43 protein-coding genes (2 of these 43 cut by a window edge) are annotated in these 57,671 nt (G+C 69.2%); 19 read left to right on the forward strand and 24 right to left on the reverse strand.

What is annotated here, in order from left to right:
- The 4 genes from ACS5PK_RS07655 to ACS5PK_RS07670 form a co-directional block, all read right to left on the reverse strand.
- Positions 1-4,080 carry the 5' portion of a trypsin-like peptidase domain-containing protein gene (locus ACS5PK_RS07655; protein ID WP_439439643.1) on the reverse strand. Its footprint begins 180 nt before the window's first position, so the window shows 4,080 of its 4,260 coding nt (coding positions 1-4,080); the start codon lies at positions 4,078-4,080; its stop codon lies beyond the left edge, outside the window.
- 3 nt (positions 4,081-4,083) lie between these two features.
- Positions 4,084-4,386 carry a hypothetical protein gene (locus tag ACS5PK_RS07660; RefSeq protein ID WP_439439644.1) on the reverse strand — a complete coding sequence of 101 codons (303 nt, stop codon included), beginning with the start codon at positions 4,384-4,386 and terminating at the stop codon, positions 4,084-4,086.
- 260 nt (positions 4,387-4,646) lie between these two features.
- Positions 4,647-5,606, reverse strand: coding sequence for an AfsR/SARP family transcriptional regulator (locus ACS5PK_RS07665; RefSeq protein ID WP_439439645.1), 960 nt, complete (start codon positions 5,604-5,606; stop codon positions 4,647-4,649).
- A 197-nt stretch (positions 5,607-5,803) separates the two neighbouring features.
- Complete coding sequence (locus ACS5PK_RS07670; RefSeq protein ID WP_439439646.1) at positions 5,804-6,325, reverse strand: FKBP-type peptidyl-prolyl cis-trans isomerase; 522 nt, start codon at positions 6,323-6,325, stop codon at positions 5,804-5,806.
- Positions 6,326-6,380: 55 nt separating this feature from the next.
- On the opposite strand from ACS5PK_RS07670, the gene ACS5PK_RS07675 reads away from it, so the two are divergent.
- Both ACS5PK_RS07675 and ACS5PK_RS07680 read left to right on the forward strand, forming a co-directional pair.
- Entirely contained in the window at positions 6,381-7,514 is a 1,134-nt protein-coding gene (locus tag ACS5PK_RS07675; RefSeq protein ID WP_439439647.1) for a JmjC domain-containing protein, read from the forward strand.
- A 44-nt stretch (positions 7,515-7,558) separates the two neighbouring features.
- The gene (locus tag ACS5PK_RS07680; RefSeq protein WP_439439648.1) at positions 7,559-8,101 is read left to right on the forward strand and encodes a hypothetical protein; all 543 of its coding nucleotides are present in this window, start codon (positions 7,559-7,561) and stop codon (positions 8,099-8,101) included.
- A 615-nt stretch (positions 8,102-8,716) separates the two neighbouring features.
- Here the strand turns inward: ACS5PK_RS07680 and bamC are convergent.
- The 6 genes from bamC to ACS5PK_RS07710 all read right to left on the reverse strand — a co-directional run bounded on the left by bamC (position 8,717) and on the right by ACS5PK_RS07710 (position 15,253).
- Positions 8,717-9,862 (reverse strand): outer membrane protein assembly factor BamC, encoded by a 1,146-nt coding sequence (gene bamC / locus ACS5PK_RS07685; protein WP_439439649.1) that lies wholly within the window; start codon positions 9,860-9,862, stop codon positions 8,717-8,719.
- A 74-nt stretch (positions 9,863-9,936) separates the two neighbouring features.
- On the reverse strand, positions 9,937-10,818 hold the full coding sequence (gene dapA / locus ACS5PK_RS07690; RefSeq protein WP_439439650.1) for a 4-hydroxy-tetrahydrodipicolinate synthase: 882 nt from the start codon (positions 10,816-10,818) through the stop codon (positions 9,937-9,939).
- 61 nt (positions 10,819-10,879) lie between these two features.
- Positions 10,880-11,449 carry a class I SAM-dependent methyltransferase gene (locus tag ACS5PK_RS07695; protein ID WP_439439651.1) on the reverse strand — a complete coding sequence of 190 codons (570 nt, stop codon included), beginning with the start codon at positions 11,447-11,449 and terminating at the stop codon, positions 10,880-10,882.
- A 27-nt stretch (positions 11,450-11,476) separates the two neighbouring features.
- Positions 11,477-12,271 (reverse strand): SDR family oxidoreductase, encoded by a 795-nt coding sequence (locus tag ACS5PK_RS07700; RefSeq protein ID WP_439439652.1) that lies wholly within the window; start codon positions 12,269-12,271, stop codon positions 11,477-11,479.
- 213 nt (positions 12,272-12,484) lie between these two features.
- Positions 12,485-13,714: an MFS transporter gene (locus tag ACS5PK_RS07705; protein ID WP_439439653.1), complete on the reverse strand. Its 1,230-nt coding sequence runs from the start codon at positions 13,712-13,714 to the stop codon at positions 12,485-12,487.
- 18 nt (positions 13,715-13,732) lie between these two features.
- On the reverse strand, positions 13,733-15,253 hold the full coding sequence (locus ACS5PK_RS07710) for an amidohydrolase family protein (protein ID WP_439439654.1): 1,521 nt from the start codon (positions 15,251-15,253) through the stop codon (positions 13,733-13,735).
- A gap of 133 nt (positions 15,254-15,386) precedes the next feature.
- Here ACS5PK_RS07710 and ACS5PK_RS07715 point away from each other — a divergent pair, with 133 nt between their 5' ends.
- From ACS5PK_RS07715 to ACS5PK_RS07750, 8 genes are read left to right on the forward strand one after another with little or no spacing between them, the layout of a single operon-like run.
- Positions 15,387-17,381 (forward strand): DNA topoisomerase IV subunit B, encoded by a 1,995-nt coding sequence (locus tag ACS5PK_RS07715; protein WP_439439655.1) that lies wholly within the window; start codon positions 15,387-15,389, stop codon positions 17,379-17,381.
- 55 nt (positions 17,382-17,436) lie between these two features.
- The gene (locus tag ACS5PK_RS07720) at positions 17,437-18,489 is read left to right on the forward strand and encodes a histone deacetylase family protein (RefSeq protein WP_439439656.1); all 1,053 of its coding nucleotides are present in this window, start codon (positions 17,437-17,439) and stop codon (positions 18,487-18,489) included.
- A 5-nt stretch (positions 18,490-18,494) separates the two neighbouring features.
- A complete protein-coding gene (locus ACS5PK_RS07725) occupies positions 18,495-19,037 on the forward strand; it encodes a GNAT family N-acetyltransferase (protein ID WP_439439657.1) in 543 nt (180 codons plus the stop codon).
- Complete coding sequence (locus ACS5PK_RS07730) at positions 19,034-19,729, forward strand: lytic transglycosylase domain-containing protein (RefSeq protein ID WP_439439658.1); 696 nt, start codon at positions 19,034-19,036, stop codon at positions 19,727-19,729. The genes ACS5PK_RS07725 and ACS5PK_RS07730 overlap by 4 nt, the downstream gene beginning before the upstream one ends.
- A gap of 42 nt (positions 19,730-19,771) precedes the next feature.
- Positions 19,772-22,132, forward strand: a complete 2,361-nt coding sequence (gene parC, locus ACS5PK_RS07735; protein ID WP_439439995.1) for a DNA topoisomerase IV subunit A — start codon at positions 19,772-19,774, stop codon at positions 22,130-22,132.
- A gap of 31 nt (positions 22,133-22,163) precedes the next feature.
- Positions 22,164-23,588 (forward strand): hypothetical protein, encoded by a 1,425-nt coding sequence (locus ACS5PK_RS07740; protein WP_439439659.1) that lies wholly within the window; start codon positions 22,164-22,166, stop codon positions 23,586-23,588.
- Positions 23,585-24,364: a hypothetical protein gene (locus ACS5PK_RS07745; protein ID WP_439439660.1), complete on the forward strand. Its 780-nt coding sequence runs from the start codon at positions 23,585-23,587 to the stop codon at positions 24,362-24,364. Before ACS5PK_RS07740 ends, ACS5PK_RS07745 begins: the two co-directional genes overlap by 4 nt.
- On the forward strand, positions 24,364-27,195 hold the full coding sequence (locus ACS5PK_RS07750; protein WP_439439661.1) for an ATP-binding protein: 2,832 nt from the start codon (positions 24,364-24,366) through the stop codon (positions 27,193-27,195). Before ACS5PK_RS07745 ends, ACS5PK_RS07750 begins: the two co-directional genes overlap by 1 nt.
- Positions 27,196-27,245: 50 nt before the next feature.
- Here ACS5PK_RS07750 and ACS5PK_RS07755 read toward each other — a convergent pair whose 3' ends face one another.
- From ACS5PK_RS07755 to ACS5PK_RS07780, 6 genes are all read right to left on the reverse strand, one after another.
- Positions 27,246-28,004: an MgtC/SapB family protein gene (locus tag ACS5PK_RS07755; protein WP_439439662.1), complete on the reverse strand. Its 759-nt coding sequence runs from the start codon at positions 28,002-28,004 to the stop codon at positions 27,246-27,248.
- Between the two features lie 104 nt (positions 28,005-28,108).
- Positions 28,109-28,585, reverse strand: coding sequence for a DUF2269 family protein (locus ACS5PK_RS07760; protein WP_439439663.1), 477 nt, complete (start codon positions 28,583-28,585; stop codon positions 28,109-28,111).
- Positions 28,578-28,949 carry a DoxX-like family protein gene (locus ACS5PK_RS07765; RefSeq protein ID WP_439439664.1) on the reverse strand — a complete coding sequence of 124 codons (372 nt, stop codon included), beginning with the start codon at positions 28,947-28,949 and terminating at the stop codon, positions 28,578-28,580. The genes ACS5PK_RS07760 and ACS5PK_RS07765 overlap by 8 nt, the downstream gene beginning before the upstream one ends.
- Positions 28,946-29,851, reverse strand: a complete 906-nt coding sequence (locus ACS5PK_RS07770; protein WP_439439665.1) for an NAD-dependent epimerase/dehydratase family protein — start codon at positions 29,849-29,851, stop codon at positions 28,946-28,948. The genes ACS5PK_RS07765 and ACS5PK_RS07770 overlap by 4 nt, the downstream gene beginning before the upstream one ends.
- The gene (locus tag ACS5PK_RS07775; protein ID WP_439439666.1) at positions 29,848-30,333 is read right to left on the reverse strand and encodes a thiol-disulfide oxidoreductase DCC family protein; all 486 of its coding nucleotides are present in this window, start codon (positions 30,331-30,333) and stop codon (positions 29,848-29,850) included. Before ACS5PK_RS07775 ends, ACS5PK_RS07770 begins: the two co-directional genes overlap by 4 nt.
- 58 nt (positions 30,334-30,391) lie before the next feature.
- Complete coding sequence (locus tag ACS5PK_RS07780) at positions 30,392-30,937, reverse strand: GbsR/MarR family transcriptional regulator (protein WP_439439667.1); 546 nt, start codon at positions 30,935-30,937, stop codon at positions 30,392-30,394.
- Between the two features lie 229 nt (positions 30,938-31,166).
- Here ACS5PK_RS07780 and ACS5PK_RS07785 point away from each other — a divergent pair, with 229 nt between their 5' ends.
- From ACS5PK_RS07785 to ACS5PK_RS07800, 4 genes are all read left to right on the forward strand, one after another.
- Positions 31,167-32,849 (forward strand): RCC1 domain-containing protein, encoded by a 1,683-nt coding sequence (locus ACS5PK_RS07785; RefSeq protein WP_439439668.1) that lies wholly within the window; start codon positions 31,167-31,169, stop codon positions 32,847-32,849.
- Between the two features lie 81 nt (positions 32,850-32,930).
- Entirely contained in the window at positions 32,931-34,316 is a 1,386-nt protein-coding gene (trhP, locus tag ACS5PK_RS07790) for a prephenate-dependent tRNA uridine(34) hydroxylase TrhP (RefSeq protein WP_439439669.1), read from the forward strand.
- 109 nt (positions 34,317-34,425) lie between these two features.
- Entirely contained in the window at positions 34,426-36,897 is a 2,472-nt protein-coding gene (locus tag ACS5PK_RS07795) for a phosphocholine-specific phospholipase C (protein ID WP_439439670.1), read from the forward strand.
- 205 nt (positions 36,898-37,102) lie between these two features.
- The gene (locus tag ACS5PK_RS07800) at positions 37,103-37,627 is read left to right on the forward strand and encodes an AAA family ATPase (protein ID WP_439439671.1); all 525 of its coding nucleotides are present in this window, start codon (positions 37,103-37,105) and stop codon (positions 37,625-37,627) included.
- 239 nt (positions 37,628-37,866) lie between these two features.
- Here ACS5PK_RS07800 and ACS5PK_RS07805 read toward each other — a convergent pair whose 3' ends face one another.
- Positions 37,867-39,090 carry a 6-phosphofructokinase gene (locus ACS5PK_RS07805; protein ID WP_439439672.1) on the reverse strand — a complete coding sequence of 408 codons (1,224 nt, stop codon included), beginning with the start codon at positions 39,088-39,090 and terminating at the stop codon, positions 37,867-37,869.
- A 279-nt stretch (positions 39,091-39,369) separates the two neighbouring features.
- Between ACS5PK_RS07805 and ACS5PK_RS07810 the strand changes: the two genes are divergently transcribed.
- On the forward strand, positions 39,370-40,356 hold the full coding sequence (locus ACS5PK_RS07810) for a hypothetical protein (protein WP_439439673.1): 987 nt from the start codon (positions 39,370-39,372) through the stop codon (positions 40,354-40,356).
- 280 nt (positions 40,357-40,636) lie between these two features.
- Here ACS5PK_RS07810 and ACS5PK_RS07815 read toward each other — a convergent pair whose 3' ends face one another.
- From ACS5PK_RS07815 to ACS5PK_RS07825, 3 genes are all read right to left on the reverse strand, one after another.
- Positions 40,637-43,843 (reverse strand): ATP-binding protein, encoded by a 3,207-nt coding sequence (locus ACS5PK_RS07815; protein ID WP_439439674.1) that lies wholly within the window; start codon positions 43,841-43,843, stop codon positions 40,637-40,639.
- A gap of 186 nt (positions 43,844-44,029) precedes the next feature.
- Positions 44,030-45,928 (reverse strand): glycoside hydrolase family 13 protein, encoded by a 1,899-nt coding sequence (locus ACS5PK_RS07820; RefSeq protein WP_439439675.1) that lies wholly within the window; start codon positions 45,926-45,928, stop codon positions 44,030-44,032.
- 13 nt (positions 45,929-45,941) lie between these two features.
- Positions 45,942-47,528 carry an alpha-amylase family glycosyl hydrolase gene (locus tag ACS5PK_RS07825; RefSeq protein ID WP_439439676.1) on the reverse strand — a complete coding sequence of 529 codons (1,587 nt, stop codon included), beginning with the start codon at positions 47,526-47,528 and terminating at the stop codon, positions 45,942-45,944.
- A gap of 173 nt (positions 47,529-47,701) precedes the next feature.
- Between ACS5PK_RS07825 and ACS5PK_RS07830 the strand changes: the two genes are divergently transcribed.
- The 3 genes from ACS5PK_RS07830 (at position 47,702) to ACS5PK_RS07840 (ending at position 53,052) form a co-directional block, all read left to right on the forward strand.
- Positions 47,702-50,482: an alpha-1,6-glucosidase domain-containing protein gene (locus ACS5PK_RS07830; RefSeq protein ID WP_439439677.1), complete on the forward strand. Its 2,781-nt coding sequence runs from the start codon at positions 47,702-47,704 to the stop codon at positions 50,480-50,482.
- Positions 50,483-50,616: 134 nt separating this feature from the next.
- Complete coding sequence (locus tag ACS5PK_RS07835) at positions 50,617-51,795, forward strand: tetratricopeptide repeat protein (RefSeq protein ID WP_439439678.1); 1,179 nt, start codon at positions 50,617-50,619, stop codon at positions 51,793-51,795.
- 12 nt (positions 51,796-51,807) lie between these two features.
- Positions 51,808-53,052 carry a hypothetical protein gene (locus tag ACS5PK_RS07840; RefSeq protein ID WP_439439679.1) on the forward strand — a complete coding sequence of 415 codons (1,245 nt, stop codon included), beginning with the start codon at positions 51,808-51,810 and terminating at the stop codon, positions 53,050-53,052.
- A gap of 16 nt (positions 53,053-53,068) precedes the next feature.
- On the opposite strand, the gene ACS5PK_RS07845 is transcribed toward ACS5PK_RS07840, so the two are convergent.
- The 3 genes from ACS5PK_RS07845 to ACS5PK_RS07855 are packed head-to-tail and all read right to left on the reverse strand — an operon-like array spanning position 53,069 to position 55,788.
- On the reverse strand, positions 53,069-53,404 hold the full coding sequence (locus ACS5PK_RS07845) for a YkgJ family cysteine cluster protein (RefSeq protein ID WP_439439680.1): 336 nt from the start codon (positions 53,402-53,404) through the stop codon (positions 53,069-53,071).
- A 31-nt stretch (positions 53,405-53,435) separates the two neighbouring features.
- Positions 53,436-55,004 (reverse strand): serine/threonine protein kinase, encoded by a 1,569-nt coding sequence (locus ACS5PK_RS07850; RefSeq protein ID WP_439439681.1) that lies wholly within the window; start codon positions 55,002-55,004, stop codon positions 53,436-53,438.
- Positions 55,005-55,032: 28 nt separating this feature from the next.
- Positions 55,033-55,788, reverse strand: coding sequence for a metallophosphoesterase family protein (locus tag ACS5PK_RS07855; RefSeq protein WP_439439682.1), 756 nt, complete (start codon positions 55,786-55,788; stop codon positions 55,033-55,035).
- Between the two features lie 106 nt (positions 55,789-55,894).
- On the opposite strand from ACS5PK_RS07855, the gene ACS5PK_RS07860 reads away from it, so the two are divergent.
- Complete coding sequence (locus tag ACS5PK_RS07860) at positions 55,895-56,692, forward strand: hypothetical protein (protein WP_439439683.1); 798 nt, start codon at positions 55,895-55,897, stop codon at positions 56,690-56,692.
- Positions 56,693-56,712: 20 nt separating this feature from the next.
- Here ACS5PK_RS07860 and argF read toward each other — a convergent pair whose 3' ends face one another.
- Positions 56,713-57,671: the 3' portion of an ornithine carbamoyltransferase gene (gene argF, locus ACS5PK_RS07865; RefSeq protein WP_439439684.1), read on the reverse strand. Its footprint extends 4 nt past the window's final position; only the last 959 of its 963 coding nucleotides appear in the window; its start codon lies beyond the right edge, outside the window — the gene reads right to left on this strand; the stop codon is at positions 56,713-56,715.

A 57,671-nucleotide genomic window follows, 5' to 3' on the forward strand; every position in this document is an offset into this window, starting at 1 on the left:
GTGGGCGCCCTTGAAGTAGAGGTCGCCGGGCTGGGCGCGGTAGTCGCGGGCCGGGTCGTAGGGTCGGCTGGCATCGAGTGCCTGGAACTTGCCGGCGCTCTCGAACTGCTGGCGCAGGCGAGAGGCGCTGGCGCTGCCATTGACGCCGCGGTAGCCGGCCTGGCGCAGCATGGTGGTGGCGAAGGCTGCGCAGTAGGCCGGATTGGCCTGCCCCTGGGCCGCGCCCACCCCGCATTCCTGCAGGTACATGACGATGCGGCCTTCGGCGTCGGAGTTGATGGTGGGATCCTGGCCGGCTTCGCTGGCACGGGGGTTGGGCTCCTCGCGCACGCCCAGCTCGCGGGCCGCGACCTCCAGCAGGGTCTTGCGTTGACCGCTGGCCGCGCCCAGGGCATTGCGCAGGGTCTGCGAGGGCGCCGTGGGGGCGGCGGTGCGGGCCGTGAAGGCCAGGGCGCCGCTGAGCTCCTGGGCCGGCATCTGCGCCTGCAGCAGCCGCGGATCCTCTTCCTCCACGGCCAGGCTGAAGGTGCTGGCCTGCGTCCATTCGCCGCTGACGTTGTGGCGGCCGTTGCCGAAGAGATGGACCTCCTGGTGGGCCAGCACGTCCGAGCCCACGACCCGGGTGAAGCGGTAGTCGAAGCGCACACGGATGGCCGCGAAGCTGGGCGACTGGCGCGGGTAGACGATGGCGTCGTCCATGATGCGGGCGTGGACCTGCAGGCCCCAGCCCACGGCGTCGTTGGTGCGCGAGAGACTGATCTGCACATTGCCCAGGGAGCGGCCATTGAACTGCCAGCGGATCTCGAAGCCGGCGGAGGTCTCGTCGCCCAGGTAGTTGCTGACCTTGGGCCAGCCGGTCAGACGGATCACCGGTGCATCCTGGAAGGGCGCGGGATTGGCCGGGGCCTGGTCATTGGGATGCTTGAGGCCGCGCAGCTGGTCCAGCTCCACGTTGATGTCGCCCTGGTTGCTGCTGAGGCGCTCCATGGCGGCCCCCGCGATGGCGCTGGCGATCTCCACGGCAGCGGCCGGCACGGCCTGGGCCTCGTCCCAGCCCAGCGGCTGCTGCATCTGCGGGGCCGGCGGCGGGGCCAGGTGGAGTTCACGCTGGGGCGGGGCCGTGGCCGCTGGCTCGTTGGCGGCGAGGCTCTGTGCCTCGATCACCTCCTGAGCCAGGATGGCCGCCACCCGCGGATGGAAGCGCTCGCTGAAGTGCGGCAGGATGCTGGCCGCGCCGCCGTGGCTGTTGATGTAGTCGCTGACCTTGCGCTGCAGGCTCTGCCACAGGTGGTTGGCGCCGGCCCAGACCACGGTCTCGGCGATGCCGTCGGTGGCGCGGTCCGCGGCGCGAGTGAAGAAGACGAAGCCGTCGCCGTCCGGGCGGATGCCGAATTCACGGTGTCCGCTGACCGGATGGTCGCCGGACCAGGGCGCGTGGATGGTGGTGAAGCGCCAGCGCCGCGCCTCGGCCAGGCTGCAGACCACGCTGGCGTTGTCGGGGCCGAGGATGTCGATCTTGAGCACCGCGCCCAGCGGGCTGTTGGAGCTCCACAGCGTGGCGTCGCCGGCCTCGTAGGGGATGAATTCCGAGTTGCGCGTGTCGACGTAGCTGTTGATGTTCTTGCGGATCTCGGCCAGCAGCGATTCCGGCGTGGCGCCGCTGGGCAGGCGGCTGATGCGCACCTCGTAGCGGTCCAGGTTCAGCGCGCCGTGGGCGTCGGCGAAGCGCTGGATGCGCATATTGCGCGCAGCCAGCGGGGCGGTGAGGCTGGCCGGTGCCGTCCAGGTGTAGAGGTCCCGCCAGGCGGGCAGGTGGCGCTGCAGACGGGTGACGTCGTCGCTGTCGATGATCAGCGCCTCGGCGGACTGGGCCTCGCTGACGTGGTTCGCTTCTTCACCGCCCTCGGCCTCGAAGCTCACGCTCACGCCCAGCTCCCGGGCGCGGTCGCGGATCCACTGCACCTTGGCGCGGGTCAGGCGCACGCCCGAGTTGGTGGTGCCGTCGCGCGGGCCGGCGTTCACGCCCACCACATGCACCCGCGGGACGGCGCCGCCCTCGATCCAGTAGACCGGCGAGCCGCTGGAGCCGGCGAGCTCCTGCACGTCGTAGTGCATGACCTCGTCCGTGATCTCACGCACATAGCCGCGGTGCACGTGCTGCTTGTCGGGGTTGAGTACGGCATTGACGATGGTGCCCACCGGGTCGTCCCGGCGCGAACGGGCGGAGTAGCCGCAGACGGCCACGCCCTCGGGCCGGCTCTGCGTCAGCTCCTCCACGGGCGAGAGGAAGCCGCCGGGCGCATTGCGCGGGGCCAGCACCACGGCGAAGTCGAAGTCGCGGCTGCCGCGCGTGTAGCTGGGGTGGGCGCGCCAGGTGGTGGTCTCGAAGCGGCCGAAGGGCTCGCTGCCTGCGCCATCGCCGACCTTGCCGGGGATGATGACGAGCTTGGTGCAGCCATTCACCACATGCGCATTGGTCAGCAGCAGGCGGGGCGCGATGAAGAAGGCCGTGGCCTTGCCGATCAAGCGCTCGCCGTTGTAGCAGAGCACCTGGCCGATGGCGCTGTGGGGCAGGGCGTGGGTGTCGTCCACGCCGGCGATCCAGCGCACGGTGTCGGCGAAGAGGCGGATCTGGTCGCCCAGGGTGCCGTTGTAGGCCTTGAGCAGCACCTCCTGGGGCTCCACCCAGCCCTGGGGCTGGACGCCCTGCTCGGGCTTCTGCGCGGCGTATGGTGCGCCGGCCTCGGGGCTGTCCTCGTCGAGCGCGAACTGGATGCCGAAGGGCACGTCCTCGGCCTTGAGATGGCCCACATAGCCCAGGCGGCCCTGCGCGAAGCGGGCGACGGCCTCGGGCGTGCTCTGCGAGGGCGGGCTGCTCAGCAGCGTGATGCCGGCGCGCTGGTAGGCCTCCAGCACCAGCTGGGAGCAGTAGACGGCATGGGCCTGCTGGCGCGGCACGCTCAGCAGGCGGCTGATGGCATCTACCACCGCGCCCGGCACCGGGGCCACGATGGCCACGCCGCGCTGCACGATGCCGGGGAAGTTGTAGGGCTGGTCCTTGAACTGGCGGGCCTCGCGCAGCACGCGCTCGCGCTGGGCGGCCGTGAGGTTGGGCACGCGGTAGGCCACGGCCAGGATGGCGTCGGCGATCGCGCCTTCCAGCGCCACCTCGCGCACGCCGGAGCCCACGGCCTCGATGACGCGGCCGCCGCCCAGGTACAGCATCACATGGCTGACCGGGGACAGCGTGCCCAGGCGGATCGCCCGCGAGACCCAGGCCCGCGTGGTGCTGACGATGATGTCGCCGGCCTGCAGCGCATCCTGGCCGATGGAACGGCCACCGGCACCGGGGTCCAGGGGGATGTCCAGGGCCTGGGTGTCGGGGGACTGCAGGGCCGGCGCGGGCTCATCCCCTTCCTGCCGGCGGTAGGCCTGCACGCCTTCGTCGGCCTGCGCGGCGGGGAAGGGGCCGAAGCCGTCGTCATAGTCCAGGCCGACGGCCACCGCGGGGCTGCCGCCGGCAGGAGCGGCCGCGCCATTGCTGGCGGCCGGGCGCGCGGCGCTCGGGGGCACTGCGGGGGCGGCAGGGGCGCTGGGGGAAGCCGGGCGTGCGGCGGCGCTGTCACCGCCCCATTCGAGGCTGGGGTCGCGGCCCGAGGCGGCCTGGCCGTAGGAGCTGCCGTTGAAGGCGCCCACGGACCGGCGCAGGCCGCGCTCGCTCAGGCCGCTGAGGGAGACATACATGTTCCCGCTCTGCGGCAGCTGCACGAAGTCGGGCTGCTGGGGCGTGCCGTCCTTGTAGGTGGCCAGGCCGAAATAGAGCTTGGGCTGGCCCACGAAGTTGGCCAGCACGTCCTGGGGCAGGAGGTAGACGGCCTCGCCGCGGCGCGCGCGCAGCACACCCTGGGCCCGGCTGGAATAGAAATTGCGCCGGCCGCGCCGGCCACGGGCGTCGGAGCGGAACAAGGCGGGATCGGTGGCCACGGCCACTTCGAACAGGGGACTCTCCGTGCGGATGGTGAATCCCAGCACGCTGAAGCGGTCATCCACCTGGTCTCGATTGGCCTGAATGCGTGGCATGGCTCACTCCTTGGGTCGCTGCTCCGGGGGCTCGTCGTCGAAGACTTGCTCCCAGAATCGGTTGGGGGACTCGATGCCGAGGGTGCGCATATGCCGGTCCATGAAGCTGGGCACGGCATTGAGCTCGCGGAAGAAGGCCCGCTCGCCACTCTCGACATGCTCGATGGACCCCCGCCAGTCCCGCACGCCGCGTACCGGTTGATCGCCGTGCTCGCACCACACCCTCACGATGAAGGCGGCGCTGCGGTCGTTGATCAAGGCCATGGCGGTGGGGCGCTGGTAGGGGCGCAAGGTGGGCGAGCTCATCTTGCGGCCCGGCTCGTCACCGCCACATCACGGCGACATCACACGGCCATCACCAGGGGCGCCTATGCCTGTGATGGACCGCTGATGGGCCGCTCAGCGGCGTGATGACGGCGTGACGACGGCGTAGTGCCGGCGTAGTGCCGGCGTGGTGTTGGCGTGGTGTTGGGGGACAGAGGCGGGCAGTGCCGCGCGTGAATGCGCTGCAGGCCCCAGGGCGGGGCCGCGCATTCACAGGGACGGGGAGGAAAGGAGAGAGGGGCTCAGTGGCCGAAGTCCAGCTGCGTCTGCAGGTGGGCATCCGCCTGGGCCAGGTGCCAGCGGACCTGGAGCAGGGCCTCGTTCCAGGGCAGGAAGCTGGGGGCTTGCGCCGCGGCTCGTCCGGCCGGCTGCAAGGCCGCAGACGGCGTGAGGAGGCCGGCTCCGGTCGCGGTCGCGGCGGGCCGCGTGGCTTCCCGGGCGATCTCCTGGTAGAGCGCCAGGGTCTCGGCCATGGGAGCGATGGCCAGCTCGCGCTTGAGCGCGGCGCGGCAGCGCTCGAACTGGGTCAGGGCCAGGGCGCGCTGGCCGGCGGCGAGGTGGCAGCGCATCAGCTCACGGTGAACGTCCTCGCGCAGTGCGTCCATGTCCAGCATGGCCTCGCCGTGCTGGATGGCGTCCTGCCATTGCCCCTGCAGGCTGCTGAGGTGCATCAGCCGCGCGAGCGCGCCCAGCTGCATGCGGCGGTGGCGCTCGCGCAGGCGCAGCGCCCAGTCGTCCTGGTAGCCGGCCAGCACATCGCCGCGATAGAGCTGAACGGCCTCGCGCAGGGCCAGCACGTCCTGGGTCTCCAGCTGCTCCACCGGCCTGGCCAGGGGCTTCTCAACCAGGGCCAGGTAGCGCTCCAGGTCCGACTGCACCTGCACATGGCGAGCGATGCGCACGCCGCCTTGGCGGTCGGTCTCGATGATGGCGCCGCTGGCCAGGGGCGGCTGCTCCAGGGCCCGGCGCAGGCGCCACAGCAGGGTGTTGAAGCAGGCGGCGCTGGCCGATTCCGGCCCACCGCCCCACAGTTCGCGGCACAGCTCGCCGCGGTTCAGGGCCTGGCCGCGGCCCAGTGCCAGCAGGGCCAGCAGGCCACCGAGGCGTCCGCTGAGTGCAAGGCTGCGCTGCGGGGCCCAGTGGCCGGTGTGCAGGCTGACGCTGTAGGCGCCGAACAGTTCAAGGCGAAGCTGAACGTCCATATCGCTCGATGGCGCCTGCCTGCGCGGGCGCTCGTGAGAACCGCTGGGCTGGCGATCTTTACACAACTGCTCAATTGAGCAGCCCCCTACTGTCAGATCTAGCAGGGTCGAAGTTAGGGGTTTTCAAGACAGCCCGATTGCGGTCCAGAAAACAAAAAGGCTGCACGAGGCAGCCTGTGAAGACGAGACGTCTGGCCTCAGTGCAGCGCTTCCCCGGGGGGCGCTCCATTGACGATGCTGAAGACCGCTTCACCGACCGAACCGGCTTCGATCTCTTCCTCGGTGGCTTCGCGGACATCGCGCACGCGCAGGTGCATGCGCAAGCCTACGCCGGCCAGGGGATGGTTGCCGTCCAGCACCACATGCTCGGGGTAGACCTCGGTGACGGTGTAGATCAGCTCCTGCGGCATGTCCTCGGTGGCGGCACCTTCGGGCAGGCCTTCGAACTGCATGCCGACATCCACGTTCTCGGGCATCAGGCTGCGGGCTTCGAAGCAGACGAGCTGGGCGTCGTAGTCGCCGAAGGCATGTTCCGGGTCCAGGGCCACGCTGGCCTCGAAGCCGGCTTCCTGGCCGGCTATGGCTTCTTCGACCTTGGCAAAGAGATCTTCGCCGCCGAAGAAGAACTCCAGCGGTTCGGCCAGTTCATCGATCAGTTGGCCTTGGGCATCTTCCAGTCTCCAGCTCAGGGAGACGACGCAGGGGGCGGTGATTTGCATCCCGCGATTGTCCCACGGCAAGAGGACCGGGTTGCCGCGCGGCGACAATGCGCGGATGAACACAAGCCTCAAGACCCCGTTGCTGGGCGGCCTCAGCCCGGACCAATTCATGCGCAAGTACTGGCAGCGCAAGCCCTTGCTGGTGCGCCAGGCCCTGCCTGGCATTCGCCCGCCGGCCAGCCGCAGCGAACTCGCCGCCTTGGCCGCCAGCGAGGACGTGGAGTCCCGCCTGGTGTCGCAATTCCAGGGCAAGTGGGCCCTCAAGCAGGGGCCGGTGGCCAAGCTGCCGCCCTGGAGCAAGCCCGGCTGGACCCTGCTGGTGCAAGGCCTGGACCTGCATGTGCAGGCGGCGCATGAGTTGCTGTCGCAGTTCCGCTTCGTGCCCGAGGCGCGGCTGGATGACCTGATGATCTCCTATGCCAGCGATGGCGGCGGTGTCGGCCCGCATTTCGATTCCTACGACGTCTTCCTGATCCAGGTCCATGGCAAGCGCCACTGGCGCATCGGCCGCCAAGGGCATGCCACGACGGGGATGCTGCGTCCTGACGTGCCGGTCAAGCTGCTGGCGGACTTCGAGCCCGAGCAGGAATTCACCCTGGAGCCGGGCGACATGCTCTACCTGCCGCCGGGCTGGGCGCACGACGGCATCGCCCTCGGCGAATGCATGACCTGCTCCGTGGGTTTTCGCACGCCCTGGCGCGCGGAGCTGGCCCGCGAGCTGCTGCAGCGGCTGATGGACGATGAGTCCCAGGCCTATGCCAACAAGATGTACGCCGACCCCAAGCAGCCCGCCACCGATGCGCCCGGTGCCATACCGCAGCAGTTGCTGGACTTCTCCCGCGATGCCTGCGAGCGTGCGCTGCGCGAGCCCCTTGCCCTGGAGCGCGCGCTTGGCGAGGCCCTGACTGAGCCCAAGCCCAAGGTCTTCTTCGAGACGGGCGACGCCCTGCCCAAGGGCGCGGCTGCGGTGCTGGATAGGCGCAGCCGGATGATGTATGACCGCGCCCATGTCTTCATCAACGGCGAGTCCTACCGTGCAGGCGGCCGCGATGCCACACTGATGCGTCGCCTGGCTGACCAGCGAGCCCTGAGCGCGCGTGAGGTGGCCCAGCTTTCCGAAGGCGCTCGCGAGCTGCTGGACCAGTGGGCGGAGGATGGCTGGGTGCAGGTGGACAGCGATCCGGCCTGAGCCAGCCGCAGCGGCCAGGTCCCCAGCACTTGAAGGAGTAGCCCATGGATGCAGCGAAGCACGCCCCGGTGGCCGCCACGACCTCCACCGACACCCCCACCGACAGCCTGCTCATCGAGGGGCAGGCCGCGGTGGAGGCCTCGCTTCTTGAGCAGCTGCTGCAAGCCTGCCGCGATGGTGCGCCCCAGATCTGCTGCTTCGACGCGGACTTCCTGCATTGGCCGCTGTCCAACCCGCAGCTGCTGGAGGCCCTGCGGCAATGGGTGGCGCCGCACCGGCGCTTGCGGCTGCTGGCGCGGGACTACCAGGCCATGGCACGGCGTCATCCGCGTTTCGTGCAGTGGCGGCAGCTCTATGGCCACGTGGTGGAGGCCCGCCAACTGAGCGATGAAGGCCCCGTGGACCATCGGCGTCCGGCAGCCTTGCTGCTGGGGCGGGTGCCGCAACTGTGGCGGTTGATTGATGCACGGCAGGGGCGGGCGGTGATCGAGATGGACACCAGTGCGCATGGCGCCGCGCTTGAATGGTTTGATGCGGTCTCGCAACGTTCCGAAGAATCCTTTGCCGCCAGTACTTTGGGACTTTAACTAGCGCCTAAAGCTGACGCTATAATTTCGGGCTAGGCGAGGGAAGCGCTCGAGGTTTCCACGTCTTGTTCTGCCGAGTTGATCATGGACGCCACCGTCAAAGACTAATTGTCAATGACGCAATCGTTTTGGCCGGCTCGAAGAATTACCGGTAATTGAATCTTCGTCTAATAGATCTTGAGGACAAGTATGAATAAGTCGATCCTGTTGGCTTCCCTGCTGGCTGCTGCTGCCCTGACCGCTTGCGGCAAGAAGGCTGAAGAAGCTCCCGCTGCTGCTCCGGCTCCTGCCGCTGCTCCGGCTCCTGCTGCTTCGGAAGCTGCTTCGGCTCCCGCTGCTGACGCTTCGGCTCCTGCCGCTGCTGACGCTGCCTCTGCTGCCGCCAGCAAGTAATCGGATCCCCGGTTCAGGAAGAACCGCCGTGCCGCAAGGCCGGCGGTTTTTTCTTGTCTGTACGTTTCGTACACCCTGGGTCGCGGGGCTTGATCCACCCATGGCGCAAGGGATGCGCACGGCGTGCGAAGGCATCGAGTGCTGGCTAAGAAAAAGCCCCTGAGGCTTGAGCGTCAGGGGCTTTGATGCGGGGAACGCGCGGAGCTTCCTGCTCCGTCCGTCTCACCGAAGGTCTTCCTGCAGCAGCGACAGGATGCGCTTGGCGTTGTCGTCCGTCTGTTGCACACCCTGGCTGTCGGTGATGCTCACCACCGTCTTGCCGCCCTCGCTCTTCACGAGCACGCGGTAGCGGTTGGCGGTCGCGGTCTTGCCCAAGCCGAAGAGGCGGGAGAAGAAGTTGGGCTCTTCCTTGCCCACCAGGTTGGGGTCGGCGTAGCGCAGGAAGAACAGGCCCAGCTTGCGGTCGCGGTCCTCGACGGTGAAGCCGTGGCGATCCAGCGATTGCCCGACGCGGCGCCAGGCGCGGTCGAAGTCTTCGTTGATGCTCAGGCTGGTCGGTACCTCGGCCAGGCTGCGGGCAGTGGGTTCTGCCGCCAGCTTGGTGGTGCTGGCACTGCCGGCGTTGGCCTGCAGGGCTTCCTTGGCTTGCGCCTCGCGGCCGCCCAGCTTCAGCATCAGACGGGAGAGCATCTCGCCTTCCAGCGAGGGATCGGCCGGGCGGGGCTGCCACACGGTCTGGTCGCGCTGCTGGCTGGTGTAAACCTCCTGCATGCCGCGGTGGTAGATCGTGATCTCAGTGCCGCCGTTGACGCGCTCGACGCGGGTGCGGTACTTGTCGCGCTCGCCGGTGGAGTAAAGGTTGTCCAGGGCCTGGCCGATGGTACGGCGGATGAAGTCCAGGGGCAGCTTGGCGCGGTTTTCGGCCCAGCTGGTTTCCATGACGCCCACTTCCGCCTGCTCGTTGGCGATCTCGAAGCCCATGCCTGTCCAGAAGCCGCGCACCTGGGGCCACAGCTGCTCAGGCGTCAGGCTGCTGCGCAGCACGCGCTGGCCATTGACGCGCTCGAGCTTGATGTCGCCCACGGCATTGAGTGCCACGTTGGCGGCGCCGCCTGTGGCGCTGGTCCGAGGGGTGGCCTTCTGGTTGGCCATCTCGGAGGCCGTGACCACGCCGCCGGTGTTTCGGCGTTCCTGGTTCAGCTGTGTCAGGTCCGGCGGCACGTCCAGGCCACTCGTCTGCTTGGCTCCAGTGCGGTAGTCGACCTTGTCGGTGCCGATCATGCCTTCGATGGAACTGCAGGCCGTCAGCGAGACCAGGACAAGACCGCAGGCAAGGCCCTTGGTCGGGGCAAAAAGAGAACGAGTCACGCTAGACATCTCCAAGAGAACACGGGCGGTGTTGTACCGCAGATTTGCACCAAATCCGCGGCTCACACCTCAAATCACAGCAGGCCGCCTTCGCGCAGGGCCTGTTCGACGCTGGCCTGGCCCGCCGCAGTCAGCGGCGTGATGGGCAGGCGCAGTCCGGCCTTGCAGCGGCCCAGGCGCGCCAGGGCCCACTTGGTGGGCGCCGGGCTGGGTTCGCAGAACAGCTGCTTGTGCAGGCTCAGCAACTGGAAGTGGATGCGGGTGGCCTCCTTGACATCGCCAGCCAGCGCCGCCTTGCACAGCTGGTGCATGGCGCGCGGCGCGACGTTGGCCGTCACGCTGACATTGCCATGGCCGCCCAGCAGCATCAGGGCGATGGCGGTGCCGTCGTCACCCGAATAGATGTGGAAGCTCGGGGGGGCGTTCTTGATCAGGTAGGCGGCACGTTCGATGTTGCCGCTGGCTTCCTTGACGCCGATGACGCCGGGCAGGCTGGCGCAGCGCAGGGCGGTGTCCGGGCTCATGTCCGCCACGGTGCGGCCGGGCACGTTGTAGAGCATCATGGGGATGTCCACGGCCTCGGCAATCGCCTTGTAGTGCAGGTAGATGCCTTCCTGCGAGGGCTTGTTGTAGTAGGGCACGACCGACAGCGTGCAGTCGGCGCCCACGGACTTGGCGTAGCGGCTGAGGTTGATGGCCTCGGCCGTGCTGTTGGCACCGGTGCCGGCCATGATGGGCACGCGCTTGGCTGCGTGCTCTACCGCCACGCGGATGATTTCGCAGTGCTCGTCCACCGTGACGGTGGGCGATTCACCCGTGGTGCCGACCACGCCGATGCAGTCCGTGCCTTCGGCGATGTGCCAGTCGATCAGTCGGCGCAGGGCGTCATAGTCGACGCTGCCGTCTTCCTGCATCGGGGTCACCAGAGCCACGATGCTGCCAAGAATCGGTTTCATGAGGGTTCCTCGTAATCAGCTGATTCTACTGAAGCGCCGGAGGGGTCTGGCCGGTCCGGCTTCAGGGTAAGTGATAGCGGGCCTGCAGGTCGCCCGGCGTTCGCTCGCGAACGGCGGCAACGCGCTGGATCTGCCGCGGGTTGACGCTCGCGCCATCGCCATCGGCGAAGCCGTCTTCGTAGGCCACGATGCGCAGGCCTCGGGCGGCTTCGAGCAGTTCGCCGTGGCGCAGCAGGAAGTCAGGGCGCGAGGGCCGGCCCAGCAACTGGTGGCCGTCGGCGAAAGTCTCGTAGACCAGCCAGCCCCCCGGCCCCACCGCCTCGACGATGCGCGGCAGCAGCGGGCGCCACAGGTAATTCGTCACCAGCACGAGGTCGAAGCGCCGCTCGCCCAGGGGCCAGGGCGCGCCTTCCAGGTCAGCCTCGATCAGCTCGGCGCCGCTGTCGCGCAGGCCGGCCAGGGCCTGGGCATCGCGGTCCACGGCGCAGACCTGCAGCCCGCGCCTGCGCAGCCAGTGCACATGGCGGCCGCTGCCGCAGGCCAGGTCCAGGGCGGTCTGTCCGGCGCTGAAATGGCGCTGCCAGCGCAGGAGCCAGGGCGACGGTGCGGCGGGGAGGGTCAGGTCTTGCATGAGGGCATGAGGCGGTGTGCGGCAGGCTCAGTGCTGCTTGTTGAGGGCCTTGCGAGCCAGCCGGTCGACCACGCCCGGGGCGATCAGCTTGAGCCAGCGTCCCAGGCGGCCCTTGGCGCTCATGACGATGTCTCGCTCGCGCTGCAGGGTGCCGTCCAGGATGAGCCGGGCGCAGGTGTCCACGCTCATGGCACCGCGTTCGTCCAGGCCGCTGCGGCCAGCGGGCTGGCCATTGGCGCCAAAGCCTCGGTAGCGAATCTCGGTGGCCACTACACCGGGGTAGGCGATGGTGACCGAGACCCCTGCCGGCGCCAGCTCCACCCGCAGAGCTTCGAAGAAGCCGGTCATGGCGAACTTGGTCGCGCTGTAGGCGGTGCGCCCCGGCACGCCCACCAGGCCGGCCAGGCTGGAGACCGCCACCAGCCGCCCCTGGCTGGCCTTGAGCCAGGGCAGGGCGGCGTGGCTGCACCAGACGGCACTCCAGTGGTTGACGCGCATCAGCTGCTCGTACCAGGCAAGGTCCTGAACTTCCTCCAGCAACGCGTGGGCCGACATCCCGGCATTGTTGACCAGCACGTCGATACCCCCGAACGCCTCGGTCGCGGCCCGGATCAGGCCCTGGCAGGCGGCCTGCTCGGCGAGATCGGCGGCATGCACCTTGACGGTGGCGCCCAGCGCTTCGCAGTGTGCAGCGACGGCCTGGAGCTTGGGCAGTTGCCGCCCGCTGAGAACCAGGCTCAGGGTCTTGCCCTGGCGCTCGGCCCATTGCCGGGCCAGTTCGGCGCCTATGCCATCGGAGGCGCCGGTGATGATGACGATCATGGAGGGTCCTGCAGAGGGTGTTGCGCCGTGAGTCCGACGGGTCCTGGCGTTTGCGCCAGGCCTCAGAAGCAGCTCAGCAGCTGGTTGCTCAGCTGCAGCATCAGGGTCGGGTCCTGGTAAGCCGCGAAGGCCAGCAGCAGCGCGAGCGCGATCATGCCTCGCAGCAGCCAAACCCGCCAGGGTGCGCGCAGCCGCGGCTGTCCCCTCATGGCGTCACGCTGGCAGGGGCTGGCGCGCGATGGCCTGCTCGCGCACCGGCAGATTGACCAGGGCCGCCATCACGCCCAGGGCGATGGCCAGCAGCCAGACGATGTCATAGCTGCCCGTGGCGTCATAGAGCTTGCCACCCAGCCACACGCCCAGGAAGCTGCCGATCTGGTGGCTGAAGAAGATGAAGCCGCCCAGCATGGACAGGTGCTGCGGACCGAAGATCTGCAGCACCACGGCGTTGGTCGGCGGCACGGTGGACAGCCACAGGAAGCCCATCACCGCAGAGAAGACCCAGACGCTGGGTGCGCTCAGCGGCACCAGCAGGAAGACCGTGATGGTCACCGCCCGCAGCGCGTAGATGGCCGAGAGCAGGTAGCGCTTGGGGTAGCGCTGGCCCAGCAGGCCGGCGGTGTAGGTGCCGAAGATGTTGAAGAGGCCGATCAGCGCCAGCGAGGTGGTGGCCAGGCCCGGCTCCAGGCCGTGGTCCTTGAGGTAGCTGGGCATGTGGACCGCGATGAACACGACCTGGAAGCCGCAGACGAAGTAGCCCAGCATCAGCAGCTGGAAGCTGCGATAGCCGAAGGCCTCGCGCAGGGCCTGGGTGATGCTCTGGTGAGGGCCGGCATGCGCGGGTGCCGGGCCCTTCTCGCGCAGGCCCAGGGCCAAGGGAATGATGAGCAGGGCGGCGCCTGCCAGCACCCACAGGGCCTGCTGCCAGCCCAGGCCGGCGATCAGCTGGCTCTCCAGGGGGATCATGCAGAACTGCCCGAAGGAGCCGGCGGCGGCGGCCACGCCGAAGGCCCAGGAGCGCTTCTCGGGGCTCACCGCGCGGCCCAGCACGCCGTAGATCACCGCATAGGTGGTGGCCGACTGCGCCATGCCGATCAGCAGACCGGCGCTGCCGGTGAAGGCCAGGCCCGACGCCGAGACCGACATCAGCACCAGCCCCAGGGCGTAAAGCAGGGCGCCGATCACCAGGGCTTTCCAGGCCCCGAAGCGGTCGGCCAGCATGCCGGCGATGGGGCCGGCGGCACCCCAGGCGAGGTTCTGCACGGCCAGGGCGAAGGCGAAGGTCTCACGCGGCCAGCCCCGCTCCACGGTGATGGGCTGCAGCCACAGGCCGAAGCCATGGCGTATGCCCATGGAGAGGGTCACGATGAGGGCCCCGCACAGCAGGACTTGCTGGACCGAGGGGGCGCGGGCGGGGAGGGCCGGGGCGGAAGGGGACTGCATCGCCCCACTGTAGCGGGCTCAGTGCCGCTTCGCTGTCCCCTGGCGGACTGCCGCAGTGCCACGTGTGGACTTCCCGGTGGCGGCGCCGGTCTTGCGCGCGGTAGCGGCTGTCTTGCTGCCGCTCTTGCTGCCGGACTTGGCGCTGGCGGCCTTCTTGCCCTTGGCTGGCTTGGTCGACTTGCCGGCGGCGACGGCGGTGGCCTCGGTGCTGGCGTCGCTGGCCTCGGCCACGCTGTCCAACTGGGTCAGGAGCCTGCCCTGCTTGATGCGCATGAGCGGCTTGTCCAGGGTGCGCAGATCGTCCAGAGGATTGCTCACCAGCACCAGGAAGCTGGCCTCGCAGCCTTCGTCGAAGCAGGCCAGGCGGCGCTTGGGGAAGAGGGCGCGCGGCGTGCTGATGCTGGCCATCTTGAGGAGCTCGGCCGGGCTGAAGACCTCCAGGCCGGCGAGGTGGTGAATTTCGGCGAGCGAGGTGCCTGGGAAATTGTCCGAGCCCAGCAGCAACTGGGCTCCGGCCGCCTTGAGCAGGCGCAGGTTCTCGGCCAGCACGGCGCGCTGGGCCTGGCGCTGCTCTTCGCTCATGGGGAAGAGGGTGTTGGCCACCGTGGCCGTCAGCACCTGGGTCTTCTGGCTGGCGGCGCGCGCGGCGGTGGCCTCGTCGAGCCGGAAACGCTCCGGGCCGTCACCGAAGGCCGCGAAATAGCCGGGTACATGGCCGATCTGGTCCACGCCGGCTTCCAGGGCCGCGCGGAAGTCGGCGGCGGTCTCCACATGGGCGCTCACCGGCAGCTTGTCCTTGTGGGCCAGCCGCACAAGGGCGGCGGCCGTCTCGGCGCTCAGGCCCAGGCGGCCCAGGGCGGTAGGGTTGCCGCGCAGTTCGGGCCGGTCACTGTAGGCCAGGATGATCTTGAGCCAGTCCGTCTTGCGGGGCGCCACCAGCGGCCACTTCTGCTGGGCCTGCTCAGGCGTGTCGACCAGCAGCAGCTGCCGGTCCGCAAAATCGCTGACCTGGCGCGGCGCCTGCCCCTCGGCCACGGGCTGGGCCAGCAGCGGGGCCAGCGGGTGGCCGTCAGAGCTGGTGACGCAGGCGGTGGTGAAGCTCACGTCCACGCTGTCCGGCTGGTTCAGCAGGGGGCGGGCGCTGGCGATGCTGTCGGGGTCGCCGCACTGCATGGCGGCATAGAAGACGCCGTCCTGCAGATAGCGCTGGCCGAAGGTCTGCACGCCCCAGCCGCTCTGCAGATTGTGGTTGTTGGCCTCGGCCAGCGGCGGGATCAGGTACTGGTCCCGCAGCTCCAGGCGGCGGTGGATGCGCTTGGGGCGGCTCTTGGTGAATTTGCCGTCGACGACGTAGAGCGTGCCCTTCTGGAAGCCCTGGCCGTCGAACCAGCGGGCATTGTGCAGCTCCATGGCCAGGGGGGCGCTGGCCTTGAAGGGCTGGGCCTGGCCGGCCGTGGGGGCCGTGGCTGGTTGGGCCTGGGCCGCGGCGCCCAGGGCCAGGGAGATCGACAGTGCAGAAATTCGCAGGACGTACAACAAGACAGAAGGCCCCTGGCTTCAGCAAAGTGGCGGATGCTACGCCGGAAATAGGCCGTCCGACTCAAGTCAGGCTTGGGGATTCCCCCGTCCGCTGTCGCCGGAAGGGGGCCGGCGCCTCCCTACAATCGCCGCCATGGCAAGCAAAGCAGTCTCCTCCGCCTCCGCATCGCCCTCCGGCTACGGCGAGGCCTCCATCCGCGTTCTCAAGGGCCTGGAGCCCGTCAAGCAGCGCCCGGGCATGTACACCCGGACGGACAACCCCCTGCACATCATCCAGGAGGTGATCGACAACGCCGCCGACGAGGCCCTGGCCGGCTTCGGCCGCCGCATCGACCTCACCCAGCACACCGACGGCTCCATCACCATCGAGGACGACGGCCGCGGCATCCCCTTCGGTCTGCACCCGGAAGAGGGCGTGCCGGTGGTCGAGATCGTCTTCACGCGCCTGCATGCTGGCGGCAAGTTCGACAAGGGCTCGGGTGGCGCCTACAGCTTCTCCGGCGGCCTGCACGGCGTGGGCGTCAGCGTGACCAATGCCCTGGCCAAGCGCCTGGAGGTGACGGTCTGGCGTGAGAAGCAGGTGGCACGCCTGGCCTTCGAGGCCGGTGACGTGGTCGAGCCCGTGACGGTACGCCCCGCGGCCAGCGGCGACCGCAAGCAGGGCACGACGGTGCGCGTCTGGCCCGACGCCAAGTATTTCGAGAGCCCCGACCTCCCCAAGGCCGAGCTGGTGCACCTGCTGCGTTCCAAGGCCGTGCTGATGCCCGGCGTCACGGTGACGCTCAAGCAGGAAAAGACCGGCGAGGTCCAGACCTGGGCCTACAAGGGCGGCCTGCGTGACTACCTCATGCAGACGCTCAACGCCGATCCCTTGATCCCGCTGTTCGAGGGCGAGCAGTACGCCAGCAAGGCCGAGACCGAGAACTTCGCCGAGGGCGAGGGCGCCGCCTGGTGCGTGGCCTTCACCGAGGAGGGTCAGGTCATGCGCGAGAGCTATGTCAACCTGATCCCGACGGTGGCGGGCGGCACGCACGAGTCCGGCCTCAAAGATGGCCTCTTCGGCGCGATCAAGAGCTTCATCGAGATGCACAGCCTGCTGCCCAAGGGCGTCAAGCTGATGCCGGACGACGTGTTCTCGCGCGCCAGCTTCGTGCTCTCCGCCAAGGTGCTGGACCCGCAGTTCCAGGGCCAGACCAAGGAGCGCCTGAACTCGCGGGACGCCCTTCGCCTCGTGTCCGCCTTCGTCAAGCCGCAACTGGAGCTGTGGCTCAACCAGCATGTGGAGCACGGCAAGAAGCTGGCCGAGCTGGTCATCAAGCAGGCCCAGACCCGCCAGCGCGCCAGCCAGAAGGTCGAGAAGCGCAAGGGCTCCGGCGTGGCCGTGCTGCCCGGCAAGCTGACCGACTGCGAGAGCCGCGACCTCCTGCACAACGAGCTCTTCCTGGTGGAGGGCGACTCCGCCGGTGGCTCGGCCAAGATGGGCCGCAACAAGGAGACGCAGGCCATCCTGCCCCTGCGCGGCAAGGTGCTCAATGCCTGGGAGGTCGAGCGCGACCTGCTCTTCAAGAACAACGAGATCCACGACATCTCCGTGGCCATCGGCGTGGATCCGCACGGCCCCAGCGACTCGCCGGACCTCAGCAATCTGCGCTACGGCAAGATCTGCATCCTGTCTGACGCCGATGTCGACGGCTCCCACATCCAGGTGCTGCTGCTGACGCTCTTCTTCCGCCACTTCCCCAAGCTGGTCGAGACCGGCCACATCTACGTGGCCCGTCCGCCGCTGTTCCGCGTGGACGCCCCGGCCCGCGGCAAGAAGCCCGCCGCCAAGATCTACGCCCTGGACGAAGGCGAGCTCACCGCCACCCTGGACAAGCTGCGCAAGGAAGGCGCCCGCGAGAACAGCTGGACCATCAGCCGCTTCAAGGGCCTGGGCGAGATGAGTGCCGAGCAGCTCTGGGACACCACGCTCAACCCCGAGACCCGCCGCCTCATGCAGGTCGCCTACGGCATGTTCGACTTCGCCGCCACCGAGGGCGCCATCAACAAGCTCATGGGCAAGGGCGAGGCCGCCTCGCGCCGCGAGCTGATGGAGCTGCATGGCGACTCCGTCGAGGTCGACATCTGATCAGACGCCGGGCAAGACCTGCCCCTCTGCCGTTCCAGCCATTTCGGGGATCCCCATGAAGATCGTCTACAACGAGCGCCACGCCCAGCATGCCGCGCAGAAGGAATTCTTCCGCGGCCAGCTGGTGGACGCCTTCGAGATCCCGGCCCGTGCGGACTATGTGCTGCAGGCCCTGCAGGCCAGTGATCTCGGGCCCTTCGTGCCGGTCGTGGACCACGGCCGTGCGCCCCTGGAGCGGGTGCATGCGCCGGCCTATCTGCGCTTCATCGAGGGCGCCCACGCCGAGTGGCAGGCCCTGGGCGGCGAGGGCGAGGCCTTCCCCGCCGTGTGGCCCGTGCGCAGCCTGCGCAGTGACGTCGAGCCCCGCAGCTTTGCCGCCCGCATGGGGCTTTATTCGATGGACAGCGGCTCCCCGCTGACCGCCGGCACCTGGGCCGCCGCCTACTGGGGCGCCCAGGCCAGCCTGACGGCGCTGGACCTGGTGCTGGCTGGCGAGCGCTCGGCCTACTGCCTGACCCGACCGCCCGGCCACCATGCCGGTGCTGACTTCTTCGGCGGCTACTGCTTCATCAACAACGCCGCTGTCACGGCGCAGGCCGCGCGCGACGCCGGCCGCCAGCGCGTCGCCATCCTCGACGTGGACTACCACCACGGCAACGGCACCCAGGCCATCTTCTACGAGCGCCCGGACGTCTTCTTCCTCAGCATCCACGGCGACCCGCAGACCGAATACCCCTTCTTCCTGGGCCATGCCGATGAGCGCGGCGCCGGGGCAGGGGAGGGCTTCAATGCCAACTACCCGCTGCCCGCGGGCGCCAGCAACGAGCAGTGGTTCGAGGCCTTCGAGAAGGCCCTGGTGCAGCTCAATGCCTATGCGCCGGAGCTGCTGATCGTCTCGCTGGGCGTGGATACCTACGGCGGCGACCCCATCTCGCATTTCCGGCTCGACGAGCCCGAGTTCCGCCGCATGGGCCAGAGCCTGGCCTCGCTGCAACTGCCCACGCTCTTCCTGCAGGAGGGCGGCTATGCCACCGCCGCCATCGGCCGCAATGTGCAGGCCGTGCTGGCGGGCTTTGCATCCACGGCCCAGGGCCAGCCCGGGGTCTGATCACCATGAGCAGCCTGCCGCGCGTGCACCTGCGCCCCACCATGCTCTCGGACCTGGACTTCGTCGTCTCGGTCGAGCAGGACGCGGCCAACCTGCCCTTCATCACGCCCTGGGAACGCACCCAGCACGAGGGCGCGATCCGCTTTCCGGACTCGCGCCACTTCATCGTGGAGTGGGGGCCCCAGGCCCAGGCCCAGGCCGCCGGCTTCATCATCCTGCAGGGCTGCCGCAACCCGCACCGCTCGGTGGAGCTCAAGCGCATGGTGCTGCAGCCAAAGGGCCAGGGCGTGGGCCGCGCCTGCCTGCGCCTGATCAAGCAACTGGCCTTCCAGCAGCTGCATGCCCACCGCTTCTGGCTTGACGTCAAGGGCCTGAACACCCGTGCCCAGGCGCTCTACCTCAGCGAGGGCTTCGTCGAGGAAGGCCGGCTGCGCGAGAGCGTGCGGGTGAGCATCGAAGGCGCCGATGGCTATGACAGCCTCATCGTGATGTCCATGCTGGACCGCGAGTACCAGGCCCGCCGCGCCATGAACGAGGAGTCCGCATGAGGGGGCTGCTGCTGGCGTTTCTGCTGTCCATGCTGGCCCCGGCCGCGCAGGCGGAGCTGTGGGCCTATGTGGACAAGGCCGGCGTCGCGCATTTCGCCGCCCAGCGCCTGGACGAGCGCTACCAGCCCGTCATGAGCCTGGGCGCCCGCCCGCAGCGCGTGCCCGGCAAGACCGACCACGGCCGCTCCCTGCTCACCTGGCTGGAGTTCGCCCCGGAAGTCAAGGCCGTCCAGCCCTATCTGCGCGAGGCCTCGCAGCAGACCGGCGTGGACATGGAGCTGCTCAAAGCCATGATTGCCGTGGAGAGCGGCTTCAAGGCCGATGCTGTCTCGCCTCGCGGTGCCACCGGCCTCATGCAGATCACCGCCATCGCCGCCGAGCACTACGCCACCGCCGCGGAGGCACGCCTGCCCGTCGAGCAGCGCCTGCGCGAGCCGCGCAGCAATGTGCTGATCGGCGCCCGCATGCTGGCCGACCTGATCAAGCGCTACGGCCGCCTCGACGCGGCCCTGGCGGCCTGGAACGCCGGTGAGACGGCGGTCCGCAAGGCCGGGGGGCGCATGCCTCCCATCGATGAAACCCAGGCCCATGTGCAGATGGTGCTGGAGCTCTACTGGGCGCTCTTGCAGCGCAGCCTGAGCCAGCAGCTGCAGGGCATGCAATTCCACAGTGCGCCGGTCTCCCAGCAGTAGGCCAGCAGTCAGCCCGCAGTCCAGGCGCCATTCCCCATGACCATGAACCAGAACTCCTTCGATTTCGACGATCCGCAATCGGCTCCCCAGCCCGCCCCGGCCGGCGGTGGCAGCGACGACGGCACCAGCCTGACCCTGGCCCACTACGCCGAGCGCGCCTATCTTGAGTACGCGCTCTCCGTGGTCAAGGGCCGCGCGCTGCCGGACGTGTGCGACGGCCAGAAGCCGGTGCAGCGCCGCATCCTGTACTCGATGGAGCGCATGGGTCTGTCCTTCACGACGGCCAGCGGCCCCAAGGCCGTCAAGAGCGCCCGCGTGGTCGGTGACGTGCTGGGCCGCTTCCATCCGCACGGGGACCAGGCCGCCTACGACGCCCTCGTGCGCATGGCCCAGGACTTCAGCCAGCGCTACCCCCTGATCGACGGCCAGGGCAACTTCGGCAGCCGCGACGGCGATGGCGCGGCCGCCATGCGCTACACGGAAGCCCGTCTGGCGCCCATCACCCGACTGCTGCTGGACGAGATCGACGAAGGCACGGTGGACTTCGTGCCCAACTACGACGGTTCCACCCAGGAGCCCCGCCAGCTGCCCGCGCGCCTGCCCTTCGTGCTGCTCAACGGTGCCTCCGGCATCGCCGTGGGCCTGGCCACCGAGGTGCCCAGCCACAATCTGCGCGAGGTGGCCGCGGCGGCCGTCGCGCTGCTGAAGAACGAGAAGCTCAGCGACGAAGAGCTGTTCAGCCATCTGCCCGGGCCCGACTACCCCGGTGGCGGCCAGCTGATCTCCTCGCCCGAGGACATCCAGGCTGCCTACCGCAGCGGCCGCGGCTCGCTGAAGCTGCGCGCGCGCTGGAAGATCGAGGACCTGGCCCGCGGCCAGTGGCAACTGGTGGTCACCGAGCTGCCGCATGGCACCTCCTCGCAGAAGGTGCTGGAGGAGATCGAGGAGCTGACCAACCCCAAGGTCAAGGCCGGCAAGAAGGCCCTCACCGCGGACCAGCAGCAGCTCAAGGCCTCCATCCTGGCCGTGCTGGACGGCGTGCGCGATGAATCCAGCAAGGACGCCCCGGTGCGCCTCGTGTTCGAGCCCAAGAGCCGGACCGTGGAGCAGCAGGAGCTCATCACCCAGCTGCTGGCCCACACCAGCCTGGAGAGCAGCGCCTCGATCAACATGACCATGATCGGCGCCGACGGCCGGCCCACGCAGAAGAGCCTGCGCCAGATCCTGACCGAGTGGCTGGGCTACCGCATGGCCACGGTCCAGCGCCGCACCCAGCACCGCCTGGACAAGGTGCTGGACCGCATCCACGTGCTGGAAGGCCGCCAGCTGGTGCTGCTGAACATCGACGAGGTGATCCGCATCATCCGCAACAGCGACGAGCCCAAGGCCGCGCTGATCGAGCGTTTCAAGCTGTCCGACCGCCAGGCCGAGGACATCCTGGAAATCCGCCTGCGCCAGCTGGCTCGCCTGGAAGCCATCAAGATCGAGCAGGAGCTCAAGGCCCTGCGCGAGGAGCAGAACAAGCTGCAGGACATCCTGGACAACCCCGGCGTGCTCAAGCGCACCGTGGTCAAGGAGATCGAGGGCGACGCCAAGACCTACGGCGACGAGCGCCGCACCCTGATCCAGGAAGAGAAGAAGGCCGTGGCCGAGATCAAGGTGGTGGACGAGCCGGTGACGGTGGTCGTCTCCATGAAGGGCTGGGTGCGTGCGCTCAAGGGGCATGAGGTCGACCCGGCCGCGCTGTCCTTCAAGTCGGGCGACCAGCTCTACGGCACCTTCCCCTGCCGCAGCGTGGACCCGCTGATCGTCTTCGGCAGCAATGGCCGCGTGTACTCGGTGCCGGTCTCTGCCCTGCCGGGCGGGCGCGGCGACGGCCAGCCCATCACCACCCTGATCGAGCTGGAGAGCGGCACGCAGATCGTCCACTACTGGGCGGCCGCCGCCGCGCAGCGCCTGGTGCTGGCCAACACGGGCGGCTTCGGCCTCATCGCCCAGGTGGGCGATCTCATCAGCCGCCAGAAGGCCGGCAAGACCTTCCTGAGCCTCGAAGGCGAGGAAAAGCCCCTGCCGCCCAGCCCCGTGCCCGGTGGCGAGGTGCTGGGCATGCAAGTGGCCTGCCTGTCGCTGAATGGCCGCCTGCTCACCTATGCGCTCGACGAACTCAAGCACCAGCCCAAGGGCGGCCGCGGCCTGACCCTCATGGAGCTGGAGGGCAAGGACCTGCTGCTGAGCGTGGCCGCCTTCACCCAGACCCTGCAGGTGCTGGGCTCCGGCCGCGGCGGCAAGCCCAAGGAGGAGCTGCTCAAGGGCGCGGGCCTGGCCGCCTACGCCGGCAAGCGCGCCCGCAAGGGCAAGCCGGTCGAGGGCCTGCAGAAGGTGGCCCGCGTGCTGGCCGGATGATCCCGCAGGCTGGACAGGGATAATCCGCGCGATGACCGATTCCCAGACCCGCGCCGCGGCCCCGCCCGAGCCGGACGCCGCGGCCGAGCGCTTTGATGACGCCAGCGAAGCCCCGCGCTTCGAGGACTACTTCCGCGAAGGCGCCGTCCCCGGTGAGGCCCTGCTGTGGTGGCAGCTGGAGCGCAATGAAGCACTGATCCAGGCCATGCGGGCCCTGTTCCACGGGCCCGCGGCCCTGGTGCGCCTGCGCCTGTGGGTCTTCATGGAGCTGATGGCGCTGCCCGAGTCCCGCCTGCCCCGCGACACCCTCAACCGCCATTTCCACGCCCTGCGCGACGAAGCCCTGGAGCTGGTGCTCAAGCGTCTGCGCGAGGCCCAGCTGCTGGCCTGGGACGGTTCCAACCAGCAGTACACCATCACGCCCCTGGCCCAGCAGCTGGTGGGCCTGCTCTCGCCGCTGACGGTGGCGGGCGAGCAGGACGCCGACCTCGCCGCGCTGCTGGCCAACGTGGCCGGCGCCCACCAGCTGGGCACGCTGGACCCGGCCCAGCTGCATCACCTGCAGGCCCAGCTGGCACGGCTGTACGACGAGTTCGCGGACGCCATCGCCAGCGGCTCCGAGTTCCACCTGCGCCGTGCGCGCCAGCGCTTCGAGCGGGCACTCGGCCTGGTGGAGCGGGCCAGCGAGGCGCTCTCGGCCATCATCGAGCAGGCCCAGGCCGACGACAACGCGCGCCTGGAACGCCTGGCCCGCGAGCTGGGCCTGGCCCAGGCCCGCTTGTTGGCCATGGCCAGCCAGTTCAACCGCGCCCTGCAGCAGGTGGACCGCCAGCGCGTGACCCTGGGCTCCACCGGCATCACCACGACCGATGTGCGGCGCTGGCTGCAGAACGTCCCCTTCCTCGAGAACCTCAGCCTGGGCGCGCTCTCGCGGCCCGTGCTGCCGGTGATGGTGGCCCAGCACGAGCTGCTGGACACCTGCGAGGCCGAGTTCGAGCGTGACCGTCCCAAGCCGCCCACGCCCGAGCCGCTGCCGGCCGGCCTTGTGGCCCCCGAAGGCCAGCTGGCGGTGATGAGCCTGCCGGAAGACCTGGCCGGCATGCAGACCCTGCTGGGGCTGTGGCAGGCCGAGGGCCGCGGCGCGCAAGACCTGACCCCCGCCGTGCTGGGCGGCAGCTACGCCCGCGCCGCCTACCGCGCCCAGCTCCTGCCGCTGCTGGGGGACCCGCAGGCCCAGCATCTGCAGGGCGCCACCGGCGACATGGCCCGCCAGCCCTGGCGCGTGCGCTGGTCCGCCGAGCAGGGCGAGGTCGAGGATGAATTCGTCAAGTGGATGAGCCGAGGCCATCTGCTGCCGGTGGACGAGGAGGGCCGGGTGGTCCTGCCTCCCGAGCTGCAGCCCGAGCCGCCGCCCACCGAACCCCACGCCGCCCCCAGCCCCGCATCCGAATCATGAGCAATACCCTGGACGACGCGGCCCACCTGGCTGCGCAACTGATCGCCCGCCGCTGGCTGCCCCGCAGCCATCCGCTGGTGCGCCGCGCCCTGATCGACACCGAGCTGTGGGCCGCGCTGAACGACCGCCTCGCGGCCGTCGGCCTGAAGCTGGTTGAGAACCTCTACGCCGACCACATCACCGTGGCCATGCTGCGCCCGGCCGAGGTGGCCGTCTTCGGTGAGACCGGCCTGGCCGCCAACAACAACCTGGACCTGCCGCGCGACGGCGTGGCCCTGCTGGTGGTGCTGTGGTCCCTGATCATCCTGCCCAAGCGCCAGCGCCAGATCGCCCGCACCGAGGCCCAGGCCGAAGGGCAGGGCGAGATGTTCGCCACGGACAAGCCGCTGCCGCTGGCGTCGAGCGTGTCGCCCACGTTGTCCTACCGCAGCCTTCTGGCCGATTTCGGCAACCAGCTGGGCAAGAAGATGCGCCTGGATGCCAACCTCAAGCTGCTGGAGCGCAACGGCTTCATCACCCGCCGCGGCGAGGACATCGCCGAGGGCCCGCTGCTGGACCTGCTGCTGGACTACGACGTGCTGGCCCCGCGCGTGCTGGACGGCTCTCTGGCCGATGTGCTGGCCCGCGCCAGCGACCCCCTGGCCGGCCCGGCGATCAACGCCATCATCGCCAAGCGCAACGAGCCCGAGCCCGAGCCCGAGGTGGCCGCCGCGGCTGAACAAGACATGAACGACGCCGCCCCGACGCAATCGGGCGACGCGCCGGAGACGCACTGATGTTTCACCTGCAATCGCTGGAACTGCTGCACTGGGACTACTGCCGCCGCGTCTCCATGCCGCTGGACGGCAACATCATCACCATCGCCGGCCCCAACGGCTCGGGCAAGACCACGCTGCTGGATGCCATGCGCACCCTGCTGGGCCTGGAATGCTCGGGCGGCCGCACCTACAAGACCTACGCCCGCCACGCCAATGCCGAAACCGCCTGGCTGCGCGCCCTGGTGGACAACCGCCCGCGCGGCCGCCAGAACAGCAGCCGGCCCTTCGCCAGCTCCCTGCTCTATGCCGACCAGGTGACGCTGGCCTGCCGCATCGAGCGCCATGGCGGGGACTGGCAGCGCCGCTACATCCTCGTCGACGGCGTCCATGAGATCGAGGCCCTGGCCGAGCGCGCTGAGAAGGACTGGCTGGGCATCGAGGCCTGGAAGAAGCGCCTGGAGGCTGCCGGCCTGACCCGCGCCATCGGCCGCGTGCTGGCCCTGGAGCAGGGGCAGACCGACCGCCTGTGCGAGCTGAGTCCCAAGGAGCTGCTGCGCCTCGTCTTCGAGGTCTTCGGCGACCAGGAGGTGCTGGACCGCTACGACCAGGCCCGCAGCCACCAGCAGCAGCTGAGCAAGGAAGTGGAGCTGGCCGCGCACGAGCTCTCGCACACGCAGGCCCAGCTCTCGGACCTGGCCAACCGCGTCAACAGCTACCAGCAGTACCAGCTGCGACTGAAGGAGCGCGAGCGCCTCGCGACTGAGGTGGTGCCCGTGCTGCAGTGGTCGGAAGGCCGCCTGCGCACGGCCCAGGCCCTGCGCGAGCTGCACCGCCAGCGCCTCTTCGCCTCCGGGGACCAGCGCAATATGGCCGCCAAGCGCGCCGAGCTGCATGCCCTTTTCGAGAAGCACGAGGCCGCCAAGCAGGAGCTGCTGGACCTGGAGCGCCAGCGCAAGGAGGCCCGCGCCGCCTTTGACGCCGCCCGCGAGGCCGAGCGCCCCGCCGAGCTGCTGGCCAAGCGCGAGGAGGAGCTCAAGGCCCTGTCCGCCGTGGAGGCCGATGCCAAGGAGCTGACGGCCCGCCTGGAGGAGCTGGGCAACCGCCAGCACGCGCTGCGCGAGAGCTACACCCGCACCAACGACCAGTCCCGCAAGGCCCAGGCCGCCATGGACGCGCTGCAGGGCCAGCGCCTGCCGCCGCCGCCACCCGAGGTCACGCGCTTTCGCAAGGCGCTGGACGAAGCCGGCATTGCTCACCACGTGCTGGCCGACTGCATCGACATCGCGGATGAGGCCTGGCGCGCCGCCGCCGAGGGCTTTCTGCGCCCCTCGCGCTGGGTGGTGGTGCTGGAGCGATCGGGCGACGAATCACGGGCTTTCGCCCTGGCCGCCCAGGAGCGCTACCGTCATTACGTGGTCGGTGACAGCGAGTCCGTGCCCTCCGTGGTCCCCAGGGACAGCCTGCTGTCCGCGCTCAAGGTCAGCGCCAAGCTGCCGGGCTGGCTGATCCGCCAGCTGGGCGGCATCCGCTGCGTCAAGGACACCGAGGCCGGCCGCGATGCCGGCGGCGAATGGATCACCCCCGATGCCTACTACCGCGACAGCCGCGGCGGCCGCAGCCTGTGGGTGGAGCCGCGCGAGTACCAGTTCGGCGTCTCCGCCCTGGATTCGCGCCGCCAGTCCCTGGAGCGCGAGCTGGCCCGCTACGACGGCGAGCTGACCCGCATCGCCAAGGAGCAGGCCGAGGTTGAGCGCCAGTTGAAGGATGCGCAGCGCGCGGCCCAGGGCCACAAGGCGGCGCTGGAGCTGTCCGAGCGCTCCGACGAGTTCGCCGAGTGCCGCGCCCGCATGCCGGCGCTGCGCCAGGCCCGCGTCGAGGCGGCCACGCGCATGGCCCAGCTGGACCAGGCGCACGACCGCGCCCTGGCCCAGGTCACGCGCAGCGAGCGCGACTACGAATCCGCCCAGGGCTCGCTCAAGGCCAGTGAGGAGAACGTGCTGCGCGTGCAGCGCGACCAGGAAGGCCGCCTGCGCGAGCTCAAGGCCGCGGCGAAGGCCTCGCGCGAGGCCCGTGCCAAGTTCCCGTCCAGCTGGACCCAGCCGGCCCGCGTGGCCGCGCTGCGCGACGAGTTCGAGAACGCCAAGCAGGCCGAGATCGCCATGCGCCATGTGCAGCAGGAGCTGGACACAGGCCTCAACGCCGGCACCTGGGAGACCGACCCCGCCGTGGCCGACCGCCACACCCGCATGCACCTCTCCGTGCTGGAGCAGACCACGCAGCTGGAGGACCGCCGCGCCAGCAACGAGATGGCCCGCATCGCCGCCTTCAACGCCCGCGAGCGCTATATCGACGTGCTGCGTGCCACCGTGCGCCGCTACAAGAAGAATGTGCAGGAGCTGGGCGAGCTGGCCGGCGTCATCGCCCAGGCCGAGCTGCCGCACCTGGACAACGACGACCTCGTGCTGGCCCAGGCCGGCCTGCATGTGCGCTTCAACTTCGACGGCAAGGGCGAGGTCGGCCTGAACGACGGTGAGGCCTCGGGCGGCCAGCAGGTGCTCAAGAGCCTGATCCTGCTGGTGGGCCTGATGAAGGACGACGACAGCCCCGGCGGCTTTGTCTTCATCGACGAGCCCTTTGCCCACCTGGACGTGCGCAACATCCAGCTGGTCGGCCACTTCCTGCGCTCCACGCGGGCCCAGTACCTGCTGACCACGCCCATCACGCACAACGTGGAGGTCTTCGAGCCCTCGGAGATCACGCTGGTGACCAGCAAGAAGCCGCGCGGCGAGCGCTGGGCGCCGCCCATCGCGGTGCTGGCGCGGCGGCCGGAGAAGTCGATCTACGACTGAGCATGAAGAAAGGGCGCCGCGGCGCCCTTTGTCTTGGCAAGTTCGGCCGATCAGTTGCGGGCGTGGGTCACGCGGTACTCCGCCACGCCCGGCAGCTCGGCCAGGCGGCTGGAGAAGCGGGTCAGCGTCTCGCCCCGGTAGTTGCGCTTGGCGGTGCACACGAAGCGCCATTCCTCATGCTTGCCCATGCGCTCGATGCTCAGCGAGCCCGGCGCGAAGCGGTAGCCCAACTGTTCGGTGAAGGCGGCCAACTCGGCCTGGTTGAAGTGCCGTCCGTCCGCGCCGCGCATCATCACCGAGATGGCCGGGTGCGAGGGCAGGGCGGCCTCCAGCTTGGCACCCCACATCATCAGACTCGCACACAGCAGCGTGAGCGAGATGGCGGCGAAGTAGAAGCCCATGCCCAGCAGAATGCCGATGGCCGAGGCCGCCCACAGCGAGGCGGCGGTGGTGAGGCCCGAGATGTTCATGCCCTCGCGCATGATCACGCCGGCGCACAGGAAGCCGATGCCCGTGACCACACCCTGGATCACGCGGGTCGGGTCCGCGATCAGCGGCGCGGCGCCGCCCGCCACATGGCCGCCGAACCACTGCTGCGGATAGGCCAGCAGGATCACCACACCCGTCGAGGCCATGCACACCAGCGCGTAGGTCCGCATGCCCGCGGCCCGGCCGTGGAAGGCCCGCTCGTAGCCGAGGATCAGCCCCAGCAGCATGGCGCCCATCAGATGCAGCAGCATCAGCACATTGGCTTGCCATTGCTCGGCGGTCCAGTAGCGCATCAGTTGGTCCAGGTCCAGCAGGCTCATGAGGTGATCTTGTCAGCGTGCAGGGCGCACCATGGCCCCACCATAGCCTTGCGCCGTGTGGCGAACAAGCCGAAGAGTGGCGAAATTGCCGCTTTGCTCACGCTTCAGAAGCTCCACTGCGGCTTGGCCACCATCAGCCAGAAGATCAGCGGCATGGCCGCGAAGGCCGGATAGCCCAGCGCCTCCCACCAGCGCGCGAAGCGCCAGTAGCGCTCGGGCAGTGGCTCGCCGTGGGCGAGGGCGGTCTCGGCCATGTCCCGCATGCGCAGCTGCAGCCAGACCACGGGCAGCCAGCAGCCGCCGGCCACCACGTACAGGATCAAGGCTGCCAGCAGCCAGGGCGTGTCCAGCGGCCAGCCTGCGAGGTGCGCCATCCAGAGTCCCGTGAGCGGCTGCAGGATCACCGTGGGCGTGGTGAACCAGGTGTCGGCCTTGACCACCATGCGGCACACAGCGGCCTGCGTCTCCAGCGAGCCGCTGCGGTTGGCAAAGAAGAGGTAGAAGGCCGAGCCGAAGCCCGTGCCGGCCAGCAGCACGCTGGAGATCACGTGCAGGGTCTTGAGGATCAGGTACTCATTCATGGCGCGGGGTCAGGTCTTGCAGGATCAGGAGCAGGGCGGCGACGGGCAGGTTCTTGCTCAGCGGGCCCAGGGGATGCAGCCACAGCGCGGGCTGCAGCACGGTGGCTACCAATGTCATCAGGCCGATCAGGGCCAGGCAGGCGCGGTAGACCCAGGGCCTGTCCCAACGCCACAGGGCCAGGCCCAGCAGGGCGTCTGCGGCGCTGCCGACGGCGATGGCCGCGCCATGCCAGGCCGGCGGCAGCAGCGTGCCGGTGAGCAACTCGCGCGAGATGCCCTGCCAGCCCAGCAGGCTGACCACGGCCGTGCCCAGCCACAGGGCGATGAGGCTGGCGCGGGCCAGGCGGCGGTGGCGCGGAGTCATGCGGCCGCTCCTTCGAGCACCGAGCGCGGCGTCCGGCCCAGCAGCGCCTGCAGCGGCGCGGCGTCCGCGATGTTGTCGGCACCCAGCAGGGCCAGGGTCTCGCTGCCCCAGGGCTGGCTGGGGCAGAGGTCGCCCATGCGGGCCGAAGCGGCACCCAGGGCGGCCGGCAGCACCAACAGTTGCGCCGGCCTGCGGCCCTGCGCCTGGCGCAGCGCCGCGATGAAGTCAGGCAGGGTGAAGCGCTCGGGGCCGACCAGGTCCAGCGTGGCCGGCAGGCTTTCGGGCACGGTCAGCAGGCGGGCGCAGGCAGCGGCCAGGTCCTCCACCCGGATGGGCTGGATGCGCGGCCTCACGGCCTGCGCCGGCCAGGGCAGCCAGGGCAGGCGGGCCAGGCGCTGGAAGAGCGCCGTGCTGGCGCCGCCCTCGCCGAAGACCACGCTGGGGCGCAGCACGCAGGCGTCCAGCCGGCCTTCGGCGCGCAGGGCCAGCAGCGCGGCCTCGGCCTGGCGCTTGCTCTGGGCATAGCGGGTGCGGCTGTCGGGCGGCATCAGGGCCGAGACCTGCAGCACGCGGCGCACGCCCGTGTTGGCGCAGGCACTGAAGAGGGCAGCCGGCACGGCATGGTGGATGGCGTCCATGGACTGCCCGGGCTGCTCGCGCAGCACGCCCACGGCATTGATCACGGCTTCGCAGTCGCTGACGCGGACATGCCAGGTCTCGGGGCGGGTGTCCTGTGCAAAGTCCATGGGGCAGGGCTCGACGCCCCCCGGCAGCCGACTCGCCGATGCCACACGGACACCCGCGCGCACGGTGAAGCCCGCCTCCCGCAAGGCCTGGACGATGTGCCGGCCGATGAAGCCCTGGGCCCCGCACACGAGCACGCGACGAAGCGGGGCGTTCATGCGCGGCCCTCCGGCGGCAGGCGGCAGCTGCCGTCGGTGCAGCGCGGCTGGGCCGCAGCCCGCTGTGCGGCACGACGGGCGGCACGCTCGAACAGGCCCTGGATCAGGCCCCGCGGCAGCCGGTAGCGGTTACGGACCACCCAGGGGTAGACGCGGTCCGCCAGCGGCCGGATGAGGGGATGCACCAGCAGCCGGCTGACCCAGGGCAGGCCGACGGCACGGTAGGCCGCCTCGAACAGGTCCACGGCGCGCAAGACCTGACCCTCGGCCCCGACACCATGGATGACGTTCATCAGCGCCGCGCGATCGGCCCCGGGCACGGGCGAGGCGAAGTCCGCCGGGCTGCAGTCAACGAAGCGCAGGCGCCCTTGCAGGTCGCGCAGCCGGAGGTTCTCAATCTCGGCGCTGCACAGCTGGCAGGAGCCGTCAAAGTAGATCGTCAGGGGGTAGAGCGGGGCTTCGGTGTGGTGGATGGTATTCATTTGTCTGATATTTCGGTAGTGACAGAAATTTGAAGACAAAAAAAGGCGACCATGCGCCTCAGGACGTGCCGCCCGGCTTGCTCTCGCCGCGCACGAACTTCTGGACGCTGGCGCCCATCTTCAGCACCTTCTCCAGCGTGCTGGGAGAGAGGCGCAACATTTCCTCGGACCAGGACCCCAGGGTGTCCATGAAACGCAGGGCCTCGCGCACGCGGTCCTGGGCATCGGGGCTTTCGTTGGCAAAGGCGGGGTCGGCCACGATCTCGCCGAGGACCCGCACGGTGGGGTCAAACTCGCGCTCCTTGCGCTCCCTCACGATGGTGCGGAACAGCTCCCACACATCGACCGAGGTCTCGAAGAAGTCGCGCCGGTCCCCCAGCTGGTGGGTTACCCGGATGAGGTTCCAGTTCTGCAGCTCCTTGAGGCTGGTGCTGACGTTGGAGCGGGCAACGTTGAGGGTGTCCGCGATTTCCTCGGCGTGCAGCGGCCGGCCGTGGAAGAAGAGCAGGGCGTGGATCTGGGCCACGGTGCGGTTGACACCCCAGGCGGTGCCCATTTCCCCCCAGTGAACGATGAATCGACGTGCGCTGCTGCTGAGTTCCATGGCGTGCAGTCTAGTTTGTCTGCAATTTCTGTCAATACAGAAATTTCAGGGGCCGCTCATGAGCTTCTACGTTTGCTCACGATTTGCCGGTGCTTGTCGGACCTTGTTGCCAATTGGCCCGGCTAAAGTTTCGCCCGCTGCCGTGAGCCCTCCGAAGAAGAGCGCCCGCAGCCCATCGTTGGGAAACGATCAGGCGCCCGGAGGCGTCACTATCCTGAGGAATCCTTTCATGCGTACTCGATTTGCCGCGGGCGTCCTGCCCGTGGGGGCTGTGCTGCTGAGCGCGGCCATGCTGGCTGCCTGCGGCGGCGGCGGTTCGTCCACCACACCCACCCCGACGCCCACACCGACTCCGACGCCCACTCCCACTCCCACACCAACCCCCACGCCCAGCCCGGCCCCCGTCGCCACCCTGGTGACGCCGGCCAGCGGCAAGACCGCCTGGCGCGTTGCCAGTGCGGCCAGCGTGAGCCTGAAGGATGGCAGCGGTGCGACGGTCAGCGTCCCCCTGTCGTGCAGCAGCGATGACCCCGTCACGCTGACCGTGGCTGCCGACTGCAGCAGCATCACCGGGCTGCGCCTGGGCGCCCAGTCCATCACCGTGAGTGGCGGCGGCGTCAGTGCCAAGGTGAGCGTGAAGGTGATTCCCCAGGCTCATCCCTTCGGCGTGACCGGCGCCACCCGGCATTTCTCGCTGGCGGTGACCAGCGCGGGCGAGCTGCTGGCCTGGGGCTACAACTCGCAAGGGCAGCTGGGGCAGGGCAAGCCTGGCAGTGAGCTCAATATGAGCCCGTTGCCCCTCAAGGTGCTGGCGCCCTCCGGCGACAAGCCGCTGTCGGGCATCGTGGCGGCCGCGGGCGGCGAGCTGTTTGGCCTGGCCTTGACGGAAGACGGCCAAGTGCTGTCCTGGGGGCTCAATGATTCGTCCAGCCCGCAGCTGGCTCGTCTGCTGCCCACAGGCAGCTGGAAGCTGCCGGACTACGTGGCGGATGCCACCGGCAAGGGGCGCCTGAGCGGCATCGTGGCCATCAGCGCGGGTGACAGCAACGCGATGGCGCTGGCCGACGATGGCCATGTCTACACCTGGGGCTACTACACCGGCCAGGAGGGCGGCGGCGTCAAGAGGTACCCCGGCTATGTGAAGGCTCCGGAAGGCGGCGTGCTGGCCGATGTGCGGGCCATCGCTGCGGGCTGGAACTGGGGCAGTGCCTTGCGCAGCGACGGCCGCGTTGCGGTCTGGGGCTTCTCCGGCATGGTGCCGGCGATGCTGCAGCTGCCCTCGTCCATCAACGAAATCATGCCCGGCCATGTGGCCGCCGCGGGCAGCAGCGAGCCGCTCAAGGGCCTGACCGCGATCAGCGCCGGCTACGGCTTTGGCCTGGCTCTTGGCAGCGGCGGTGAGGTCTGGGCCTTTGGCAGCAACACGCAGGGGCAGCTCGGCCAAGGCACGCGCAGCGCAGTGGCGGGTGCTGTGCGCGTCCTGGGTGGCAGCATGGCCAGCCTGCTCAGCGGCCAGACCATGGTGGCGGCGGGCGGCAACCATGCCTTGAGCATGGACGCTGCGGGCCGCGTGTGGAGCTGGGGCCTGGGCACTGACGGGCAGTTGGGCGATGGCGTCAACCGCCCGCGTGCCGATGGCACGGCCTATCCCGCCGCCGTGGTGGCTGAAACCGGGCTGCTGCAACTGGACAGCGCGGCCACGCTGGCCGCCGGCTATTCGCACTCGCTGGCCCTGCGCAAGGACGGTACGGTGCTGAGCTGGGGCGATGGCTTCTCGGGCACGCAGGGCCAGGGGCCGTCCGTTGCCAGCGATGTGCGCCTGCCCACGCCCGTGAAGAACGCGGCAGGAGACGGCAGCACCACGCTGGGCGCCATGGACCGTTGGACCAATCTGCTGCGTCGGGCGCTCTGACGCGATGCGGCGATGACGGGGAGCCGGTCATGGCTTCCCGGCCCGCGGGGGCTTTGAGCGACATGCGGCGACAATACGCGCATGTCGCTCAAAGCCCCCGAACTCCTTCTGCCGGCCGGTTCCCTGGCCAAGATGCGCGCCGCCTACGACTTCGGCGCCGACGCCGTCTATGCCGGCCAGCCGCGCTACTCCCTGCGTGCACGCAACAACGAATTCCGCCTGGAGCAGATCGCCCAGGGCATTGCCGAAGCCCACCAGCGCGGCAAGAAGTTCTTCGTCACCAGCAACCTGATCGCCCACAACGACAAGGTGCGCACCTATCTGCGGGACATTCAGCCCGTGGTGGAACTCAAGCCCGATGCGCTCATCATGGCCGACGCCGGCCTGATCATGCAGGTGCTGGAGCAGATGGAGAAAGGCATCTTTCCGAAGGTGCCCATCCACCTCTCCGTGCAGGCCAACACCACCAACTGGGCCGCGGTGAAGTTCTGGCAGAAGGCCGGGGTGGAGCGCATCATCCTCTCGCGCGAGCTGAGCCTGGATGAGGTCGAGGCTATCCGCAATGAATGCCCGGACATGGAGCTGGAGGTCTTCGTGCACGGAGCCTTGTGCATTGCCTATTCGGGCCGCTGTCTGTTGTCGGGCTACTTCAACCGCCGCGATCCCAACCAGGGCACCTGCACCAATGCCTGCCGCTGGGAGTACGGCACCCAGGCCGCCAGCGAGGATTCGCCCTCGGGCGAGGCCATCCCCGTGGGCACGCTGGACGCCGACTTCAACTTCGCCGAGGCGCAGGCCGAGGCCGAGAGCAGCTTCTCCACCTGCGGCGGCGGCCAGCGCCACCCGGCGGCGGACAAGGTCTACTTCCTGGAGGAGAAGGGCCGCCCGGGCGAGCTCATGCCCATCATGGAAGACGAGCACGGCACCTACATCCTGAACAGCAAGGACCTGCGCGCCGTCGAGCACGTGGAGCGACTGGCGCGCATCGGCGTGGACTCGCTGAAGATCGAGGGCCGCACCAAGAGCCTGTACTACGTGGCCCGCACCGCTCAGGTCTACCGCCGCGCCATTGACGACGCCGTGGCCGGCCGGCCCTTCAACCCGGAGCTGCTGCTGGAGCTGGAAGGCCTGGCCAATCGCGGCTATACCGGCGGTCTGCTGGAGCGCCGCCCGGCACAGGACTATCAGAACTACATCAGCGGCCACAGCGAGCTGCACCGCAGCCATTTCGTGGGCGAGGTGACCGGGGTGCGCGAGGACGGTTGGGTGCAGGTGCAGGCCAAGAACCGCTTCGCCGTGGGTGACCGGGTGGAGCTGCTGCACCCGAGTGGCAACCGTATCGTCGAGCTGACACAGATGCAGAACCTGGACGGCGAGCCCGTGCAGGTCGCTCCCGGCGACCCGGTGCGGGTCTGGGTGCCTCTGGGCCTGCCGGCCGAGGGCGGGCTGCTGGCCCGCCTGCTCTGATCGGCCGCGGGGCTATGGGCCGAAGGGGCCAGCGGCGCCTTCATCCGGGGGCCGCAGTCGCCGCACAGACTGCCTGCTTTTTTGCGGCAGCAGACCGCCAGGAGACAGCATGGCCCCCGAATCCCTGGATCCCTCGAACCGCCCCGCCCTCTCGGATGAGGGCCTGAACCCCTCGCGCCGCGGCCTGCTGCTGGGTGCTGCGGCGGCGCTGTCGTCAGCGCCCGGCTTCGCCCAGACCATTGCCCGCGCCCTGGCCGTGCCCGCGCAGCGCGTGAGCGGCGGCCTGGGGGACATCGAGCATGTGGTCTTCCTCATGCAGGAAAACCGCTCTTTCGATCACTACTTCGGCAGCCTGGGCGGCGTGCGCGGCTTCAGCGACCCGCGCGCCGTGTCGCTGCCCTCGGGCAAGCCGGTCTGGCAGCAGCCCGGCGGCACGGCCGATGTCGTGCCCTACCACTTCGATGTGCGCAACACCAATGCGCTGCGGGTGGGCCTTGATCATTCCTGGAAGGGCACGCAGGCCGCCTGGAAGGACTGGAACGCCTGGGTGCCGAAGAAGGGCGCGCGCTGCATGGGCTACTTCAACCGCCAGGACCTGCCCTTCTACTACGCCCTGGCCGATGCCTTCACCGTCTGCGACGCCTACCACTGCTCCGTCTTCGGCCCCACCGATCCCAACCGCTTCTACGCCCTCAGCGGCCACAGCGGCGGCGTGGTAACCGGCATTGGTGACTCGCGGCTCTACAACGTCACCGGCGGCATCTACAACGCCGACATCGCCAACGACAACAGCGCTGCCAGCGGCATCAGCTGGTCCAGTTATGCCGAACAGCTGGACGGCCTGGGTGTGAGCTGGAAGGTCTATCAGGAGTGGGACAACTACGGCGACAACTACCTGCAGTACTTCCGCCGTTACCGCGTGGACGCCAGCGGCGCCAGGCTCACCCCGGCCTCGCCTCTGTACCAGCGCGCACGCGCCATGGCAGCGGGCTCGGGGCCCGGCGGCGTTGGCAGCACCAGCGGCCAGTACCTCATCGATGCCTTTGCCCGGGACGTGAGGGAAGGTCGGCTGCCGGCGGTGTCCTGGATCTGCGCGCCTACCGAGTACTGCGAGCATCCCGAGCAGACACCCAATGCCGGCGAGCATTTCACGGCGCGCCTGCTGGCTGCGCTGGTGGACCAGCCCCAGGTCTGGGCCAAGACCTTGCTGGTGCTGACCTACGACGAGAACGACGGCTTCTTCGACCACATGCCCGCGCCTGTGCCGCCAGCCAGCACGCAGCAAGGGCGCAGCACCGTCAGCAATGCCGGCGAGACTTATGGCAGCGAGCCCATCGGCCTGGGGCCCCGCGTGCCGATGCTGCTCATCTCGCCCTTCACCAAGGGCGGCCGCGTGAATTCGCAGCTGGCGGACCACACCGCCCTGATCCGTCTTCTCGAGGAATGGCTGGTGCAGGGACGCGGTCTGCCCCGTGAGCGCGTGCAGTGCCCTCATATCAGCCCCTGGCGCCGCGCCGTATGCGGGGATCTGATCAGCGCCTTGCAGCTGGGCACGGCCGATGCAGGCTGGCCGGCCAGCGTGCCCCTGAGCGCCAGCTACCCGCGCACCTGGGGGACCCGCGAGGCGCTGCCGCCGCCGCTGCAGCCACTGCCTGCCCAGGAGGTCCTGTCCGGACAGCCGCGGCCTGCCTGCGCCCTGCCGTATCGTTCCGTGGTGAACGGCGCCGTGCAGGGCGATGCCCGCCAGTTTGCGCTGAGCTTCGTCAACCAGGGCCGCGTAGGCGCCTGCTTCATCGTCCACTCCTTGCTGCGCAGCGACGGACCCTGGCACTACACCGTGGAAGCTGGCAAGCGGGTAGACCAGGAGGTGTGGAACTGGTCCGGCCCGGCCTACCACCTGAGGGTGCATGGCGCCAACGGCTACCTGCGAGAGTTCGCGGGCGCCCTTGGGGGCGGCACGGCCAGGGCCGAAGTCAGCTTGGAGGAGGACGCGGCCAGCGCCAGCGTTCGCCTGCGCTTCGTTAACGCCGGAAGCCAGTCCCTGCGTCTCAGGCTCCGGGACATGGCCTACGGTGATCCGAGCGTGCTGACCTTGGACCTGGCTCCCGGGCAGATGCGTGAGCTCAGCCGGCCGCTGGCCGCCAGCCGCGGCTGGTACGACCTCGGGGTGACGCTGGAAGGCGATGCCCGCTACTGGCGGCGTCTGGCCGGCCATCTCGAAGGCGCCGGCCTGGACTTCAGCGATCCGGTGCTTTGCGGCCAGGCCTTGGCTCAGGCCTCGCCGGTGCTGCCGGGCCTGCCGGTGGCACCCCGTTTCAGTGGCAGCGCCGCGCAATGCCGGGCAGGCGAGAGCGTCACACTCAGCTGGTCCGGCCTGCCGGCGGGCGATCGCCACTGGATCGGCGTCTACCGCCGGGGCGACGCGCCGGGCAGCACCTCCTCCCTCAAGTGGAACTACGTGGGCACACCGGCAGGAAGCCAGGCCCTGGGGGGCCTTCCTGTGGGGGACTACCTGCTGGGCCTGTTCCTCAACGACGGCTACGTGCAGGCCGCACCGGCACTGGCACTGAGCGTGAAGTAAGGCGTGCCACGCGGATGCGTGGTTCGGCCCCTCGCAATGGCATGGCCGGCAGGGGGGGCTGGCTTGATCGCTGCTGTGAGGGGCAGGTCTTGCCAACCCCTTTGCGGCAGGCGCCGTCAGAGACCTGTTCTTGCGCGAGAGCGGGGCCTGCCGTGCCAGAATGGAGACGCTCAATGAGAAAGTTAGATCTTCAGGGAGGCCAGCCATGTCCATCGTCCGCTTGATCGAGGGCCCCGTGGGGGCCGGGAAGTCGACCTACGCCGCTGCGCTGGCTGCGCGCACGGGCGGCGTGCACATCGCCCTCGATGCCTGGTTCGCCAGCCTGTTCAGCCCGGATCGGCCGGCCGGCGACTTCATTCCCTGGTACGTGGAGCGCAAGGAGCGCCTGGTGGAGCTCATCTGGACCCACGCCCAGGCCATTCTTGCCTCAGGCACGGATGTCATCCTGGAGTTGGGTCTCATCCAGCGCGAACCGCGTCGGCAGTTTTGCCGCCGGGTGCTTGACAGTGGCTTCGGGCTCCTGATGGTCGAACTGGATGCGCCCCGTGAGCTGCGCCGGGCCCGTGTCAGGCGCCGCAACGAGGAACGGGGGGCGACGTTCTCCATGGTGGTGCCGGAGGCGATCTTTGAGCTGGCGAGCGATAGGTGGGAGCCCTCGGATGAGCTGGAGCGTGAGACCTACGCCGTCGAGCAGGTTTGCACCGTTTCTGGTGACTGTGGCCAGGGCTGAAAGCCTGCGCGACAGCCCAGGGGGCGCCAACAACGCATGCCATGCCCTGGATCCTTCCCGCCGCCGTGCTCGTCGCCCCGGTCCAGGGGGCGTGGCGGTTGTGGCAACGAGCACCTGCGGGGGGGCATCGCCGTGCGGGTGCAACTGGAGGGCTGGGGGACTGCAGGGCTGGCGCCTTCGGGCATCGCCCGTGACTGCGGCGCTCTGCGGGTGCCAGCCGCTGACAGCCGTTGCCCGCATCAGGGCTTCAGCACCTTCGCCACCGGATTGGGCCGCAGCCTGAAAGCGTCCGGCATGCCCGAGCCCAGCAGGGGGCGCAGGTAGAGGCGGAAGGCGTCGGTGACGTCGGTGCCGCTGTCGCTGATGAAGTGGTCCTCCATCACCCGGGTCCGGCCGGCCACGGCCTCCAAGGGCAGGAGCTCGTAGTCCACCGAGTAGTAGCCGTTGCGGCGGATGGCCACCGAGCCGTCGCGATCGCCCCACATGGCGTACTGCACGGCTTTCTCGCCCACCTCGCGAGCCTCGCGCTGGTCCACGTCGGACACACAGCCCACAAAGCTGCGTTGCAGGTAGCCGAAGGTGTCGCCGCGCACCCGCTTGATCTTCAGGCGGGCCTTGATCTCCTCGCACAGCAGGTCGGCCAGGGCGCCCGTCCCTGAGAGCTGCACATTGCCATGGGCATCGTGCTCCAGGTCCTTGGCCAGTTGGGCGGCGATGGGGTGGCCGCTGGTGTCGTGGATGCCTTCGCTCACGGCGATCACGCAGCGGCCGTGGCGCTCGTACACCGCCTTCACGTCAGCCAGAAAACGTTCGATCTCGAAGACGCGTTCGGGCAGGTAGATGAGGTGGGGGCCGTCGTCGTCGAACTTCTTGCCCAGGGCCGAGGCTGCGGTCAGGAAGCCGGCATGGCGGCCCATCACCACGCCCACATAGACGCCGGGCAGGGCGGCGTTGTCCAGGTTGGCGCCTGCGAAGGCCTGGGCCACGAAGCGTGCCGCCGAAGGGAAGCCTGGCGTGTGGTCGTTGCCGACCAGGTCGTTGTCTATGGTCTTGGGGATATGGATGCAGCGCAGGGGGTAGCCCGCCTGGCGTGCCTCCTCGGCCACGATGCGCACGGTGTCCGAGCTGTCATTGCCGCCGATGTAGAAAAAGTAGCCGATGCCATGGGCCCGCAGCACTTCGAAAATCTGCTGACAGTAGGCCAGGTCGGGCTTGTCGCGGGTGGAGCCCAGGGCCGAGGCGGGCGTGCCCGCCACCAGCTCCAGGTTGTGGCTGGTCTCCTGGGTGAGGTCGACGAAGTCCTCGTTCAGGATGCCCCGCACGCCGTGCCTCGCGCCGTAGACCAGGTCTATCCCCCTGTGCCGCCTGGCCTCCAGGACCACACCGACAAGCGACTGGTTGATCACGGCGGTCGGGCCGCCGCCTTGGGCGACGAGGATCTTGCGGGCGGCTGGGATGCTCACGGGCTCTCCTTGGGTGGATGGACGCTGGCTGACGTTCTACACCATGGCGGCCGGCTTGGCACGCCAGTCTTGTCCACGGCCTTTTGTTTCGAAGTCGGGCGTACATCCTCAAGCGGTGGGATGTTGCCTGGCTGCCCAGGCAGGCGGCTTTCTAGAATTCCGCGGCAGATCGGCCGGTACTGGGCGAGGCGGCCGCAGGCGCAGGAGGTCAACAGCGGGGAGGCAGCGCGTGGTGAAGTTCCCAGCGAGGGTGGGCAGATGGAGGTGATGAACCCGGGCATGCTGGATCTGACCGGGCGCCAGCGCTGCCTGTGGGGTCAGGTCTTGCTGCGGCTGGAGGCTCAGGGCCTGCTGCAGGCCAGCCTGCCCGGGGGGCTGGACCGTCTGCCGGCCGGAAGTCCGCCGCAGGCCTGGATCGAGCAGGCCCAGGCTCGGGGTCAGGCCTTGGCGTGGCTGCTGCGTCAGCTGGCCCTGCTGCCGCAGGACCTCACGCTCCATGCGCTGGGACGCGATCTGGGCCTGTGCGTGGACAGCCGCGAGCGCCTGCAGTCCAGCCCGGGCTGGCGGCACTGGACGGGTCTGGAGTCGGCGGCGCAGGGGCTGAGCCGGTGGCCAAGCGCCCTGCAGGGTCTGGACCTGCCCGAGCGCTCGCGCTCGCAGGCGCTGGAGGGCTGGGCACGCCGGCTGCTGTGCCTGAGACGCAGCATTCAGGCCGGCAAGGATGTGCAATCGCCTGCCCTGAGCCTGGTGCTGGACCTGGGCGGAGGTCAGCTGCTGGTCCTGGATGAGTCCTTGGCGCCAGCGAAGCCGGAGCCTGCCAGTGCCCCGTGCTGGCAGCTTGGCGCCCTGCCGCGGCATGTGCTGGACAACCCGCCTCGCAGCGAGGCCTGCTTCGAAGCCGTGCCGCCGGACGAAGCGCCAGGCCTGCAGCCGCCTGGGCATGTGAGGACCTCTCCGGGGCCGAAGCCGCCCCATCAAGCGCTGGTGCGGCTGAGGTCCGGCAGACCTGCGGCACCACGCCTGAGCCATGCCCAAAGGGGCCGGCCACAGCCCGGCCCTGTGCTCCTGCTGGGGGCCGATCCAGGGAAACCGCCTCAGCTCTGCCTGGCCTTGCTGCAAGGTCGCGGCTGGGTCTGGCACCATGACGCCAGCCCTGAGGCCATGGGAGGTGGTGGCTTGTGCCTGGACGCGCAATGCCGCCTGTTGGGGTATTTCCCGCCCCTGCATATGGGGCACGGCCGCTCGCTGGCCTTGCTGTGGAACTGAACGACGCCGCACGCGGGAGCCGGCCCTGAGGGCTGCCGCTGTGGGCTGCCTGCATCCGCCGGGCGCGATGGACCTGGACGCGCAGGCGCCTCTCCAGCGGGGCCTGCCGCTCCGTGGAGGCTACGGCAGCCCTGGCGCCTTGCTGCGCCTGCGGTTGCCACAATGCGGCCTTGTCCTGGCTGCCGGGGCTGAGTGCAGGACCACAGGAGTCGGCCTGCAGCCCGAGTCCAGGTCGCCGCCGATGTGGAGGCCGGCGCGGCCTGCCTCGCCGGCCCGCGGATCAGCCCAGGTCCTGCTTGCCACTGTCGACCGGCCTGCCCAGGCATTGGGCGCGCAACTGCTGCAGCTGGTCCAGGTGCCAGTCCATGCCCAGCCGGCGCAAGGGGGGCTCGGCGGCCTCCAATTGCTGAAGAGCGCCGGGGGTGTCGCCCTGCAAGGTGAGGATCTCGGCCTGGCACAGGCGGTTGAGGGCGGTCTCGTGCAGGGAGCCGCGACGCCTGGCCAGCGCCTGGGCCCGTGTCAGGTAGCGGCTTGGCGGATGCTGCAGAAAGCCCCGTGCCGAGGCCAGCGCCAGCGCGCGCAGGGCCGTGGGGGCACCCAGCAGGTCACCTTCGTGCGCACGGCGCAGGGCCTGTGCGGCCTGCTGGCGCATCTCGGGATGACGGCCTTGAGCCCCATAGGCCTCGGCCAGCCAGCCGTGCAGCAATGAACTGAACAGGCGCTTGCGGCGCGAATGCAGCCACTGGGTGGCGTCCGCCAGCGACTGCAGTGCACGGTCGCTGGCCGCGCTGCCGGGATCGCTCTGGCGCCATTGCGCGCGGCTCAGCAGGGCTCGGCTCATCCCGAAGACATAGAGATTGCGCGCGCGCTGGGCGATCTGCAGGGCTTGGCCTGCCGACTGCTGTGCTTCGTCCCAGCGGCCCTGCCAGAGCTGCACCAGGGCCAGCAGGCACAGCACCGAGGCTTCGACCTCGTGTCCGGCGCCGTAGATCGCCTGGCGCGCCTCCGCGAAGCACTCGGCGGCTTCGTCAAAAGTGCCCCAGTCCCCCAGTACGGCGGCTTTGCAGGCCAGGGTGTAGGCCGAGCCCGCCGCTGGGCGTTCGCTGCTACGGTGCTGCCGCTTGATGGCGATGGCGCTCTCCATGAGGCCCAGCGCTGCTTCGTAGTCGCCGGCCGCTGCCAGGGCCTGGCCCAGCGTGGCCTGCGCCTGAACCAGCATGGGAAGCCAGTCACTGGCGCGCGAGGACGGGCTTGCCGAGGCGCTGAGCTGCTCCAGCCCGAGCAGCGCTTCGCGCAGATGGGCCACTGCGGTCTGTGTCAGGCCCAAGGCATAGGCCATATAGCCCCGCCAGAACACGGTCAGGGTCATGGTGGCGTGGTCGTTCCTGCGCCGGGCCTGTTCCCAGCCGCGGTCGAAATAGGCCAGATCCTGGGGGGATGCGTCGAAGACGCAGGTCTGGCCCAGGCGCTGCAGGATGCGCACCTGGGCGGCGTAGCCCTCAGCGCAGGGCGGGCATTGCGCAAGGGCATCCAGGGCCAGACGGTAGAAATGCTGGGCACGGTCAGGGGCGGCACTCTTTTCCGCGCGCCCGCCGGCCCGTTCGGCATGCTGAGCGGCTTCCTGCCAGTCGCCGGCATGGGCGTGGTGGTAGGCCAGGGCGTCCTGCCACCCGGCGGCTTCCCCGGCCGCATCTGCCGCCTGGGCCTCCGTCTGCGCCGCCGCCAGGCTCTGGGCAATGCGTCGGTGCAGCAGGCGACGTTGCGGTGCACCCACCAACTGGTAGACCACTTCGCGCGTGATCCCATGCTTGAATCTCAGCTGGCCGGGGGCCTCCGCGGCGTAGAGCAGGTCCTGACGCGCGAGGCCGGCCAGCGCAGCCGTGATGTCCTCGCCGCACAGGCGCTGCAGCAGCCAATGGGGCAGGTGTGGGCCGATGACCGCGGCGGTCTTGAGCAGGTCCAGCTGCTGCTCGGGCAGGCACTCCAGGCGGGTCTCGATCAGGCTGCGCAGCCAGGGCAGCTCCAGCGTGGTCCAGGCGGCCTGTGCAGGCCGGGGTTCCTCCAGACGCTGAGCAAGGGTGGCGCGGGGCAACTGCGCAGCGCAGTGGCACAGCTCCTCGATGTAGAGGGGGTTGCCGCCGCCCTGGGCATGGATGCGCTCGACCAGGAAGGGGTCCAGCCCCGGCAGCAACTGGGCGATGGCGGCCCGGCAGTCCTCCAGCGGCAAGGGCCCCAGTGGGATGGCAAGGAAGTCGTGGTGTCTCTGTACCGGGCCCAGCTCCGCTTCGCGACTGGTCAGCAGCAGCATCAAGGGTAGTCCGGACTGGCGCAGCAGGTGTTCGAGGATCTGCTGGCTGGCCTGGTCCGCCCACTGCCAGTCGTCCAGAAAGACGAGCTGGGGCTGCTGGCGCCCCAGTGCACGCAGCAGGGCGGGCAGGCGAGGCAGCCAGTCTCGCCAGGACTGCGCGGCGCCGCCCGGCTTGGCCTGCGGCCGCAGCGCTTCCAGCCAGTCCGCCGCATCGGGCTGCAGTTCCGGCGGCAGGGCCTGCAGCAGGGCTGCGAGGTCTGGGGCGGTCGGCACCTGGTCCTGCGGGCTCAGTTCCGGCTGACCGAAGCAGGCGCGCAGCAACTGCATCCAGGGCTGCATGACTTCGCCATGCAGATGCCCGTCGCAATAGCCGCGATGGATGCGCCAGCCCATCAGCCGGGCCTCGGCGATCAGGGCTTCGCACAGCCGCGTCTTGCCCAGGCCCGGAGAGCCGTGTACCAGGGCAGTCCTGGCCTCGCCGGACGCGGCCTGGGTCAGCAGCCGGCGCAGGTCCTGGAGTTCCGCCTCGCGCCCGATGAAGGGCAGGGCGCCCTGGCGTTGGCGGGCAGCCAGACGGGTCAGGATCTGGCCACGCCGGGTGATGCAGACCGCCGGCAGCGCCTCGCTCAGGCCACGCAGCTGCAGTCGCTGCACCGGGCGGTGCTCGAACTGATGCAGCTCCGGACCCAGTGCGGCCTGGCTGACCCAGACCTCCCCGGCTTCGGCCTGTTCGCACAGCCGGGCGGCGATATTGGGCGGCTCGCCCAGCAGATCCAGGCGGCCGCGTTCGAAGTCGCCCTCGATCACCAGGGTCAGTCCCGCGTGGATGCCGCTGTGCATCTGCAGCGGGGGCAGGTGCAGGCCCTGGGCCATGCGCAGCCGGGCCACGCCGGCATGCAGCTCCAGGGCGGCCTCGGTGGCGCGGCGTGCCATGTCCTCGCCTCCTTGCGGGTAGCCGAAAACTGCCAGCAAGCCGTCGCCCTGCAGCCGCACGACCAGCCCCTGCTGCTTCTGCACGGCATCGCGGCAGCAGGCGCGCACGCGCGCCAGCAGCTCCAGGTAGTCCTCGGCTTCCAGCCGCGAAGCCAGTTGGCTGGACCCGCTGAGGTCACTGAACAGGACCGCCAGATGCAGCCGCCTGGCGGAGGATGTTTGGCGCGGACTCTGGCGGGTGGACACGGCGGCGCTGGCTCCCTGCGAGTGGGGACAGGTCTTGCCACTTGGCCCAGTGGCTTGGCTCCGGTCCCCGCTGCCGCGCAGTATGGAGGCGCTCGGGCGCGTCGTCCACCGTAGGAGATGACATCAGGGGCAGCCCTCGGTGGCGGGCAGCCATGAAGGACTGGCTGCGCCGCCTGCCGTGGGCGCTCAGTCGCCCAGCTCGAAGATCTGAGCCGAGCGCGGGGGCAGGGGCAGGGGATCGCCAAGCCGACCCTGGCGGCCGCTCATGACCTCGCGCCAAGGCTGGCCCGCCCTCAGCATTTCGGGGAAGCGGGCAATGTCCAGGCGGGCGTCGGCCAGGCCCTTGTGAAGCACCAGCATCAGGGTCTGCCTGCCCAACTGGCGGAACAGTACATAGACGCCCTCCCGCGGGCTGTAGTGGACCAGCCGGCCCTCGTGGATGGCAGGCTGCTGCTTGCGCCAGTTCAGCAGGCGACGCAGCCAGTCCTGGGCCTCGCGCTGTCGGGCGTCCAGGCCTTCGCCGGTGAAGGCATTGACCACGTCACCGGCCCAGCCGCCGGGGAAGTCGCCGCGCACGGCGCCGTCGTCGCGCTCCCGCGGGCTGCTCAGCAGCACCTCGGAGCCGTAGAAGAACTGCGGGATGCGCCGCGTCATGGCCAGGTAGGCGGTGGCCATCTTGTAGAGCGCCAGATCCTCGCGCAGTGCGGCGATGACGCGCGGGGTATCGTGGTTCCCCTCGAAGACCACCAGTCGCGCCGGGTCGGGGTAGACGAAGTCGTGGGCCAGGGCCTCGTAGAGCTTGGTGAAGCCACTGTCATGGCCGTCCGGTTCAGTCAGCGAGGCCAGCAGGGCGCCGTGCAGGGGGAAGTCCATCATGCTGGGCATGTGGGACTCATAGCCGTCATGGTTGCGCTTGCCACGCTGCCAGTAGGCGACCACGGCGGGGTGCGGGCTCCACTCCTCGCCGACCATGTTCAACCGGGGGTACTCCTCCAGCAGCCGGGCGCTCCAGCGCGCCAGGAAGGCCTTGTCGGAGTAGGAGTAGGTGTCGGTGCGCACGCCGCTGAGGCCGGCGTACTCGATCCACCAGAGGCTGTTCTGGATCAGGTAGTTGGCCAGCACGGGCTGGCGCTGGTTGAGGTCCGGCATATTGGGCGTGAACCAGCCGTCGCTGAAGGCCCGGCGGTCGCTCTCTGTGCCGTAGGGGTCCTGGACGGACATGCGGAAGTGGCTGGTCTCGGTGTAGCGCGGCCACTGGTTGACCCAGTCCTGCGTGGGCAGGTCCTGCATCCACCAGTGGCGGGCGCCGATGTGGTTGAGCACGATGTCCTGGATCACGCCCAGGCCGCGCTCGCGGGCCTCGGCGACGAAGTTGCGGAAGTCCTCGTTGCTGCCGAAGCGGGGATCGACGCGGTAGAGGTCCGTGCTGGCATAGCCGTGGTAGCTGTACTCGCGGCTGTTGTTCTCGGTCAGGGGCGTGGGCCAGATCTGGGTGAAGCCCATGGCGGCCACGTAGTCCAGATGCTGGCGCATGCCCGCGAGGTTGCCGCCGTGGCGGCCGCCGGGCAGGCTGCGGCGCTCGCCTTCCTCCATGCCCGCTGCATCCGGCGCAGGCAGGCCCTTGGCGAAGCGGTCGGGCACGACGAGGTAGATGGCGTCCCTGGGGCCGAAGCCCTCGCGATGGGCAGAGCCCGGCGCCCTTGCCTGCAGCTCATAGGGCTGGCGGAGCACCAGACGCTCGCCCTCGCTCAGCTCGATGTACAGGGTGCCAGGTCTTGCCAGCGGGCCAATCTCCAGGTCCAGCACGAGGTAGTTGGGGCTCTCCAGCCCCTGCTGGCGCAGCAGGCGCACGCCGGGATGCTCGATGCGCGCCTGCAGGCGGCCTATGCCCTTGCCATGCAGCATCAGCTGCAGGCCGCCCTGCTTCATCCCTACCCACCAGGAGCGGGGCTCGATATGGTCCAGGGTCAGGTCGTGGGGCCGGTCCGGTGTCATGGCGTGTGCGCAGCTGAAAAAAGTGATGGCCAGCAAGCAGGGCAGGCGGCCGCGCAAGGCTAGGCGGGTCAGGACGGGATGCTGGGGCATGGTCGTGCCATTCTCACTGCAGGCGAAAGACGGCGAAGGACTGGGGCGGCAGCCGCAGCTGGCCCGCTCGCAGCGGCGGGCCCGGCTGCTGCCGGCCCTGCGTGACGAGCCGTGCTTGGGCGCCGCTGCGCAGCACGGGGCGAAGGCCCTGGTCCGGTTTCAGGCCGCCGGGCAGGCCGTGCCAGGCCTCGAGGCCGTAGTTGATCAGCACCAGCAAGGTCTGGCCCTCGGCGCTGCGCTGGAAGCCGATGACGCTGCCGTCCTGGAAGGCCTGCCGGTAGTCGCCGCGCCTGAGCGCGGGCTGCGCGCGCCGCAGGCCGATGAGCGCCCGGTAGTGGTTCAGCAGCGAGCCCGGATCATGGGCCTGTGCCTGCGCATTGTGCGTGGCCGCATTGGGCGAGACTGCGCGGAAGGGCCTGCCCGGCGTGAAGCCGCTGGCATCGGCGGTCCAGCTCATGGGCGCGCGCAGGGGCTCGTCACCCTGGCCTCGGATGCCGGCCATGCCGATCTCCTCGCCGTAGTAGAGGAAGGGAATGCCGGGCAGCAGCAGATAGGTCGCGGCGGCGAGCCGGTAGCGGGCTTCGTCGCCGCCCAACTGGTCCCAGATGCGGGCGCCGGCAAAGATGTCATGGTTGGCCAGCATGGTGGCCATGTTCAGTGGCGTGGTCTCGAAGTGCCTGGCCAGTGGTTCCAGGGACTGGGTCTCGCCCCGCACGGCGCCCAGGATCAGCTTTTCCAGGCCGAAGTCAAAGGCGCTGCCACAGACCGAAGGACTGGCATAGGCGGTGGGGCTGGCGGTGGCCTCGCAGACGGTGAAGCGGCCCGGGTAGCTGCGGATCAGCCGGGTGAAGTCTGCGGTGAGTGCACGGCTCTCGGCCTGGTCGTTCCAGTCCTTGGCGCTGTTCTCGATGAGATGGGGCACGGCGTCGAGCCGGAAGCCGTCCAGCCCGCGGTCCAGCCAGAAGCGCAGGCTGGCGCGGTGGTCCTCCAGCACGGCCGGGTGGCGCAGGTTGAAGTCCGGCATGTGGGGGCCGAAGGTGGCGAAGTAGCGGGCGCTGGGCTGGGCCTGTCCGGCATCGGCATACCAGGGGGTGTGGCCCCAGATGTCCCAGTCCTTCAGGTCCGCTGGGGCCGGGTCTTGCCAGACGTACCAGTCGCGAAAAGGCGACTGCGGGTTGCGCAGGCTGTCCTGGAAGTAGGGATGCTCTCGGGCGCTGTGGTTGAGGATGTAGTCCATCACCACGCCGATGCCGCGGCGGTGGGCTTGGCGCAGCAGTTCATCGAAGTCGGCCAGGGTGCCGTAGTCAGCCTCGATGTTGCGGAAGTCGGTGATGGCGTAGCCGTGGTCGTGGTCTGCACTGCGGGTGACTGGCATCAGCCAGAGACCGGTCACGCCCAGGCGCTGCAGGTAGTCCAACCGTCGGGTCAAGCCGCGCAGGTCGCCGATGCCATCGCCGTCGCTGTCCTGGTAGGCGCGGACGAACACTTCCATGAACACCCCTTGCGACCAGTCGGCAGGCGGTGTCGCGAGGCGCTGGACAGGCGGCGCCGCATGGGCGGCAAGGCTCAGGGCGCTGAGGCTGCTGCCAATGAAATTCATGTAGTTGAAATACATTTTTATGGGGCTGATACCAACTTCTCTTCAATCAAAAGCATAGGCGCAAATCAATTTCATGAAAACTCAGGTCATTCATGTATGTAGTTTTGCTACTATTTGTGAGACATTGAGCCCTCGCCAGCCTGCGGTCGTCCGTCCTTCATTGCCCTCCTGCCATGTCTGCTCGAATTTCTGGTGCTCCCGCCTGTGCCCACCTGTTCCTACGGGCCTATGCGTGCTTGCTGCTGACGCTGGCCGCGCAAGGGGCTGGCGCCCAGGTTGATGCAGGGCAGGCCCTGGCTGAGTGTGATGCGCCGGGACTGGCATCCCCTCTGCGGCCGCCGCCCTCGGATGCGCCGGACTGGCCGGCGCGTGCCCATGCGCTGGACCTCCGCCATCTTCAGTGGCCGGGGGTCAAGCAGGAAGGGGCGCTGCGCCTCGTGGCGGCCTGGGAGGGGGGGCTGCAGGCCAAGCTCGGGCAGGTGCCGCGCGGGGTGGATGCCAGCCTGTCACTGCACCGAGGGGCGGCACTGCCTGAAGTCCTGGCCCGGCGCTTTCCCCATCTGCGTCAAGGCGGCGTACTGGAGCTGCCGGCAGGGCAGACGCTGGACGAACGCTGGCTCCGCGCAGAGCTGCTGCTGGTGCGCGAAGACGCTCAGGGCCGGGTGCAGGAAGCCAGCCGCCTGCAGCTCGCGGGCGCGCTGGACGATCGCTACGCCGAGGCTGCCGAGGTCCTGGCCTATGGCCCTTTGTTCACGCCAGGGCAGCGCTCGACCCGGCTGCGCCTGTGGGCGCCGACGGCGCATCAGGTCCAGCTGTGCCTGTATCCCGGCCCCGAGTCGCCGGCTGCTCGCGTGCTGCCGCTGCACTGGGAGCCTGCCAGCGGCAGCTGGCTGCTGACGGCTGACGAGGACCTGCGCGGGCATTACTACCGCTTCCTGGTTGACGTGCTGGTGCCGGGCCAGGGACTGCTGCGCCAGCGGGTGACTGACCCCTATTCCGTGAGCCTCAATGCGGATTCCCGCCGCAGCTTTGTGGCCGATCTGGACGATGCGGCCTGGATGCCCCAGGGCTGGCAGCAGCACCGCAGGCCCGCGCCGCCGGCATCCGCGACGGACATGAGCATCTATGAGCTGCATGTGCGGGACTTCTCCTGGCATGACGCCAGCCAGCCGCCCGCGCTGCGCGGCAAGTTCGGGGCCTTCGCGCAGGCGGGGGCGCTGGGCGTGCAGCACCTGCAGCGCCTGGCCCGCGCAGGCATGACGGACCTGCACCTGCTGCCCGTCTTCGACATCGCCAGCATCCCCGAGCGTGACTGTGCACAGCCTTCGGTGCCGCCGGCCCCTCCGGACAGCCAGACCCAGCAGGCGGCCGTTACCGCGCTGGCCGCCCGCGACTGCTACAACTGGGGCTACGACCCACTGCACTACAGCGCGCCGGAAGGCAGCTATGCCAGCGAGGCCAACGCCGGCGGGCAGCGCCTGCTGGAGTTCCGCCAGATGGTGATGGCCCTGCATGGCCTGGGCCTGCGCGTGGGCATGGACGTGGTCTACAACCACACGCCGGCCTCGGGTCAGCATGTCCATTCGGTGCTGGACCGTGTGGTTCCAGGCTACTACCAGCGCCTGGATGCCCAGGGGCGGGTCGAGCGCTCGACCTGCTGCGACAACACGGCCACCGAACACCGCATGATGGCCAAGCTGATGAGTGACTCGGTGCTGCTTTGGGCGCTCAAGCATGGCATCGACTCCTTCCGTTTTGACCTGATGGGTCACCAGCCGCGGGCCGTGATGGAGGCCATTGCCAGGCGCCTGCGCCAGCAGCTGGGCCACAGCGTGCCGCTGATCGGCGAGGGCTGGGACTTCGGCGAGGTGGCCCAGGGCGCCCGCTTCGTGCAAGCCAGCCAGCGCTCGCTCAATGGCAGCGGCATCGGCACCTTCAGCGACCGGGCACGCGATGCGCTGAGGGGCGGCTCGCCGGGGGATGGCTCGCCGGCAGGCCTGGTCCGCCAGGGATGGGGCAACGGCCTGTTCAGCGCGCCCAACGGTGTGGCTGAGGCGGCCTCTGAGGCAATGCTGCAGGACGCTGCAGACCTGATCCGCGTGGGCCTGGCGGGCAGTCTTGGCAGCTATCGCATGTCGGACTGGCGCGGGGTGCCTCGGCGCCTGTCCGGGATCGCCTACGCAGACCAGCCGGCCGGCTATGCCAGCCAGCCCGCCGAGGTCGTCAACTATGCCGAGAACCACGACAACCACACCCTCTTTGACAACCATGTGCTGCGACTGCCGCGTGATGCCTCGCACGAGGAGCGAGTGCGTGCCCAGTTGCTGGCGACGGCGGTGACCGCCTACAGCCAGGGCGTGGCCTATTTCCATGCCGGCATGGAGATCCTGCGGTCCAAGTCCCTGGACCGGAACAGCTTCGACTCGGGCGACTGGTTCAATCGCCTGGACTGGAGCCTGCAGGACAACGGCTTTGCCGCTGGCCTCCCGCCGGCGCCGGACAACGTCCAAGCATGGCCGCTGTATCGCAGCCTGCTGGCCGATCCCGCGATCAAACCGCGCGCGCAGGACATCCGTCAGGCACGTGACATGTTCCTGGACCAGTTGCGCGTGCGGGCCAGCTCCCGTCTCTTTCACCTGCGCAGCGCCGCGCAGGTGCAGCAGCGCCTCAGCTTCCCGCGGCTGCCGGACGGTCAGGCACCGACACTGCTGCTGGCGCGCCTGGACGGCCGGGGCCTGCGGGGCGCTGGCTTCCGGGAACTACTGCTGGTCTTCAATGCCGGTCGGGATGAGGGGCGCTTCGCCTGGGACGACGCGCGGCTGGGCTGGCGTCTGCACCCGGTGCTGGCGCGTCCAGGGGCGGCAGATGCGGTCCTCAGGCAGCTCGCGCGGGTGGACGCCGGGCGGCGCGAGGTGAGGGTGCCGGCCTGGTCTGCGGCCGTGTTCGTGCGCTGAGGTCGTGCGCTGAAGTCGTGCGCCAGCGCCGCTCGGGCCGGTGGCAGCGGCGGGCATGAGTTCCGGCACGGCTTGCCAGCATGCAGCCAGGCGCTCATCATGGGCTGGGCTACCAGCCCTGCGAGGACCGCATCATGTCCCAGCCCCGACTGTCCGCCCCTCTGCGCCTGGCCGGCATGGCGCTGCTCCTGGGCCTGCTGCAGGCCTGCGCAACGGCGCCACGCTCGCCCCTGCCCCTGCCGCCGCTGCTGGACGAAGCCCTGGCTCCTGCCGCGGCCCTGCCGTCGCGGGAGGACCTGCTGGCGCTGTCACCCGCGATGAAAGAGTTTCTCGAACAGACCGTGCAGCCCAAGGTCCAGGCGCATGGTGTCAAGGAGGGGCTGCTGAAGGCGCTGTACCGCGATGGCCAGTTGCGGCTCCAGTACGACGCCGAGAAGACCCGTACCGCCGCCGAAACCTTTGCAGACGGCCGGGGCAACTGCCTCTCCCTGGTGCTGATGACGGCGGCCTTTGCCCAGGAGCTGCGGCTGCCGGTGTACTTCCGTTCCGTGCTGGTCGACCCGCAATGGTCGCGCAGCGACAGCCTCATCTTCCAGGCCGGGCATGTGAACCTCGGCCTGGGTACCCGGCTGCAGGAGCGTGCCTTCGCGGGCACGCTGGAGGCTCCCGTCATCGTGGACTTTCTCCCGGAGGAGGGGCCGCGGGGCAGCCGGGCGGTGGAGGTCAGTGTGGCCACCATCACGGCCATGTTCTACAACAACCGCGCAGCCGAGCTGCTCAATGCCGGCGACGTCCGCGGCGCCTACTGGTGGGCGCGAGCTGCCGTGCTTGCCGACGCGCGCTTCAGCGGCGGCTTCAACACGCTGGCGGTGCTGTATCGTCGCCTCGGGCGGCTGGACCTGGCCGAGCGCGTGCTCGCGCAACTGCTGGCACAGGAGCCGGACAACGAGGTCGCCCTGGCCAATATGGTCTTCGTGCTGCGTGAGGCCCGCCGCCCGCAGGACCTGCACCGCTATGAGGAACGGCTGGCGGCGCTGCGGCCCGAACCGCCCTTCAAGTTCTTCGACGAAGGAAGGGCCGCCATGAAGCGGCAGGAGTTCCTGGCTGCCGATGCCTTGTTTGCGCGGGAACTTGCACGGTCTGCGAACAACCACGAATTGCATTTCTGGGCGGCACTGGCCAAGCTCGCCCTGGGGCAGCAAGAGCGCGCCGCCCGGCATCTGGCACTGGCCGCGGAGACCAGCCCGACGCCCGGACAGCAGCGCATCTATGAGGCCAAACGTGAGGCCTTGCTGGCTCACCGCATGCATTGACAGGAGCACACCATGCGAACTTGCACCCTGAGCGTTTCCGAGCACCCGGCCTGGCGCCGCTGGTGCGCGTGGTGGCTGATCGCGTGCTCGGTTGGCCTGTCGGCCTGCGCACATGCGCCGCTGGAGTCCAGTACCGAGGAAGCCTCCAGCCGCCTGGGCGCCGTGCTGGCCGATGATGCCTTCGATGGCAGCACGGCGGCGCTGGCCCGGATGAAAGCCGATGAAGCCTTGCTCTTCACCGACGAGATGGAGCGATTTGCCCTGCGATCGCTGGTGAATCCGGCCGACCGAGGCAACTCGGCGCAAGTCTTGTATGGCACCTTGTTCGAGCGCGGTCGCGTGATGGTGGAATACAGCTCGGACTACACCCGCAATGCCCACGAAGCGTTCCGGGACCGGCGTGGCAACTGCCTCTCCCTGGCCCTGATGACGGCCGCCTTTGCCAAGCGTCTGGGCACAGGCGTGCGCTTTCAGCTGCTGCAGTCCTCCGAGCTCTGGAGCCGCGGTGACCAGCTGAGCTATCTGGTCAAGCATGTCAACGTCGTGCTGCTGGGGCGGCTGGGTGAGAACACCATGCTCGGTCCTTATGAACGCGGGCTCACGGTTGACTTTGTCCCACCCAACATCCGGGATCTTCGGGCGGTCAAGGAAGTGTCCGAGCAGACCATCGTGGCCATGTACCTGAGCAACCTGGCCTCCGAAGCTCTGGAGGAAAGCCGGACTGACCTGGCCTACCAGTTGATCAAGCAGTCCCTGCTCAAGGATCCGCAACTGGCGGAGGCCTACAACACGCTGGCCGTCATCCTGACGCGTCGCTCCCAGATGGCGAAAGCGGAGCAGGCCTTGCGCATCAGCGTTCGTCTGGCGCCTGATGGCCTGCCGGGCCTGACCAATCTGATCAGCCTGATGGAGCATCGGGGCGGGGCGGCTGCACACGCGGAACTGGTCGCACTCAGGGCGCACCTCAAGACCCTGCAGGCGCGGCCGCCCTTTGCAGACATGGAGGCGGGCATTCAGGCTTTCCAGGCGGGTGAACTGCAGCAAGCCCTGGCGGCCTTCTTGCGACAGCGCGATCGCACGGGCGTGGATGGGCGGCTGCAGCAGTATCTGGCTGCCACCTACACGAGGCTGGGCCGCCTGGACGAAGCGCAGGCAGCCCTGGCTCAGGGACTGAGGCTGGTCGACAACGAAGCGCTGCGCCGCCAGCTCCTGGCCAAGAAGAAAGCCTTGCTGCAGGCCTCGGCCAAGTACGACTGAGCCGCGACAGAGGGCTTCAGTGAGCCAATGGCGGCAGGCCGTGCCGCAGCCGGGCCCGCGCGCAGGCTTCGTCTCCCAGGCCCAGCGGAGCCCGCAGGCCGAATTCGCGGCAGGGCGAGGGGCGCCATTCGTAGATGCCGCAGCTGGCCTCGCGGCCCAGCTGCCCGACCAATGCCGCACAACGCGGCTGGGCGTGGTCGGTGCCGCGCATGCGGCACAGGGTGTCGGTGAGGTCCGTGCAGAGCCCGTCGGGCACGGTGCCGCCCTCGCTCTGCAGCTCCTCGCGGGCAAAGTCCACGCGGAAGCTCGCGCAGCAGGCGCCACAGCTCAGGCAGGGGTTGTCGTTGCTCATGCGCCCCAGTGTAGGGCCGCGACAGCCGGGCTCAGGCGCGCGGCAACTCGCCAGGCAAGGCTCCGCTGGCCGCCGGAGGCGGCTGGGTGGCCTTGTCCGCCTTGTCCGCCTTGTGGCCGGAGGCCGCCTCGCGGACCACGGTGACGCTGCAGTCAGACTCCGCGACCACCTGCGCAGAGACGCTGCCCAGGTAGCGCCGCAGTGCGGAGTTGCCACGGGCGCCCATCACGATGTGGTCGGCGCCGTTGCGTGCCGCGAAGTCGATGATGGCCGAGGCCGGATCCGGGGCTTCCAGCACATGGAAAGTGAGGCGTCCATCCTCCAGGCTCAGCGAGCGGCTGATGGGCCTGGCCCAGTGCTTGAGTGCGACGAGCTGCTTGACGTGCACGCTCTTGCCGTCCTTGTCCGTCAGCACGTCCATGCCGATGCGCGCGGTGCGCATCACGCTGACGCAGGCCAGGCGCGCGCCGGGCTCGGTCTGCACGATGCGGCGCACGGTCTCGCGCAGCTGTTCCAGCAGGCCGGGGGTGGCGTTCTCGATGTCCACCGCGGCCATGATGATGGGGCTGCGGGCCACCTGCTCGGCCACGCTGGGTTGCAAGGCGGGCTCGGAGCCCAGGGCGAAGAACCAGCGCTTGAGCTCCTTGATCGCGCCACTCTTGCTCATGCGTTCGGCACGGCGCGTCAGTGTGATGCCTTCCGGACGCTGCAGGTCCAGTGCGAGCTGGGCCGCGCTCTGGTAGCGGCGCTCGGCCTTGACCTCCAGGCAGTGCAGGATCACCTCCTGCATCCAGGGCGGGATGTCGGCGTTGATGGCCCGTGGCGGGACGGGTTCCACGTAGAGGCGGCGCCGCAGTCCGCGCACCGAGGAGGGCTGGCCGAAGGGGCGCTCGCCGGTGGCCAGGTGGTAGAGCATCACCCCCAGCGCGAAGAGGTCGCTGCGGGGGTCGTTGCGCACGAACTGCACCTGCTCGGGCGACATGTAGGGGCCCGTGCCCATGGGCAGGCTGAACTCCTCTTCCAGCAGATCAGGCAGATGGTCGTGGCGTGAGAGACCGAAGTCGATCAGCACTGCGCTGCCGTCCGGCCGGAACATGATGTTGCTGGGCTTGATGTCCAGGTGGACCACATGCTGGCGGTGCAGGTCCTGCAGCGCGGTGGCGACTCGGCATCCGATCTCCACCACTTCGTCCAGCGGCAGCGGCGCTTCGTCAAGCCGGGGGCGCAAGGACTGACCCTGGATGTGTTCCATCACGATGTAGGCCTGCCGGGTCCAGTCGCCGCGCGCAACGTAACGGGGTACATGCGGGCCTTTGAGTGCCGGCATGAGCATCTGCTCGACCTCGAAGCCCACGATGGTGGCCGGGTCCTCGCCGCCCTTGATGCGCGGCACTTTCATGAGGAGAGGGAAGTCTTCGCCGGGCAGCGGATCAACCCGGGTGACGCGCCACAGATTGGCCATGCCGCCCTGGTGCAGTCGCTCCTCCAGCCTGAAACCGTCCAGCACCATGCCAGGTTCCAGCGGGCCGGCCGCCGGCAAGGGCAGGGCGCCGTCGGTCTTGGCTGCGGGGCTGTCTTGTCGGGCGGCGGTCACTCGCATGGCTGGGTCCCGGGGCTGGTGGCGATGGTCATTCTCCCTGCAGCAGGCGCAGGGCGAGCCGTTCAGCGACCGCGGCGTTGAGGCCGGAATGACGGACGCGCGCGGCCGCAGCATCCACGTCGTACGGTACGCGCTGGAAGCTCAGCAGACCTGTGGCCATGTCAAACAATGCGTAGCAGGCTGCCGGGTTGCCGTCGCGCGGCTGGCCGCAGGAGCCGGGGATGACCAGCCATTGCCGGTTGGGGAGCAGGGGAATGTCCACGCCCGGCGATGGCACGAACTCGCCGGCCTTGCCTGTGCCGGACAGGTGGTAGAGCTTGGGGTCGTGCATGTGGCCGCAGAAGGTGTAGCGGCAGTGCGTGGCGTGCAGGCTGCGCATGGCTTCCAGTCTGCCCTGGATGTACTCGAAGCCATCCGGGTCGAAGGCGTTGGCATGCACGAAGAGGCAGTCGTCGCGTTCCCGATGCATGGGCAGGCCCGCCAGGAAATCCAGCTGGGATGCGTCCAGCTGTGCGCGTGTCCAGAGGATGGCGTCGCGGGCGTCCTCGCGCATGGTGGGCAGGGGGCCGGTGACGATGGCGCTGTCATGGTTGCCCATCACCGTGATGGCGCCATTCGCGGCCAGCTCGCGCACCTGGTCGACCACCCAGGCGGGATCGCCGCCATAGCCGACCAGGTCGCCCAGCAGTGCGAAATCCTGGGCACCGCTGGAGCGTGCGTGATCCATCACGGCGCTGAAGGCCTCGCGGTTGGCGTGCAGGTCAGAAATGAGAGCAAGCTTCATGTCCAGAGTGTCTCCTGGGACTCTGACGGCATGCTGATGCTTTCATGGCATGCTAGACACTCGCTGGCTGGGAGTTTTCCGGATGGTCCTTGGGCATTGCATGCGTGTGTGGGTTCTTTCCCTGGGCTGCATCGCGGCGGGGTTCGCGCAGGCGGCCTGCAGCCGTGTGATCCAGGTCCCCCTGGCGCCAGTGGGCCTCAGCGTGCTGCTGCCGCCTCAGGGGCAGGCCACGGGCGTCTACCCGGAGCTGCTGCGCCAGGTGGGCGAAGCCGATGGCTGCGTCTTCGCGATGAGCTCTGTGCCCAGGGCTAGGCAGGAGCTGATGTTCGAGACCGGCCGCAGCGACCTGTTGGTGCCGGCCTCCCGCACACCTCGGCGTGACGAGTTCGGTGACTTCGTGCCCTTGATCCAGGCCCGGGCCATGATGATCTCCCTGCGTTCGGAGCGGGTCCTGCCTACCAGCCTGCGCCAGCTTGCGCAGGCCAGTGAGCTGCGCGTGGTGCTGGTGCGCGGCTTCGACTACGGCGACGCCTACCAGGGCCTGGTGAAGGAACTGGGCCGACAGGGCCGCCTGCGCCTGGAGGTGGATCCCGTCTCCGTCGCGCGTGTGCTGGACGCCGGGGGTGGCGACCTGACCCTGATGGCACCGTCCATCCTGGTCAGTGCCTTGCATGCCGACGAGCGCGTCAGCCACCTGCTGGGGCGGGTGCGCATGGATGCTGTCGAGGAACTTGGCTGGAACGACAGCGGCGTCTATCTGTCGCGTGCTGCGCTGGGCGAGGGCGATCGGCGCCATCTGCAGGAGTCCCTGGACAAGGCCGCGCGTAGCGGCCTGGTCTGGAAGCTCTTCAAGCAGTTCTACCCTGCCGGCAGCATGGACGGAAGCCTGCGGCCCAAGTATTGAACGGGCTGCAGGCCTGGCGGTCAGCCAATCCGCCCCAGCAGCAGGTACTCCATGAGCGCCTTCTGCACGTGCATGCGATTTTCGGCTTCATCCCAGACGACGGACTGGGGCCCGTCGATCACCTCGGCCGAGACCTCCTCGCCGCGGTGCGCCGGGAGGCAGTGCATGAAGAGGGCATCGGGCTTGGCCACGGCCATCATGTCGGCGTCCACGCACCAGTCGGTGAAGGCGGCGCGGCGGGCCTCGTTCTCGGCCTCGTAGCCCATGCTGGTCCAGACATCGGTCGTGACCAGATCGGCACCCCGGCAGGCTTCCATGGGGTCGGCGAAGACCTTGTAGCAGTCGGGGCTGCTGATGCCGGCCACCTTGGGGTCGACTTCGTAGCCGCTGGGCGTACTGACATGCACGGTGAAACCCAGGATCTCCGCTGCCTGCAGCCAGGTGTTGGCCATGTTGTTGCCATCACCCACCCAGGCCACCACCCGGCCCTTGAGGCAGCCCATGTCGATGCCGCCGCGGCGGTCCATGCCGCGCGCTTCCAGGAAGGTGAAGAGGTCCGCGACGATCTGGCAGGGATGGAACTCGTTGGTCAAACCATTGATCACCGGCACACGCGAATGGGCGGCAAAACGCTCGATCTTGCTTTGCTCGAAGGTGCGGATCATCACCAGGTCAACCATGCGGCTGATGACGCGGGCGCTGTCTTCCACGGGCTCGGCGCGGCCCAGTTGGCTGTCGCCCGTGGTGAGGTGCACCACCGAGCCGCCCATCTGGTACATGCCGGCCTCGAAGCTCACCCGTGTTCGGGTGCTGGCCTTCTCGAAGATCATGGCCAGGGTGCGATCCTGCAGGGGCTGGTACTTCTCGTAGTTCTTGAAGCGGCGTTTGATGATGGAGGCGCGCTCGAACAGGTGAGCGTACTCTTCGGCGCGGAAGTCCTTGAACTGGAGGTAGTGGCGCATGAGGCTGTCCCCGGGCT

The sequence above is a fragment of the Roseateles sp. DB2 genome (assembly GCF_051857535.1).
In the GTDB taxonomy this organism is placed as follows: Bacteria; Pseudomonadota; Gammaproteobacteria; order Burkholderiales; family Burkholderiaceae_C; genus Roseateles_B.

Coding starts and splice junctions, on each gene's coding strand:
- ACS5PK_RS07660 (WP_439439644.1), bottom strand. CDS start 4,386: ATGAGCTCGCCCACCTTGCGCCCCTACCAGCGCCCCACCGCCATGGCC.
- ACS5PK_RS07665 (WP_439439645.1), bottom strand. CDS start 5,606: ATGGACGTTCAGCTTCGCCTTGAACTGTTCGGCGCCTACAGCGTCAGC.
- ACS5PK_RS07670 (WP_439439646.1), bottom strand. CDS start 6,325: ATGCAAATCACCGCCCCCTGCGTCGTCTCCCTGAGCTGGAGACTGGAA.
- ACS5PK_RS07675 (WP_439439647.1), top strand. CDS start 6,381: ATGAACACAAGCCTCAAGACCCCGTTGCTGGGCGGCCTCAGCCCGGAC.
- ACS5PK_RS07680 (WP_439439648.1), top strand. CDS start 7,559: ATGGATGCAGCGAAGCACGCCCCGGTGGCCGCCACGACCTCCACCGAC.
- dapA (WP_439439650.1), bottom strand. CDS start 10,818: ATGAAACCGATTCTTGGCAGCATCGTGGCTCTGGTGACCCCGATGCAG.
- ACS5PK_RS07695 (WP_439439651.1), bottom strand. CDS start 11,449: ATGCAAGACCTGACCCTCCCCGCCGCACCGTCGCCCTGGCTCCTGCGC.
- ACS5PK_RS07700 (WP_439439652.1), bottom strand. CDS start 12,271: ATGATCGTCATCATCACCGGCGCCTCCGATGGCATAGGCGCCGAACTG.
- ACS5PK_RS07705 (WP_439439653.1), bottom strand. CDS start 13,714: ATGCAGTCCCCTTCCGCCCCGGCCCTCCCCGCCCGCGCCCCCTCGGTC.
- ACS5PK_RS07715 (WP_439439655.1), top strand. CDS start 15,387: ATGGCAAGCAAAGCAGTCTCCTCCGCCTCCGCATCGCCCTCCGGCTAC.
- ACS5PK_RS07720 (WP_439439656.1), top strand. CDS start 17,437: ATGAAGATCGTCTACAACGAGCGCCACGCCCAGCATGCCGCGCAGAAG.
- ACS5PK_RS07725 (WP_439439657.1), top strand. CDS start 18,495: ATGAGCAGCCTGCCGCGCGTGCACCTGCGCCCCACCATGCTCTCGGAC.
- ACS5PK_RS07730 (WP_439439658.1), top strand. CDS start 19,034: ATGAGGGGGCTGCTGCTGGCGTTTCTGCTGTCCATGCTGGCCCCGGCC.
- parC (WP_439439995.1), top strand. CDS start 19,772: ATGAACCAGAACTCCTTCGATTTCGACGATCCGCAATCGGCTCCCCAG.
- ACS5PK_RS07740 (WP_439439659.1), top strand. CDS start 22,164: ATGACCGATTCCCAGACCCGCGCCGCGGCCCCGCCCGAGCCGGACGCC.
- ACS5PK_RS07745 (WP_439439660.1), top strand. CDS start 23,585: ATGAGCAATACCCTGGACGACGCGGCCCACCTGGCTGCGCAACTGATC.
- ACS5PK_RS07750 (WP_439439661.1), top strand. CDS start 24,364: ATGTTTCACCTGCAATCGCTGGAACTGCTGCACTGGGACTACTGCCGC.
- ACS5PK_RS07755 (WP_439439662.1), bottom strand. CDS start 28,004: ATGAGCCTGCTGGACCTGGACCAACTGATGCGCTACTGGACCGCCGAG.
- ACS5PK_RS07760 (WP_439439663.1), bottom strand. CDS start 28,585: ATGAATGAGTACCTGATCCTCAAGACCCTGCACGTGATCTCCAGCGTG.
- ACS5PK_RS07765 (WP_439439664.1), bottom strand. CDS start 28,949: ATGACTCCGCGCCACCGCCGCCTGGCCCGCGCCAGCCTCATCGCCCTG.
- ACS5PK_RS07770 (WP_439439665.1), bottom strand. CDS start 29,851: ATGAACGCCCCGCTTCGTCGCGTGCTCGTGTGCGGGGCCCAGGGCTTC.
- ACS5PK_RS07775 (WP_439439666.1), bottom strand. CDS start 30,333: ATGAATACCATCCACCACACCGAAGCCCCGCTCTACCCCCTGACGATC.
- ACS5PK_RS07780 (WP_439439667.1), bottom strand. CDS start 30,937: ATGGAACTCAGCAGCAGCGCACGTCGATTCATCGTTCACTGGGGGGAA.
- ACS5PK_RS07785 (WP_439439668.1), top strand. CDS start 31,167: ATGCGTACTCGATTTGCCGCGGGCGTCCTGCCCGTGGGGGCTGTGCTG.
- trhP (WP_439439669.1), top strand. CDS start 32,931: ATGTCGCTCAAAGCCCCCGAACTCCTTCTGCCGGCCGGTTCCCTGGCC.
- ACS5PK_RS07795 (WP_439439670.1), top strand. CDS start 34,426: ATGGCCCCCGAATCCCTGGATCCCTCGAACCGCCCCGCCCTCTCGGAT.
- ACS5PK_RS07800 (WP_439439671.1), top strand. CDS start 37,103: ATGTCCATCGTCCGCTTGATCGAGGGCCCCGTGGGGGCCGGGAAGTCG.
- ACS5PK_RS07810 (WP_439439673.1), top strand. CDS start 39,370: ATGCTGGATCTGACCGGGCGCCAGCGCTGCCTGTGGGGTCAGGTCTTG.
- ACS5PK_RS07820 (WP_439439675.1), bottom strand. CDS start 45,928: ATGCCCCAGCATCCCGTCCTGACCCGCCTAGCCTTGCGCGGCCGCCTG.
- ACS5PK_RS07825 (WP_439439676.1), bottom strand. CDS start 47,528: ATGAATTTCATTGGCAGCAGCCTCAGCGCCCTGAGCCTTGCCGCCCAT.
- ACS5PK_RS07830 (WP_439439677.1), top strand. CDS start 47,702: ATGTCTGCTCGAATTTCTGGTGCTCCCGCCTGTGCCCACCTGTTCCTA.
- ACS5PK_RS07835 (WP_439439678.1), top strand. CDS start 50,617: ATGTCCCAGCCCCGACTGTCCGCCCCTCTGCGCCTGGCCGGCATGGCG.
- ACS5PK_RS07840 (WP_439439679.1), top strand. CDS start 51,808: ATGCGAACTTGCACCCTGAGCGTTTCCGAGCACCCGGCCTGGCGCCGC.
- ACS5PK_RS07845 (WP_439439680.1), bottom strand. CDS start 53,404: ATGAGCAACGACAACCCCTGCCTGAGCTGTGGCGCCTGCTGCGCGAGC.
- ACS5PK_RS07850 (WP_439439681.1), bottom strand. CDS start 55,004: ATGCGAGTGACCGCCGCCCGACAAGACAGCCCCGCAGCCAAGACCGAC.
- ACS5PK_RS07855 (WP_439439682.1), bottom strand. CDS start 55,788: ATGAAGCTTGCTCTCATTTCTGACCTGCACGCCAACCGCGAGGCCTTC.